Source organism: Kingella potus (genome assembly GCF_900451175.1).
GTDB classification, from domain to species: domain Bacteria; phylum Pseudomonadota; class Gammaproteobacteria; order Burkholderiales; family Neisseriaceae; genus Neisseria; species Neisseria potus.
This window is the reverse complement of record NZ_UGJJ01000001.1, coordinates 1,259,577-1,317,023: the sequence shown is the minus strand read 5'-3', so window position 1 is coordinate 1,317,023 and position 57,447 is coordinate 1,259,577. Positions and strand designations below refer to the sequence as shown.

Genomic DNA, 57,447 nt, shown 5'->3' with positions numbered 1-57,447 from the left:
TGCTAACTTTTTCTTGCCTTTGCCCTGCGGCGCAGGTATGGTTTTACCTTTCGTAAAATAACTTAACAACATCATGGACACCCGCCATTCCCACTACCTGACCGCCATCCTGACCTCCTCCGTTTACGGCGCGGCCTCCGAAACCCCGCTCGAACCCGCCCGCAGCCTTTCAGGCCGTCTGAAAAACAACATCCTGCTCAAACGCGAAGACCTGCAACCGGTTTTCTCTTTCAAAATACGCGGCGCATACAACAAAATGGCCGCCCTCGGTGAAAACGAACTCAAACGCGGCGTCATCACCGCCAGCGCGGGCAACCACGCGCAGGGCGTGGCCCTGTCGGCACAGAAACTCGGCTGCGAAGCCACCATCGTCATGCCCGAAACCACGCCGCAAATCAAAGTGGACGCAGTCAGGGCGCGCGGCGGCAAAGTCGTCCTCAAAGGCACTTCCTACAACGATGCCTACGACCACGCCATGCAGCTCGTCGCCCAAAGCGGCCTCACCTACATCCCCCCCTTCGACGATCCCGCCGTGATTGCCGGACAAGGCACCATCGGCATGGAAATCATCCGCCAGCATCCCAAAGCGGTGGATGCCGTATTCGTCCCCATCGGCGGCGGCGGGCTGGCGGCGGGCGTGGCCGCATTTATCAAAAACGTCCGCCCCGAAATCAAAGTCATCGGCGTGGAAACCCGCGATGCCTGCGCCATGAAGCAGTCGCTGGATGCGGGAAAACGCATAGAACTCAAAGATGTCGGCCTGTTTGCCGACGGCACCGCCGTCAAAATCGTCGGCGAGCACACCTTCGCCCTCTGCCGCGACCTGCTCGACGAAATCATCCTCGTCGACACCGACGACATCTGCGGCGCGGTCAAAGACATCTACGACGACACCCGCAGCATTGCCGAACCCTCGGGCGCACTCGCCCTGGCCGGCCTCAAAGCCTACATCGCCCGCGAACGCTGCGAAGGCCGCACCCTCATTGCGGTCAACAGCGGCGCAAACATGAACTTCCACCGCCTGCGCCACGTTTCCGAACGCAGCGAACTGGGCGAAGGCAACGAAAGCATTTTTGCCGTGTCCATCCCCGAACAGCCCGGCAGCTTCCTCAAATTCATCAACACCCTGGGCAACCGCAGCATCACCGAGTTCAACTACCGCTACGGCGACGACGCCACCGCCCACATCTTCGCCGGCATCCAAACCACCGGCGCGGACGACCGCCGCACCATCGCAGCGGAACTCACCGCCGCCGGCCTGCCCAACACCGACCTGACCGAAGACGAAATCGCCAAAATCCACATCCGCTACATGGTGGGCGGCCGCAGCCACAAAGTACGCCACGAACACCTCCTCAGCTTCGAGTTTCCCGAACGCCCCGGCGCGCTGCGCCACTTTCTCAACCATATGCAGAGCGGCTGGAACATCACCCTCTTCCACTACCGCAACCACGGCGCGGACTACGGCCGCATCCTTGTCGGCATCGACGTTCCCCCCGCCGACGAAGCCGCCTTCGCCGCCTTTCTGCAAAACGTCGGCTACGTCTGCGAAGACCAAACCGCCAACGCCGCCTACCGCCTGTTCCTGAAATAAATCCGCTGCTTTTTCAGACGGCCTTTCACTCATCGGGAACGCGTGCGTCGCTGTAGCGACACACCCTGCGGCTGTTTGCAAAGATACGTGCATTCGGGACGGCACTCTGCGGATAGCCGCTGCCGTCAAAGTAGGGTGTGTTGCCTAAGCAACGCACGCGGTTTTCATATCACAGAGGTTGTCTTGGCTGACAGAAAACAGAAAGGCCGTCTGAATGAACTGCACCCCAAAAGTTGGACACCATCCCCCAACTTATGAGGTGCAGTTTCAGCGGGCTGTTTTTTATATCTGGCACCCTCTAATCCCGTTTGATTAAATCAACTATTTGGGTCGGCATCATTCAAATTAAATTACCAAAAAATGATTAAATATGGTGCAAACCGTCCAGACAAATCAGAAACGCCGAACCGTCTGTTTTCAGACGGCCTTAAAGCGTTTGCGCACGGGATATGCCGTCTGAAAACCAAAGACACGGCAAATGAAAGCTGTCATAATTGCCGCGCAGTTTTTAACTCCCACAAAGGAAAAAACATGAAAACCATCCAATCGCTCTCCATTGCCGTTCTGACCGCCGCCATTCTGGCTGCCTGCGGCGGCGGCGAAAAATCCGCACCTGCTGCTTCGCAGCCGCAAGCGCAGCAGGCACAAAGCGGCGAGAGTGCCGGTATGTCCGCCGAATTGTCCGCCGTGATCGAAAACTATCCCGCCATCGATCCCGTGCTGACCCAGCCGATTGAAATCTCCGACAAAAAATCCCCCACCGGCCTGAAAGAGCTGAAAAAATTTGCCGATCTCTCCTCCGGCCCGCTGATGCGGGAAGCCTTGTCCATGCAGAAGAAAATCCAGTCGCAGGTTCGTGCCCAAAAATCCGACAAGCCTTCCGACGAGCTGTTGGCTTCGGTTAAAGAAATGGGCAGCCTGATGGAAAAAATGAAACAGGAAGTGTCCGCGCTGAACCTGCAAGACCCTGAAATCAAAACCGTATCCGACCGCTCCCTGCTGGCCAGTGAAACCGCCTATAAAATCATTTCATATACGGTTGACAATGCAGACAAAATGAATGCAGGCGAGAAATCCCAGGCCTTTATGAACGCGTTCAACGGCAAAACCCGCGAAATGCAAAAAGCCCTGTCGGAAAACCAGCGTATCGTGGGCGATGCCGCGCGCAAGCTGTCGGAGAAATATTCCAAATAAAAAGCCATAAAGCCCCCAGAGGCCGTCTGAAAGCCGCAATGCGGTTTTCAGACGGCCTTTCGCTGCGGCCGGAAACGTGTGCACTACTGTGCTGCATACCCTGCCCGTGATGCAGCCGGCAGGACGGGTGTTTTTATTGCTTTGTGCCAAACACTGAGGCTGTCTGAAAACCTTGTAAAACGGTTTTCAGACGGCCTCTTTCTCCGCTTTTTTGCCGGAAAGGCACGTTGTGTGCAGCCTTGCGCGGCAGCGTGCGCACAGCATCCGCTCTTCTGCGCCTGCGCAAACTTTGCGGGCGAAACGTTTGACAGGGCGGCGCGAAATGTCTATAAACCCGCCCTGTTTTTCCCTTTGCACCCAGTATCCCACCATGCAAAAACTGCTTTTTTTCTTCGTTTCCCTACTCTGCCTCGGCCGTGCTTTCGCCGTCGATCCCGCGCAGCTTCTGCCGCCGGAAGAGGCGTTTGTGCCGAAAGTTCATGCCGAAGAAAGCGGCGTGCGTTTGGAATTTAAAATTGCCGACGGCTACTATCTCTACCGCGACAAAATCTCCGTTGCCGCCGAGCCGCAGGCCGCATTCGGCCCGGCGGCGTATCCCGAACCCGGCAAAGTGAAGGAGGACGAATTTTTCGGCCGCCAAACCGTGTACTACCACAAGGCGGAAGCCGGCTATCCCTTCAAAAACGGTGCGCCGCAGGGCGGCTACAAGCTGACTGTGATGTACCAGGGCTGCGCCGATGCGGGCGTGTGCTATCCGCCCAGCGAAACCGTTTTCGATATTTCCGGCCCGGGCGAATACCGGGTTCAAGCCGCCACCGAGAAACCTTCCGCCCGCTTTACCGCACCGCAGCCGGCGGAGGCAGCAGGAGGCGGCCTGTCTGCCCCGCCGGAAAACTCCGCAAGCAGCCGCTTCAAACTTTCGCGGGACACTCTGAACGCCAACCTGTTGGCGTTTTTTGTCGCGGGCATCGGCCTGAGCTTTACCGCCTGTATGTACCCGCTGATTCCCATTGTGTCCGGCATCGTCATCGGCGACAAAAACGCCTCCAAAGGCCGCGCCTTTATGCTGACCCTCGTTTACACCCAGGGTCTCGCCCTTACTTACACCCTCGTCGGCGTGATTGCCGGTACGACGGGCGCGCTGCTTACCGTCTGGCTGCAGCAGCCCGCCGTCGTTCTCGCCGCCGCCGGCCTGATGGCCGTCCTCGCCCTCTCTATGTTCGGCCTGTTCAACATCCAGCTTCCCTCATCCGTGCAGAGCTATTTCCAAAACCAGAGCAACAAATTCTCCGGCGGCAAAATCGCCGGCGTATTCGGCATGGGGATGCTGTCCGCCCTCATTGTCGGCCCTTGTGTTGCGCCGCCGCTCGCCTTTGCGCTGGGCTATATCGGCCAAACCGGCGACGCGCTGCTCGGCGGCCTCGCGCTCTACGCCCTCGCTTTGGGCACCGGCGTGCCGCTCATCCTTATCGGCACTTTCGGCGGCCACATCCTGCCGCGTGCGGGCGACTGGATGAACGGTGTGAAATACGCTTTCGGCTTTATCCTGCTGGCTGTTGCCGTCTATCTCGCCACCCCCTATCTGCCCTATGCCGCCGCAGCCGGCGGCTACACCCTGCTGCTGCTCGCGCCCGCCGTTCTCCTGTTATACGGGCTGAACAAGCGCAAAGGCCGTCTGAAAACCGTATCCGCCGTCCTTGCCGCTGTTCTGATCGCCGCAGGATCGTGGTTCGGCCTCCAAAGCCTGCGCGGGCAAACCACGCCGCTGCACGCTTTCCTGACCCTGCATCCCGCACACGGGGTTTCAGACGGCCTCAAGCACAAGTTTACCGATGTGGCCGAACTCAAAGCCGCCATGGATGCCGCCCTGCGTGCCGACCCGTCGGTGCCCGTCATCTTGGATTTTTATGCCGACTGGTGTATCTCGTGCAAAGAGATGGAAGCCTACACCCTGCACACGCCCGAAGTGGCCGCCGCCGTGCCGATGGACAGGTTTTTCCAGGCCGACGTAACCGCCAACAGCCCCGAACACCGCGCCCTGCTGAAAGAATACGGCCTCTTCGGCCCGCCGGGCGTATTCGTTGTCAAAGCCGGCGGCAGCCGTGGCGAAGCCCTGCTCGGCTTTGCCAAGCCGGAAGAATTTATCGCGTGGTATCGGAAAAACGCGCATTAACAGCCGACAGGCCAAGCAAAGGCCGTCTGAAAACCCGTTTGCAGGTTTTCAGACGGCCTCTTCAATACTATTTTTCATAGCAAACAAATAAAAAGCCGGCACTTGCGCCGGCAAGGAGGATGCCGAAGTAGGGTGTGTCGCCCGAGCTTTGCAGATATTCTGAAACCGCGTGCGTCGCTTGTGGCGACACACGCTGCCTGCCGTGCAAACGGCATGACGGATATTTGCGTGCTGTTTCACCATACCGGCCGCAGGCATGATGGCGGAGTGCGGCAAGGCCGCAGGTTTTGATTTTGCCCCGCCAAGCCGCCCACGCCTTTGCGGGCGGCCTTATTTCCTACTCAACGTCAGTCCGGTCCAGCCGAAGGCCAGGGTCAGCAGCAGGCTCAGATAGCAGAAAAAAGCATAGGGCAGGTAATCCAGCACCTGCACGCCCAGCGTCTGCGCGATGAACACGCCGCACACGCTCCACGGCACCAGCGGGTTGATAACCGTGCCCGCGTCTTCCAGCGTGCGCGAAAGGTTGCGCGGGTGCAGGCCGAGTTTGTCGTACACCGGCTTGAAGGTTTCGCCCGCCAGCAGAATGCTCAAATACTGCTCGCCGATTAACACGTTCACGCCCACCGAAGTGGCGGCCACGCTGGCGGTGGCGCGTCCCGCGCTGGTGAGAAAGCGGCGGATGCATTCGAGCAGGCCGGGGATGATGCCCAGCGTAAACAGCAGCCCGCCCAGGCTCAGGCCGAGGATGACGATGCCCTGGGTAAAAAACATACTTTCCAAGCCTCCGCGCGACACCAGCCTGCCGATGCGGTCGAAATCCCCTTCGATTTTAAAACCGCCGTAAAACCAGCTTCCCAGCGTGGCCAGATTCGGGCTGCTGTGCAGATAGGTAACGGCCACGGCGGACACGATGGTGGCCAGCATGGCAACCACGGCATTGACGCGGCGCACCGCCAGCACCACCAGCACGGCAAACGGTATCAGCGAATAGGCGTGCACCAGGCCGGAGGCTTCGAGCTGACTGCGGAACACGGCGGTGCTGTTCAAATCGTGTGCGGCGGCGGCGGGCAGCAGCCAGCCGGTGGCCAGCGCGGTCAGAATCCAGGCCGGCACGGTGGTGTAGGCCATATTGCGGATATGCTCGAACAGATCGATGCCGACGATGGAGGCGGCGATGCCCGTGGTGTCCGAAAGCGGCGACATTTTGTCGCCGAAAAACGCGCCGGACACCACCGCCCCCGCCGTCATAGCCAGATTGGCGTGAAACGCTTCGCCCATGCCGATAAAGGCCACGCCCACCGTGGCGCAGGTAGTCAGGCTGCTGCCGATGCTTATCCCGATCAGCGAAGAGAGCACGAAGGCGGAAAGATAGAAATATTCGGGCGAAATCAGGCCGAAGCCGTAATACATCAGCGTGGGAATCGAGCCGGACATCATCAGCGCGCTCACCATCAGCCCGATAAAGAAAAACAGATACACCGCGCCCATGCTCTGGCTGAGGGCGGCAATCATGCCGCGCTGCATATCGTCGTATTTCAGACCCCGCGCCAGGCCGTAGGCCAAAAGCGCGGTGATGGCGGCGATGATGGTCATATGCGGCAGCCATTCCAGCGCGATAATGGTGTAGCCCATTGCCGCCACCAGAGCGGCAGCCACCAACACGGCTTCTTTGCGCGGCATATCGATTAATGATTTGAAAGCGAACACGGTCTGCTCCGTTTGTTTGGCTGGAAACGGCGTATATTGTAGCCTATCGGCACAATAATTTACATAACTTAAAAAACACCCGCAAACGCGGCTCCGCGCCGCCGCCCCCGCTTCGTGCTTTTTCAGACGGCCTGCCGCCGCGAAAAGGCTATAATCCGCTTTTTTCCACCCCGTCCCGCCCGTGCGGCGGCCTTGCCGGAAAACCGTTTCCACGCCATGACCATCCTGATTGCCGCCCCGTTCTGCTCGCTGCCCGGCGAGCCTTATTTCAACCGTTTCCGCTATCTGGCCGAGATGCTGGCCGAGCGTCATGACGTGCTGCTGCTCACCAGCCGCTTCCGCCATTACGACAAATCGTTCAGACGGCCGGAAGATGCGGCCGCCGCCTCCTCAGGCCGTCTGAAAGTGGAGCTGATCGACGAAGCGGGTTATACCGAAAACGTTTCGACAGGCCGTCTGAAAAGCCATCACGGCTTCGTGCGCCGCCTCGACCATTGGCTGCACGGCCGCCGCACGGGGGAATTCGGCCTGGTGTATTCCGCCTACCCGCTGATTGCGTCCAACCTCGTGCTCGGGCGGCACAAAGCGCGGCTGGGCTACAAGCTGCTGATCGATGTGCAGGACGTGTGGCCGGAATCGTTTTCTGCCGTGCTGCCCGCACTCAAACACCTGCCGCCGCGCCTGTTTCCCTTTGCCCGCAAGGCAGACCGCGCCTATGCCTGCGCCGACGCGCTGGCCGCCGTGTCCGAAAGCTATCTTGCCCGCGCCCGCGCCGCCAATCCCGCCGTGCCGCACGAAGCGGTGTACATCGGCGCAGACTGTGCCGCCGTGGCCGCCGCGCCCGCGCTGCGCTTTGAAGCCGGCAGGACGCGGCTGTTTTATCTGGGCACGCTCAGCCACAGCTACGACGTGGAAACCGTCTGCCGTGGCGTGCGCCTGCTGCGCCAGCGCGGCGAAGACGTGGAGCTGCACATCTGCGGCGGCGGCGGCGACGCGGCGCGCCTGCAAACGGCCTATGCCGCCTCCGGCACGGTGTTCCACGGCTACCTGCCCTATGCCGACATGCTGTCGCTGGCCAAAGGCTGCGATATGGCGGTCAATCCCATCCACAGCTACGCGCCGCAGTCGGTAACCAACAAACTTTCCGACTACATGGTGCTGCAAAAGCCGGTTTTGAACAGCCAGACCCATCCCGAAGTGCGCCGCCTGCTGCACCTGCTGCCGCACGAAAACTACGCTTCGGGCAACGCGCAGGACTTTGCCGCCGCGTTCGGCCGTCTGAAAAACAACGCCGCCCCCGTGCAGACGCAGGAAATCGCCCGCCTGTTCGACCGCCGCCTGTCCTACCGCCGCCTCGCCGCCCTGATTGAAAGCCTGCTGCCATGAACGCCTTTTGCAAACGCGCCTTCGACATTGCCGCCGCCGCCGCCGCGCTGCTCCTGCTCTGCCCGCTGCTGCTGCTTTTGGCGTGGGCGGTGCGGCGCAAACTCGGCTCGCCCGTCTTGTTCCGCCAGATGCGTCCGGGCAGAAACGGCGAACTCTTTGCCATGTACAAATTCCGCACCATGCGCGACGCGGCCGACAGCACGGGCAGGCCGCTGCCCGATGCCGAACGCCTCACGCCTTTCGGCCGCAAACTGCGTGCCGCCAGCCTCGACGAGCTGCCCGAATTGTGGAACGTATTGAAAGGCGACATGAGCCTGGTCGGCCCGCGTCCGCTGCTGCCCGAATACCTGCCGCTCTACAACGCCGAACAACGCCGCCGCCACGAAGTGCGCCCCGGCATCACCGGCTGGGCGCAGGTAAACGGGCGCAACGCCCTATCCTGGCAGGAAAAATTCCGCCTCGACGTGTGGTATGTGGATCACCGCTCGTTTTGGCTCGATATAAAAATCCTGCTGCTCACCGTGAAAAAAGTCTTTATCCGCGAAGGCATCAGCAGCGAAGGCGAAGCCACGGCGGCGAAGTTCGAAGGCAACGGCAAAGAAGGCTGAACCGTTTTTCAGACGGCCTGCCGCCTTGTACAGGCCGTCTGAAAAACATTGTCGGACAAGGCCTTGCCGCCGCCATCCGTTTTCCGTTTAACAAGGCCGTTTTATGAACACAGACACCAACGCAGACAAACTCGTCATCATCGGCGCGGGCGGCCACGGCAAAGTGTTGGCCGCCACCGCGCTGGCCGCCGGCCGGTGGGCGCAGATTGTCTTTCTCGACGACGGCCGCGCCGCCGGCGACACCGTACTCGGCCTGCCCGTTTTGGGCGGCACACCGCTTTTGGGCACGCGCCTGACTCCCGACGCATACCAGGCCGCCGTGGCCGTGGGCGACAACGCCGCGCGGCAAAAGCTGTTCGGCCGTCTGAAAACGCTCGGTTTCACCCTGCCCGACATCGTCCATCCGAGTGCCGTCGTCGCCCCCTATGCCGCGCTCGGCGGCGGCTGCGCCGTGTTTGCCCAAGCCGTTATCCAGCCCGGCAGCCGCATAGGCGAAGGCTGCATCGTCAACACCGCCGCCACCGTCGACCACGACTGCACGCTGGGCGCGTTTGTCCACATCAGCCCGGGAGCGCATCTGGCGGGCGGCACGCAGGTCGGCGCGGGAAGCTGGATAGGCATAGGCGCGTGCACCCGCCAGCAGGTGCGCATCGGCAGCGGTGCAACCGTCGGCGCGGGCGCGGCGGTAGTCGGCGACATTGCCGACGGCCTGACCGTCGCGGGCGTGCCGGCGCGGGCGTTGCAATGACGAAAGGCCGTCTGAAAAACAGCCGTGCGTTTTCAGACGGCCTCTTGCAGGCAGCAGCAACGGCAAAACCGCACGACCCGCCCTTTGCTCCCGCATGGCTGCCGAAAGAATGCGGCGGCGGACAACAGGCCGTCTGAAAAACAGCCGGCCGCAGAAAGCCCGACAGCCCGCTTCCCCCAACCGCTTTTACACCCCGCCATGCCGCCATGCCGCCTCGGCCGCAGCGGCGGCCTGCCTGTTCCGACAGGCCGTCTGAAAAAGAAAGAAACCTCATGCTGAACACCTCCCTCTCCCCCTGGCCGAGCTTCACCCAAGAAGAAGCCGATGCCGTATCGCGCGTGCTGCTGTCGAACAAAGTCAATTACTGGACGGGCAGCGAATGCCGCGAGTTTGAAAAAGAGTTTGCCGCCTTTGCCGGCACGCGCTACGCCGTTGCCCTGGCCAACGGCACACTGGCTTTGGATCTGGCCTTAAAAGCCGTAGGCATCGGCGCGGGCGACGATGTCATCGTTACCTCGCGCACCTTCCTCGCCTCGGCTTCCTGCATCGTTACCGCAGGCGCAAACCCCGTATTCGCCGATGTCGATTTAAACAGCCAAAACATCACCGCCGACACCATTCGGACGGCCTTAACCCCCAATACCAAAGCCGTCATTGTCGTCCATCTGGCCGGAATGCCCGCCGAAATGGACGCGATTATGGAATTGGCCGAAAAACACAATCTGTGGGTCATCGAAGACTGCGCACAAGCCCACGGCGCACGTTACAAAGGCAAATCGGTCGGCTCGATAGGCCACATCGGCGCATGGTCGTTCTGCCAGGACAAAATCATGACCACCGGCGGCGAAGGCGGCATGGTTACCACCAACGACAAAGATTTGTGGGAAAAAATGTGGTCGTACAAAGACCACGGCAAAAGCTACGACGCGGTGTACCACCGCCAACACCCGCCCGGCTTCCGCTGGCTGCACGAAAGTTTCGGCACCAACTGGCGCATGACGGAAATGCAGGCCGCCATCGGCCGCATCCAGCTCAAACGTATGCCCGAATGGACGGCCAAACGCCGCGCCAACGCCGCGAAGCTGGCCGAAACGCTGGGCGGCTCCGGCTGCATCCGCCTTCCGGAAGTGCCCGGACATATCGGACACGCGCAATACAAGTTTTACGCATTCGTGCGCCCCGAAAAGCTCAAACCCGATTGGAGCCGCGACCGCATCGTCAGCGAGCTGAACGCCCTCGGCGTGCCCTGCTATCAGGGAAGCTGCTCCGAAGTGTATCTGGAAAAAGCCTTCTACGGCACGCCGTGGCGGCCGGAAAGCCGTCTGAAAAACGCGGTCGAATTGGGCGAAACCGCGCTGATGTTCCTAGTCCATCCCACGCTTACCGACAGCGAAACCGCGTTCTGCCAACAACACATCGCCGCCGTGCTGCAACAGGCCGCCCTGCCGGCCTGCGGATAACACCATGTCCTGCGACTACGAAGCACGGATAAAAGCCAACACCACCGATCTCGCCGCCCTGAACGGCCAGCCGCTCAAAACGCTGCTGGCGGAAAACACCGGCGGCGAAATCAACTAGGTTTACCTGCACATCGGCGCACACTGGTACAACATCTGCGGCCTGATCGGCTCGGAAATACTGGCCTTTACCCGCTGCCCCGCGCAAGCCGACTACCGCGCGGGCAAACCCGACCCGCAAACGGCATACCTCCAAACCCTGCCGCTGCCGAACACCTTTCTCGGCTGCCACATCGCCGACATCCACCGCATCGGCAGCGCATGGCACGGACACGGCTACGAAATCTGCTTTCACGAGCGGCAGGACAGCAGCCTGATTATCCAAAGCATATACAGCGGCACACCGCCCGCAGGCTATGAAGACTGCCTGCGCATCGGCATCGTGCAATACCAATACTGCCTCTAACGGCAGGCCTCCGCCGCCCTCCCGCCACAACACGCAAACTGTCCGAAAAGCACAAAACAGCATTTCCGACACGCCGCATCCCTGCTTTCAGACGGCCTGTTTTCCGTTTTACAGCCGCAGCAATAAAGCCGGCGCACGGCCGGCCTTGCTCTGCCATATAGGGAAACACAAAGTAGAAAAGAAACAAGGCGGCCGCCTGTTTGCTCTGTTCCACCATCCGTCCTTGCCCGCCGCGCAGACTCCGCATCCGAGCCCGCTTCCGTCCACGGCCGCAAGGCCTCGTCCCGCCTACCGCCCGAACAATTCCGCCACCGCCGCAGCCTCCTCTTCCGTATAGCCTGCGCCGTTCAGCTTGGACGACAGCACAAATTCGCCGCCCAATCCCCGTTCGGCACACACCTCCCGCCACGCTTGCAGCTTTTCTTCCCTGCCGCCCTTGTTTTTCAGACGGCCTGCCGCACGCGCAGCCTGCCGCACTTTGTCTTTTCCATTCTGCATTTTTCACACTCCATATAACGATACGCCGCCATCATAGCGCGTTCCGCCCATGCGCTCCAATCCGCCAAAAAAGTCTTTTCCAATAAAAATAAGCAAATTATAAAATTTACACCAGCTATTATTGCGGCTCTGTGCCGATGCCGCTAGAATACTAAATATAGTATTCAAACAAGCCTGTTTATACTATATATAGTATTTTATGAGGTAATCATGCAGAAGCTGCGTTTCACAGAAGAACAAATCGTCTGGCAGGAAGTGCCGGGCGAGGTGTCGCTGGCGTTTTTGTTTTCGGGCTGTCCGTTGCGCTGCAAGGGCTGCCACAGTGCCGATGCTTGGAAGGCGGGTTTGGGGCAGGAATTGACTGTCGGGTATCTCGAAGGCCGTCTGAAACGCTATGCGGGCTTGATCAGCTGTGTACTGTTTATGGGTGGCGAGTGGCTGCCCGACGAGCTGGAAACAATGCTGCAAACCGTAGCGGCCGCAGGTTTGAAGGCGTGTTTGTACACCGGCTTGGAGCGTGAAGAGCTGGAGGCGGTTTCAGACGGCCTGATTCCGCTTTTGACCTATCTGAAAACAGGCCGCTGGCAGATGGAGTCGGGCGGCTTGGACAGCCCGTTTACCAACCAGAAATTTACCGATTTGCGTACGGGCGAAGTGTTGAACCATTTGTTTGTCAAAGAAAAACCCGCGCCCAAAGTGATTCCGATTGCCGCAGGCGCAGCGGCAGTGTCCGGCTTGGCGCAAAACCGCGAGGCCGCGCTTCAGACGGCCTAACCGGCAAAGGCCGTCTGAAAATATCTTAACCCTTTGTTTTCAAACCAACCGTGAGGAGGATTTAACATGATTCGGCTGTATCCCGAACAGTTAAACGGCAAACTGCAATTCATGCACGACTATATTTCCGCGCACAACGCGGCCGACGGCTCGAAAATGGATGCCAACGCCAACGTTACCCAGAAAAACATCGCCACGATGGAAGCGGAAATCATGAAAGACTTTTTCGTGCAGGTGAACCGCGCCCAAGTGTCGCGCAAAATCGCCGAGATTTTCGACGAAGCCACCGCGCGCGAATACATCCACCAAATCGAGGCGCACGAGATTTATGTGCACGACGAAACCAGCCTGAAACCCTATTGCGTATCGGTAACGCTGTATCCGTTTCTGCTCGACGGCCTGACCCGGCTCGGGGGCGAATCCAAAGCGCCCAAGCATCTGGCTTCGTTCTGCGGCTCGTTTGTCAATCTGGTGTTTGCCATCAGCGCGCAATTTGCCGGCGCGGTGGCCACCGTGGAATTTTTGACTTATTTCGACTACTTCGCCCGCAAAGACTACGGCGCAAACTATCTCGAAACCCACGCCGCCGAAGTCGCCAACCATCTGCAGCAAGTGGTGTACAGCATCAACCAGCCCGCCGCCGCACGCGGCTATCAGAGCGTGTTTTGGAATATTTCGGTATACGACCGATACTATTTTGAAGCCATGTTCGGCGACTTCGTGTTCCCCGATTTTGAAAAACCGGTGTGGACTAGCGTGGACAAGCTGCAAAACTTCTTCCTGAAATGGTTTAACCAAGAGCGCACCAAAGCCGTACTGACCTTTCCCGTCGTAACCGCCGCCATGCTTACCGACGGCGGAAAGTGCAAAGACCGCGCGTTTGCCGACCAAATGGCCAAGGAATTATCGGAAGGCAACTCGTTTTTCGTTTACCTTTCCGACAACCCCGACTCGCTCGCCTCATGCTGCCGCCTGCGCAACGCCATCGAAGACCGCACCTTCAGCTACACCCTAGGCGCGGGCGGCGTGGCCACAGGCTCGATTAACGTCATCACCCTCAACATGAACCGCCTCGAACAAGACGGCCGCGACTTGGCCGCCGAGGTCGCCAAAATCCACAAATACCAATACGCCTACCGCAAACTGATGGAAGAATACCGGGCCGCCGGCATGCTGCCCGTGTACGACGCAGGCTTCATCACGCTCGACAAACAGTTTCTCACCATCGGCATCAACGGCATGGCCGAAGCCGCCGAATCATGCGGCATCACCGTGGGCTACAACGACGACTACATCCAGTTTGTACAAGGCCGTCTGAAAACCATCTTTGAAGCCAACCAGGCCGCCGCCAAACACTACGGCGTGAAATTCAACACCGAGTTCGTGCCCGCCGAAAACCTCGGCGTGAAAAACGCCAAATGGGACAAAGCCGACGGCTACAGAGTCAGCCGCGACTGCTACAACTCCTATTTTTACGTTGTCGAAGACGAACAGACCAACGCCCTCGACAAATTCCTGCTGCACGGCAAAGAGCTGGTCGACTGGCTCGACGGCGGCTCCGCGCTGCACCTGAATCTCGACGAAGCCCTGCCCGAAGCCGGCTACCGCTCGCTGCTCGACATCGCCGCACACACCGGCTGCAACTACTTCTGCGTGAATGTGCGCATCACCATCTGCAACGGCTGCGGCCACATCGACAAACGCACCCTGCACGCATGCAGCCGCTGCGGTTCGCACGACATCGACTACGGCACGCGCGTCATCGGCTATCTCAAACGCGTTTCCGCCTTCAGCAGCGGCCGCCGCAAAGAGCATTCGCTGCGGCACTACCACCGCGAAGCGGCCTGAACGGTTTGTGCGGAGACAGTTTGTACGGAGTAGCAACAGGCCGTCTGAAAACCCGTTTTGCAGGTTTTCAGACGGCCTGTTTTCCGTTTTTCCAACCGCCGCACACATCTGAATCCGCGTGCGCGGCCTGCGCCACACACCCTACGCGAATTTGCCTTGTGTAGGGTGTGTCGCCCTAAGGCGACGCACGCGCTCCCGCCACAGCATACAAACTGTCCGAAAAGCACAAAACAGAATTTCCGACACGCCGCATCCCTGCTTTCAGACCGCCCCGTCTGCCGTTTTACAACCGCCGCCAACACATTTGAAGCCGCGTGCGCGGCTTGCGCCACACACCCTACGCGAATTTGCCCCGTGTAGGATGTGTCGCCCTAAGGCGACGCACGCGGCTCCCCTCCCCAACGGAACACCTCCCGCCTTGAAAACAAAAAACGCGTGCTCGGCTTGCGCCACACACCCTACCTTAACAGCAAAGCCCCGCCAAACCCCGTGTAAGCAATGCACGCGCTCCCGCCACAGCGCAAAGGCCGTTGCCGTTTTACAACCACCGCACACATCTGAAGCCGCGTGCGCGGCCTGCGCCACACACCCTACGCGAATTTGCCTGGCGTAGGGTGTGTCGCCCTAAGGCGACGCACGCGGCTCCCCTCCCCAACGGAACACCTCCCGCCTTGAAAACAAAAAACGCGTGCGCGGCTTGCGCCACACACCCTACCTTAACAGCAAAGCCCCGCCAAACCCCGCGTAAGCAATGCACGCGCTCTCGCCACAGCGCAAAGGCCGTCTGAAAACCTGCAAAACAGATTTTCAGACGGCCTCTTTGCCCACACGGGCGGCAACGGCAGGTTTAGTCGCCGATTACGTCCATATTTTTGTCTTTAAACTGCGTATTGGGCACTTTGACGATTTTCGGATCGATTTTGCCGATGGCTTTTTCGTCTTTGCCCGGATAGTCGAGCTGGTGCAGGAAGTAGCGGATGCAGTTGAGGCGGGCGCGTTTTTTGTCGTCGGAGCGGATAATCGTCCACGGCGCATCGCCTGTGTGGGTGTGGAAAAACATGGCGTTTTTCGCTTCGGTGTAGTCGTCCCAGCGGTCGAGCGACTGGATGTCCACCGGCGAGAGTTTCCAATGTTTCAGCGGATCGTCGCGGCGGGAGATGAAGCGGCGCAGCTGCTCTTCGCGGGATACGGAAAACCAGAATTTAAACAGGTGCAGGCCGCTGTTTACCAGCATTCTCTCCAATTCGGGTGCCTGGCGCATAAAAAGCAGATACTGCTGCGGCGTGCAGAAGCCCATCACGCGCTCCACGCCGGCGCGGTTGTACCAGGAACGGTCGAAAAACACCATTTCGCCTGCGGTGGGCAGGTTTTGCACGTAGCGTTGGAAATACCACTGCCCCTGCTCGGTTTCGCTGGGTTTTTCCAATGCCACCACGCGTGCGCCGCGCGGATTCAGATGCTCCATAAAACGCTTGATGGTGCCGCCCTTGCCCGCCGCGTCGCGGCCTTCAAACAGGCTGACGATACGCTGGCCGGATTCCTTCACCCAGCTTTGCACTTTCAAAAGCTCGATTTGCAGCGCGGCCTTTTCTTTTTCGTATACGCGGCGGCTCATGCGCAGGCGGTAGGGATAGTCCTGCGGCAGCGGCGCGGTGCCGGAATCCTCGCCCGACACTTTGCCCTGGTGTTGCAGCACTTCTTCTTCAAACACTTGCAGACGGTCTTTGTTTTCACCCACATCCACCTGCTCGAAGGGTTTTAACTGACGGTTTGCCATACTGGATCCTTTCGTGGTTTGTCTATGGTTTGTCCACGGCAGATTTTACGCGCTTTGACACAAACAAACAAATTACCGCAGCCGCACGGCAGCCTATAATCCGCGTTTTTTCCCGTTTTGGATGCCATGCCCCACTTCGTCCTGGCCGATGACGCGCAACAAGGCCGCGCCGTGCTTTTCGAAAAGCTGCAATACAGCGATTTTCTGTTTTCAGACGGCCTCGACAGCCTAGACGGCCTGCTGCGGCTCGGCTGGGCGCGCGGCCTGCACGTTTTCCTCGCCGCCGACTACGCCTTCGGCCTGCCGCTGCAACACCTGCCGCCGGAAGAGCCGCCCGGCCGGCTCGCGCTGCACTGGTTTGCCGGCAAACGTGCCGTTGATGCCGAAAGCTGGCTGGCGGAACACGGCGGCTCCGCCCCCGCCGGCATTTCCGCGCCGCAATCCTCCGTGTCCGAAGCCGAATATCTCGAACACATCCGCGCCATACAGGAAGCCGTTGCACGCGGCGACTGCTACCAAATCAACTACACCCTGCGCCTGCACCTCCAAGCCTACGGCAGCCCCGCCGCACTCTACCGCCGCCTGCGCCAGCCCGTACCCTACGCCGCGCTCTGCCGCCTGCCCGCTGCGGACGGCCGCGTAACGTGGACGCTTTGCTTCTCGCCCGAACTTTTTTTAAAAATCGGCGCGGACGGCCTCATCAGCACCGAGCCGATGAAAGGAACCGCCCCGATACTGGGCGACGGACAAGACGAAGCCCGCGCCCTGGCCCTGCGCTCCGACCCGAAAAACCGCGCCGAAAACGTGATGATCGTCGACCTGCTGCGCAACGATTTGGGCAAAACCGCCGCCACCGGCAGCGTGCGCGTACCCGAGCCGTTTAAAGTGTCGCGTTTCGGCAGCGTGTGGCAGATGACCAGCCGCATCGAAGCGCAGGCCGCCGCCGGCACCACCGCCGCCGGCATATTCCGCGCCGCCTTCCCCTGCGGCAGCATTACCGGCGCACCCAAGCGCAAAAGCATGGAAACCATCGCCGCCCTCGAAACCGAACCGCGCGGGCTTTACACCGGCAGCATCGGCTTTCTCAACCCCTGCGCGGGCGGCCTCGGTTTCGAAGGCGTACTGAACGTGGTCATCCGCACGCTGGAACTGACACCCGCGCGTTCAGACGGCCTCTGGCACGGCGTATATGGAGTCGGCTCCGGCATTGTTGCCGACAGCAGCCCGCAGGACGAATGGCTCGAATGCGGCTGGAAAGCCCGCTTCCTCACAGAGCTGCACCCCGGATTTGCCGTGTTTGAAACCCTGCGCGTCGAAAACAGGCAATGCGCTTTGGCAGACAGGCACGCCGCCCGCCTGCAAGCCGTCGCGCAGGCATTGAACCTGCCGTTTCCGGCCGGCGGCGAAGCGCAAATCCGCGCATACCTGTCCGCGCTGCCCGACACCCTCCTGCGTCTGAAAATCACGCTGGATGCAGACGGCCTTTCCTTTTCCCACGTCCCGTTTGCCGGCCCGGCCGCGCCGCAAAGCGTCATCGTGTCGCCCGAAATACTGCCGCGCCGCGATTATCTGCGCCGTTTCAAAACCACCCTCCGCTCCGCGTTTGACGCAGGCATCGGGGCGGCAGAGCGGCAGGGCGCGTTCGACAGCCTGTTTTTCAACACCGACGGCCTGCTGCTCGAAGGCGGGCGCAGCAATGTGTTTGTCAAATACTGCGGGCAATGGCTCACGCCCGCCGTGGATTTGGATATTTTAAACGGCGTGATGCGGCAGGAAATCCTGGCCAGGCCGCAGCATTATCTCGGCACGGATACGGTATCCGAAGCCCGCATCACGCGCGCAATGCTGTTTGCAGCCGAAGAAATCCGCCTGTCCAACGCCCTGCGTGGCGTATTCCCCGTGCGCCTGCAAACGGCATAGAGGCCGTCTGAACAGGCTTTTTCAGACGGCCTCTATGCCAAATCCCGTAGGGTGTGTCGCACAGCGACGCACACGGGTTTACGGATTGGTTGGAAACGCAGCCTGCAAACACAGAACGCGTGCGCCGCCTTGGAGCGGCACACCCTACCCAAACGGCAGAGGCCGTCTGAAACAATAGAAATAGAATCCGCATTTTCAGACGGCCTCACTTTCCGTTTGCCCCACCAAATCCCGCGTAGGGTGTGTCGCCGCAGCGACGCACACGGTTTTGCGGGTTTACGGATTGGTTGGAAACGCAGCCTGCAAACACAGAACGCGTGCGCCGCTTAGGGCGGCACACCCTACCTAAACAGCAAAGGCCGTCTGAAACAATAGAAGCCGTATTTTCAGACAGCCTCACTTTCCGTTTGCCCCGCCAAATCCCGCGTAGGGTGTGTTGCCGCAGCGACGCACACGGTTTTGCGGGTTTACGGATTGGTTGGAAACGCAGCCTGCAAACACAGAACGCGTGCGCCGCTTAGGGCGGCACACCCTACCTAAACAGCAAAGGCCGTCTGAAACAATAGAAGCCGTATTTTCAGACGGCCTCACTTTCCGTTTGCCCCGCCGAATCCCGTAGGGTGTGTCGCCGCAGCGACGCACGCGTTCCCCGCCGCAGCGAAAAGGCCGTCTGAAAACGGCAAAACAGCATTCCGGATACACCGAATCCGTTTTTCAGACGGCCTTCGCCGCATTTGCGCCCCGCTGCCGTTTGCAGAATAATCCGCCCTTCCCCAGGCCGTCTGAAAATCCGAAAGCCCGCCATGAACTGCATTTCCGTTTCCCGCCTTTCCCACCGCTTCGGCAACACCCTTGCGCTTGACGATGTGTCGCTGGATATTCCGCGCGGCATCACGGTCGGCCTGATCGGGCCGGACGGCGTGGGCAAATCGACGCTGCTTTCGCTGATTGCGGGAACGCGCGTGATACAGGGCGGGCGGGTGGAAGTGCTCGGCGGCGACATGGCCGACAGGCGGGTAAGGCTGGAAATGTCGCACCGTGTCGCCTTTATGCCGCAGGGTTTGGGGCGCAACCTCTATCCCACGCTCACCGTGGCCGAAAACATTGATTTTCACGCCCGCATGTTCGGTCTGAACGCGCGGCAGCGACAGGCGCGTATCCGCCAGCTTACCGAAGCCACCGGCCTGCTGCCCTTTACCGCCCGCGCGGCGGGCAAGCTCTCGGGCGGGATGAAGCAGAAGGCCAGCCTGTGCTGCGCCCTCGTCCACAGTCCCGACCTGCTGATTCTCGACGAACCGACCACGGGCGTGGATCCCTTGTCGCGCCGCCAGTTTTGGGCTTTGGTAAACGACCTGCGGCAGGAACACGCGGGCATGACGGTAATCGTCGCCACCGCCTATATCGAGGAAGCGCAGCAGTTTGAACGGCTGCTGGCGATGGACGCGGGGCGGCTGCTGGAAAACAAGCCCACCGCCGACGTGTTGCGCGAATACGGCACGGATGTGCTGGAAGAAGCCTATATCAAAATGCTGCCGCCGGAAAAGCAGCAGGGTTCGGGCGGGCTGGAACTTACGCCGTTTGTGCCGCTGCCCGACGCGCCGCCCGCCATGGAGGCGCACGGCCTGACCAAGCGTTTCGGCGATTTTACCGCCGTCGACCATGTGAGCTTCACCATCCAAAAAGGCGAGATTTTCGGCTTTTTGGGCAGCAACGGCTGCGGCAAGTCCACCACCATGAAAATGCTCACCGGCCTGTTGGAAGCCAGCGAAGGCACGGCGGAGCTGCTGGGGCGGCCTGTCGACGCGGGCGGCATCGAAACCAAAATGCGTGTGGGCTATATGTCGCAGGCGTTTTCGCTGTATGAGGAACTGAGCGTGCGGCAAAACCTGCATCTGCACGCCGAACTCTATGCCATGGGCGGCAGGGGTGCGGCGGCGGTGGCCGGCGCGCTCGAACAGTTCGACCTTTCCGACGTGGCCGACACCGCCCCCTCCTCGCTGCCGCTGGGCATCCGCCAACGCCTGCAACTGGCCGCCGCCTGCCTGCACCATCCCGAAATCCTGATTTTGGACGAGCCGACATCCGGCGTTGATCCCGCTGCCCGCGATATGTTCTGGCGGCATCTGCTCAAGCTCTCGCGGCAGGACAAAATCACGATATTCGTTTCCACCCACTTTATGAACGAAGCCGCCCGCTGCGACCGCATTTCCTTTATGCACAAAGGCCGCGTGCTCGCCGTCGGCACGCCCGACGAGCTGGTGCAACGCCGCCGCGCCCCCGATCTGGAAGAAGCGTTTGTGCAGTATCTGATTGATGCGGAAGCGGAAGACGGCGGGCAGGCGGTTTCAGACGGCCGCGCAACCGGAAAACAGCCGCCGATGACGGATTGGGCCGCCCGCACCGCAGCGGACGGCACGGATTGCAAATCCGGCAAAACGGCAGCCAAACCCGACAGGCCGTCTGAAAACCAGCCCTCCGGCCACCTTTCCCCCTCCCCCGCGCAGGCGGGCAAGGCGGGGCAGGATGCGGCAGGCCTTTCAGACGGCCTCCGCGCCGCAAGGCAGCCTGAACACACCCGTTTCGACACCACCTCTTTCAAATACTGGTTTTCCATGGTGCGCACCTTTGCCGTGCGCGAAGCCAAAGAGCTGCTGCGCGACCGCATCCGCCTGTTTTTCGCCGTGTTCGGCCCGCTGATTATGATGGCTGCGGTGTCTTGGGGCGTGTCTTTCGACGTGCAGAACCTCAAATTCGCGGTGTACGACCGCGACCAGTCGGCGCAGAGCCGCCAGCTCGCCGAATATTTTTCCGGCTCGCGCTACTTTATCGAACAGCCGCCGATAGGCTCGGAAGCGGAAATCGACACCGCGCTCAAAAGCTCAAAAGCGGTGCTGGTGATCGATATTCCGAGCGGTTTCGGCCGCGATTTGGAGCGCGGGCAGAAGCCCGAAGTGGGCTTTTACATCGACGGCGCGATGCCGTTCAACGCCACCAATATACGCGGCTACGTCGGCAGCCTGATTACGGCCTACACCAAAGACCGCATCGCCGCCACAGGTCTGCCGCTATCGCTCGACCCGCCAGCCGCCATCGAGCCGCGCTTTATGTACAACCAGGATTTCGACAGCATCAACGCGATTTCGCCCGGCGTGATGATGATGGTGCTGATGATGATCCCCGCGATGATGGCGGCCGTGGGCGTGGTACGCGAGCGCGAGATCGGCTCGATTGCCAATTTCTACGCCTCGCCCGCCTCCACCGCGCAATACCTGATCGGCAAACAGCTCCCCTATATCGCCGTGGGCATGGTGAACTTTGCCGCCGCGTTTCTGATGATGGTGTTGTGGTTCGGCGTGCCGCTCAAAGGCAGTTTCGCCGCGCTGGCGGCGGGCACGCTGCTGATGGTGGCCGCCTCCACCGCGCTGGGGCTGCTGGTGTCGTGTTTCGTCAAATCGCAGCTTGCCGCGATTTTCGCCACTGCCATCATCGCCATGCTGCCCGCCATGAACTATTCCGGCTTCCTCTACCCGATGTCCACCCTCTCCGGCGGCGGCTATGCCATCGGCAAAATCTTCCCCGCCTCGTGGTATCTGACGGTGAGCCTCGGCACCTTCGCCAAAAGCCTCACCGTGCGCGATTTGCTGCCGCAATACGCCGCCATCGCGGCCTTTGCCCTCGCCTGCATCCTGCTGGCGTGTATTTTGTTGAAAAAACAGGAAAAATAAAGAATACAGGCCGTCTGAAAACACAGCTTCAACGAAGTTAAAACCCGTTTTGCGTTTTCAGACGGCCTCCCGCCCCTTTTGCAAACCTTTCAGACGGCCTCCCCCCAATATGCAGCTCAACCCCAGCCAAACCGAAGCCGTACGCTATCTCGGCGGCCCCCTGTTCGTCCTCGCGGGCGCAGGCAGCGGCAAGACCCGCGTCATCACCGAAAAAATCGCCTACATGATTACCCGGGCCGGCTACCACCCGCGCAACATCGCCGCCATCACCTTCACCAACAAAGCCGCCCGCGAAATGCAGGAACGCATCGGCAAAATGCTCGCACGCGGCCAAACCCGGGGGCTCACCGTCTGCACCTTCCACTCGCTGGGCATGAGGATGCTGCGCGAAGAAGCCGCCCATGCCGGTTTGAAAAAAAACTTCTCGGTATTGGACAGCACCGACAGCGGCAAAATCATCGGCGAGCTGCTGGGCAGCAGCGGCCGCGAACAAATCTTTGCCGCGCAACACCAAATCTCCCTGTGGAAAAACGACCTGCTCACCCCCGAGCAGCTTGTTCAGACGGCCGCCAACACCTGGGAAAAACAAACCGCACAGCTATACGCCTCCTATCAGGACACCCTGCACCACTACCAGGCCGTCGATTTCGACGACCTCATCCGCCTGCCGGTCCTCATCATGCGCGGCGACAGCGAAGTGCGCATCCGCTGGCAGCAACGCCTGCGCTACCTGCTGGTAGACGAATGCCAGGACACCAACACCTGCCAATACGCCCTCATGCGCCTCATCGCCGGTGCGGAAGGCATGTTTACCGCCGTGGGCGACGACGACCAGTCCATCTACGCCTGGCGCGGCGCGGACATCGAAAACCTGCGCCGCCTGCAAACCGACTACCCCGCCCTCAAAATCGTCAAACTCGAACAAAACTACCGCTCCACCGCCCGCATCCTCAAAGCCGCCAACCAAGTCATCCGCAACAATCCCAAGATCTTCCCCAAAACCCTCTGGTCGCACTACGGACAGGGCGACATCATCACCGTGGCCGCCTGCCAGAACGAGCAGCACGAAGCCGAATGGGTAGCCGGCGAAATCGCCAAACGCAAAGCCGTTGCCGAAGGCCGTCTGAACTACGCCGACTTCGCCATCCTCTACCGGGGCAACCACCAGTCGCGCCCCTTTGAAGAAGCCCTGCGCGCCGCCCGCATCCCCTACCGCCTCTCCGGCGGCCAGAGCTTTTTTGAAAAAACCGAAATCAAAGACATCCTTGCCTACCTGCGCCTTATCGCCAACCCCGACGATGACCCCGCCTTCCTGCGTGCCGCCACCACCCCCAAACGCGGCATCGGCGGCACCACCCTCGGCCGCCTGAACGAATATGCCAAAGCACACCACGCCTCACTCTCCGCCGCCGCCGCCCTGCCCGAAGCCCTGGCCGCCCTGCCCGAACGCAGCCGCCAAAGCCTCGCCGCCTTCGCCGCCCTGATCGAAAACTGCCGCCGCCGCGCCGCACACGAAGACGCAGGCGCGCTCATCCGCAGCCTCCTGGACGACATCGGCTACGAAGCCCACCTGCTCGCCACCGAAGAAGGCCGAAGCGGCGAAAGCAAATGGCGCAACGTCCAAGACCTCTGCGCCTGGATAGAGCGCAAAAGCCGCGAAGACGGACAAAACCTCATCGAAACCGCGCAAACCCTCGCCCTCATGACCATGCTCGACCAGCGCGAAGACGAAGAAGCCGATGCCGTCAAAATGTCCACCCTCCACGCCGCCAAAGGCCTCGAATACCCCATCGTCTACCTCGTCGGCTGCGAAGAAGGCCTCTTCCCCCACGCCGACAGCCTCGGCGAAGGCAAACTCGAAGAAGAACGCCGCCTGATGTACGTCGGCATCACCCGCGCCAAACAAAGCCTCACCCTCACCCACTGCACCAAACGCAAACGCCAGGGCGAATGGCAGTTTCCCGAACCCAGCCGCTTCATCGCCGAAATGCCGCAGGAAGACCTGAAAATCATCGGCCGCAAAGGCGGCCCGCCCCTGATAGACAAAACCGAAGGCCGCGCCCGCCTCGCCGGCCTCAGCGCGATGATTGCCGCCAAACGCAGCGGCAAAAAAGACATTTAGCCCGCATTTGAAGGCCGTCTGAAAACGCAGCTCCAACGCAGTGGAAACCCTGCCACACACACCTACCGTTTGTCCGCCAAATCCACGTAGGGTGGCCGCCCAAAGGCGACGCACGCGTTCCCCGCCGGCCGGTAAAAGCGGTTTTCGAGATTGGTCGGCAAAGACCGCCTGAAAAACAGAAAACGCGTGCGTGGCTTCGCCACACACCTACCGTTTGCCCGCCAAATCCGCGTAAGGTGTGCCGACCCGTCGGCGCACGCGTTCCCCGCCGGCCGGTAAAAGCGGTTTTCGGGATTGGTCGGCAAAGACCGCCTGAAAAACAAAAAAACGCGTGCGTGGCTTTGCCATACACCTACCGTTTGCCCGCCAAATCCGCGTAGGGTGTGCCGCCCAGAGGCGACGCACGCGTCCCCCGCCGGCCGGTAAACGGTCAAACCGGAAAAAGGTTTTAACTTCGTTGGAGCCGCGCTTTCAGACGGCCTTTGGGCTACAATCCGCCCCCGTTTCCCCCACCAAGACCAACACCATGAAAAACATCGTCATCCTTATCTCCGGACGCGGCAGCAATATGCAGGCCGTCGTCGAAGCCGCCATCCCGAACGTCAGCATCCGCGCCGTCATCAGCAACAAGCCCGATGCTGCCGGACTCGCCTGGGCGGCGGAGCGCGGCATCGCCACCGCCGCCGTCAGCCACAAACACCACCCCGACCGCGCCGCCTTCGACACCGCCCTGTCCGCCGAAATCGACCGCCACGCCCCCGACCTCGTCGTCCTTGCCGGCTTTATGCGCATCCTGACCCCCGCCTTCTGCCGCCGCTACGAAGGCCGCCTCATCAACATCCACCCCTCACTGCTGCCCGCCTTCCCCGGCCTCGACACCCACCGCCGCGCCCTCGAAGCCGGCTGCCGCGCCGCAGGCTGCACCATCCACTTCGTTACCCCCGAACTCGACAGCGGCCCGATTATTTCGCAGGGCATCGTCCCCGTCCTCGACAGCGACACCGCCGACACTCTGGCCGAGCGCGTCCTGCACGCCGAACACCGCCTCCTGCCCCGCGCCGTGGCCGACTTTGCCGCAGGCCGTCTGAAAACCGACGGCAACCGCGTCCTCAACAGCAGCCGCAGCCCCGATCCCGCCGCACAGCTCCTGCTGTAAAACCCGTCCGCGCAACACGGCACACGCAGGCACACAGGCCGTCTGAAAACACCGCCCGCAGGCGCAGAAACCGTTTTCAGACGGCCTCCACGTTTCCCCGCAGGAAACGCCGCATTTCCCATACGCATTTTTCCCTGCCGCCCGTTTCCGTTATACTGCGCGGCCTTTCAACCGGCCCGCAGAGGCCGTTTTCACAAAAAACACAAAAGGAACAACACCATGACTCCCGACTCCTCCCTGCGCTACGGCACCGTTACCCGCCTGCTGCACTGGCTGATGGCCGCCTGCTTCGCCGTGATGCTCGCCACCGCCGTCATCTGGAACATCAGCGAAGCCGAATGGACGCGCAGCCTCTACGGCCTGCACAAATCCTTCGGCTTCATCCTGACCGTACTGATCGCCGTGCGCGTCGTCTGGGCACTGGCCAACGCCGCCCGCCGCCCGAAAGCCGACAGCACCGCCGCCAAACTCGGCCACCTCGCGCTCTACCTGCTGATGATCGCCGTGCCGCTCGTCGGCATGATCCGCCAATACGGCGGCGGACGCGGCCCGCTGAAAGTCTTCGGCATCCAAGTCATGCAGGGCGCGCCGGAAAAAATCGAATGGATGGCCGAACTGGGCAACCGCTTCCACGGCAACGCCGCCTGGCTGCTGTACGCGCTGGTGGCCGGACACATCGTCATGGTGGCCGTGCACAAAATAAAGGGACACGACGTGCTGCCGCGCATGTTCGGCACACCGAAATAAACCGCCCGCCCAAGGCCGTCCGAACCCGTTTTCAGACGGCCTTTCCTATGCGCCGCAGCGGCAAACCGCTATAATCCGCGCCTTTGAAAACACAAGGAAACCCGCCGTGAACACCATCACCGCCGAAAAGAAAATGAACGTCGAAAGCTTCAACCTCGACCACACCAAAGTCAAAGCCCCCTACGTCCGCCTGGCCTGCATCACCGACGGCGACCACGGCGACATCATCTACAAATACGACCTGCGCGTGTGCCAGCCCAACCAAGACCACATGGACATGCCCTCGCTGCACTCGCTCGAACACCTGATGGCCGAACTCTCGCGCAACCACTCCGACAAAATCGTCGACATCAGCCCGATGGGCTGCCAAACCGGCTTTTACATCACCCTGCTCAACCTGCCCGAATACCGCGACGCACTCGATCTCATCGAAAAAACCCTGCACGACGTAACCGCCGCCACCGAAGTGCCCGCCTGCAACGTCGTCCAATGCGGCTGGGCCGCCAGCCACAGCCTCGAAGGCGCGCAGAAAATCGCCCGCTACCTGCTCGACAAACGCGGCGAATGGGAAGAGGTTTTCGCATGAGCGGCGTGCGCACCATCGCCGTCATCGGCGCGATGCAGCCCGAAATCGAGCTGCTCAAAGGCCGTCTGAACGGCCCCGAAACCCACCGCTTCGGCGCGTTTGAAATCCACACCGGCGAAATCGCCGGCAAGCGCATCATCCTGACATTGAGCGGCATCGGCAAAGCCAACGCCGCCGCCGCCACAGCCGCCGCCATCCTCAAATTCGCCCCCTGCTGCGTCATCAACACCGGCAGCGCGGGCGGCCTCGCCTCCGGCCTGAAAGTCGGCGACGTCGTCATCGGCAGCGAAACCGTCCACCACGACGTAGATGCAACCGTCTTCGGCTACGCCCCCGGCCAAGTGCCGCAGCTTCCCCCCGCCTTCGCCGCCGACGAAGCCCTGATGTCCGCCGCCGAAGCCGCCGCCCGCGCCTTCCCGCTTGCCGCCGTAACGCGCGGCCTGATTGCCAGCGGCGACCAATTCGTCCACAGCAGCGAAGCCGCCGCCGCCATCCGCGCCAGATTTCCCGCCGTGCAGGCCGTAGAAATGGAAGCCGCCGCCATCGCCCAAACCTGCCACCAATTCGGTGTCCCCTTCGTCGTCGTCCGCGCCCTGTCCGACTCCGCCGACGAAAAAGCCGACACCAGCTTCGAGCAGTTCCTGCAAACCGCCTCCGCCCACTCGGCGGAAATGGTCGGCCGCATGATCGCCGCCCTGTAAAGCCCGCCGCCCGCACAGGCCGTCTGAAAACACACCCCGCATCCGAACCGTTTTCAGACGGCCTGCAACCCCTGCCAAGCCGCCGAATGCAGATGCAGACACCTCAGGCGGCCGAACCAACGGGCAGCGTGCAACACAACAATGCGCCGCAGACAAAGTTTGACAAACCCCCGTCCCGAATCCGAACAGGCCGTCTGAAACACCCGTTCCCCGCAAACCCTTCCCGCCCATGCGCGGCAGAAGCCCCGCCCAAAGGAAAGCCATGCAGCCCGCCGTACACCACGTCCAAGCCGCCGCCTTCGATCTCGACGGCACCCTCTGCGACTCCGTTCCCGACCTTGCCGCCGCAGCCAACGCCATGCGCCAAGCCCTCGGCCTGCCCGCGCTGCCGCAGCCGGCCATCGAAAGCTACGTCGGCGACGGCATCGCCTCACTCGTCCACCGCACCCTTACCGCCGACTTCCACGGACAGGCAGACGAAAAACAATGGGAACAGGGCTACACCCTCTTCGTGCGCCGCTACGCCGCCCACATCGCCGATGCCACCCGCCCCTACCCCGGCACCGAAGCCGGCCTCGAACTGCTCAAATCCCTCGGCATCCCGCTGGCCGTCGTTACCAACAAAAGCGAAACCCTGGCCGTCAGGCTCCTGCGCGCCATCGGCCTGGCCGACTGCTTCAGCATCATCGTCGGCGGCGACACCCTGCCCGAAAAAAAACCCTCCCCCGCGCCGCTGCTGCACGCCGCCGAAACCCTCGGCGTACCTCCGCAAAACATGATCATGGTCGGCGACTCGCGCAACGACATCCTGGCCGCCCGCGCCGCCGGCTGCCCCGCCGTCGGCGTATCCTACGGCTACGGCGACATGGCCTCCCTCGCGCAAGATCCCGCCACCCGCCCCGACTGGATCATCTCCTCCCTGCCCGAAATCTACGAACACCTGCGCCCGCAGCGCGGGCAGGACGCAGAGGCCGTCTGAAACACCCGTCCCGCACACCTCCGCACATGAGCAAGCAAAAAACCCTCCGCGCCCGCGCCCTCGACATCCTGGCCCGCAGCGAAACCGGCCGTGCCGCCCTCAAACGCAAACTCGCCCCCCACGCCGAAAGCGAAGACGAACTCGAAGCCGTACTCGACGAAATGGCCGCCCGCGGCTGGCAGTCCGACGCACGCTACGCCGAAGCATACATCCGCAGCAAAAGCCCCAAACACGGCACCCTGCGCCTGCGCCGCGACCTCGCACAGCAAGGCGTGGACAGCGACACCGTCCGCGCCCTCCTCCCCGATGACGCAGACGAAACCGCCAACGCCGCCGCCGTCCTGCGCAAAAAATTCAAAGTCCCGCCCGCCAACTACGCCGAAAAACAAAAGCAAATGCGCTTTCTCGCCTACCGCGGCTTCGACGGCGGCACCATCGCCCGCGCCCTCAAACAAACCTGGGCGGAACAAAGCGGCGGATGGGACGAAGAATGGAACGACGGCGAATACGGCGACTGAAACAGGCCGTCTGAAAACCGAAAAACGGCTTGCCAAACCCGCCGCACCCATACTTTCAAACGACCCCCGCTTCCCGCCCCGCCAACGGCACAACAGCCCGCAACCGCGTGCGGCGCGGCACACCCGCCGGAACGGCAGAGGCCGTCTGAAAAACGAAATTTCATTTTCAGACGGCCTCATACCGTTTTCCCATACCGAATCCCCCCGCAGGGTGTGCGGCTCCAAAGCCGCGTACAGGCCGTCTGAAAACACCGCCACCCCCGGCAACCCGCACAAAGGCACCCCAATGGCACACTACGCAATCGGCGACATCCAAGGCTGCTTCGACGAATTTCAAGCCCTGCTGCACAAAACCGGCTTCTGCCACGGCCGCGACACCCTCTGGCTGACCGGCGACATCGTCAACCGCGGCCCCAAGTCCCTCGAAACCCTCAAATACTGCATGAAGCACGAAAGCAGCGTGCACACCGTCCTCGGCAACCACGACCTCCACCTGCTCGCCATCCTCTACGGACAAGGCCGCACCAAACGCAGCGACACCCTCGATCCCGTCATCCGCCACAAACACGCCGCCAAAATGCGCGACTGGCTGCGCAGCCGCCCCCTCCTGCTGCAAACCGACAGCCACCTCATGACCCACGCCGGCCTGCCGCCGCAATGGAACACGCAACAGGCCGCCGCCCTTGCCGCCGAAGTCGAACACCACCTGCGCGGCAGCAGGCCCGCCGCCTTCTTCGCCGCCATGTACGGCAACAAACCCGCCGCCTGGCACGAAGGCCTTGCAGGAGCAGACCGCCTGCGCTTCATCACCAACGCCTTCACCCGTATGCGCGCCCTCCATGCCGACGGCAGCCTCGACTTCGCCTTCAAAAGCACCCTGTCCGACCTTCCCCCCGGCCTCTGCGCATGGTTTGACCATCCCGCCCGCCGCCGTCCCGAAAAAACCGTCGTCTTCGGCCACTGGTCGGCACTCGGTCTAATCGACAGCCCCGAAAAAAACATCCTCTCCCTCGACACCGGCGCACTCTGGGGCGGCTGCCTCACCGCCGCCGACCTCGCCTCCCACACCGTCTTCCAAGAACCGGCGCACAGCAGGGAAAAATAGCGGCAGACAACGGCAAGAGGCCGTCTGAAAAACGCAATTTCGATTTTTCAGACGGCCTCCTGCTTCTTGCCAACCGCGAAAACCCCGCAGCCGCGTGCGTCGCTGCGCGACACACCCTACCGTTTTCCCGCCGAATCTGCGTAGGCTGTGTCGCCCGAAGGCGGCGCACGCGTTCCCCGCCGCAGTACAAAGGCCGTCTGAAAACGCAAACGGTATTTCGGACACCGAACCCATGCTTTCAGACGGCCTCCTGCTTCTTGCCAACCACCGAACAAACACCCGCAGCCGCGTGCGTCGCTGCGCGACACACCCTACCGTTTTCCCGCTAAATCTGCGTAGGCTGTGTCGCCCGAAGGCGACGCACGCGTTCCCCGCCGCAATATAAAGGCCGTCTGAAAACGCAAACGGTATTGCGGATACGCCGAACCCATGCTTTCAGACGGCCTCTTTTCCCTCTTGCCAACCACCGAACAAACACCCGCAGCCGCGTGCGTCGCTGCGCGACACACCCTACCGTTTTCCCGCCGAATCTGCGTAGGCTGTGTCGCCCGAAGGCGGCGCACGCGTTCCCCGCCGCAATGCAGAGGCCGTCTGAAAACGCCGCTCCAACGAAGTTAATCCCGTTGCGGAGGTTTTCAGACGGCCTTTTTCTTTGTTCAGGCGGTTTTGTGCGCTTTGAGCTTCGCGGCAAAAAACACTGCCGCCGCAGCGACGGCGAGGGCGCAGCCCATTGCCAGATGGATGCCGTCCAGCATTCTCTCCTGCGGCGAAACGGCAGACGACAGTTTCTCGCCGATATTGGTCGCACCCACGAAAAACGCCGCGCCGATTGCGCCCGCTATCGGGTTGAGGGTGGTGAGTATGGCCGCACCGTGCGGGTTGAGGCTTTTCGGCAGCGCGTTCAGGCCGTGGGTTTCGCCGGTAACGCAGGCCGACACGGACACCGCCATCAGCGTAAACATGGCCGATAAAACAAGCACCTGCGTGTCAATCCGCAGAAACAGCCACAGTACGGCCAGCGATACCGCCAGCATGATTGCGGCGGGCAGCACCACAAACCGCCCGCCTTTTTTGTCCAAGAGCCTGCCGAATACGGGCGCAGCGGCGGCCTGGGCGATGCTGGCGGGCATCAGAATCAGGCCGGTGGCGGTGCCGGTGAGCATCAGCACCTGCTGGGCATACATCGGCATCATCAGCTCCAAGCCCAAAAACAGAAACACCGCGCCCGCCAGTATCACGACGCAATGGCGGAACTGGGTATAGCCGAACGCCCGCAGGTTCAGCAGCGGCACGGCCAGGCGGAACTGGCGGTGTGCAAACCAGCCCACCAGCAGCACCGATCCGGCCGACAGCAGCACAAATTCCGCCCACGGCAGCGAGGCAAAGCTGCTGCTGGCATACACCAGCCCGCCGAAACCCGCGATGGACAGCAGTGCCGAGAGCACGTCGATTTTCGGGCGGGTAACGGGGCTGAGGTTGACGGTAAGGAATCTGCCCACCAGCACCATGGCCGCCAGCATAAACGGCGCGGTAAAGCCGAACAGTACGCGCCAGTGGCTGTGGTCGATGATGAGGCCCGAAACGGTCGGCCCCATGGCCGGTGCGGCGGTGAACATCATGGTAATCACGCCCATCGCCGTGCCGCGCTTGTGCGGCGGATAAATCGACAGGATGCCGTTAAACAAAAGCGGTACGAAAAACGCGGCGGACACGGCCTGCACCATCCGTCCCGCCACCAGCACGCCGAAGGTCGGGGCAAAGGCGCACACCAGCGAGCCGGCGAGAAAAGTCGCCTGGGTAAACAGCACCATTTTGCGCGTTTCAAACCATTGGATTACACCCGCCGTAACCGGTGTGAACGCGCCCATCACCAGCAGGAAACCCGTCGTCAGCCACTGCACGGTGGTTTTGTCCACGCCGAAGTCTTTCATAATCGGCGTGAGCGCGACATTGAGCAGCGTGTCGTTGAGATAGCCGAAAAACGCGCCGATAAAGAGCGTGGCGACGATGGTTTTGGCGGGAAATTCGGGATTGTCGGCGTGGTATTCGTGGCCGTCTGAAAGCTGTTCGGGTTCGCCGGTGTGCATATTCTTCTTTGCGGATTGTGCGGATAAGGATGTTTTGAAACAGGTTGGCCGAGGCGCGGCGGCGGCGGGGAAAAGCCGTTTTCAGCCCAATTCCTGCTGTTTGGCGCACAGCAGGCCGCGGATCAGGCGGGCGGTGTCCTGCCTGTCGGCTGCGGCGGCCACGGGCGGCAGGAAATGCAGCTCCACCCGGCTTTGTTTCTGGCCGATTACCATGCAGATCGACTGCCAGAGGCTGATGTCGCCGTAATAGGCGGCATGGGGATTGGGGCTGCTGCCGTCGGGATTGGGATAGCGGCAGAGCACGGGAACCAGCGGCACCTGCGCATCGGCGGCGGCCTGGAAGAAGCCGGTTTTGAAAGGCAGGATGGTGCTGCCTTCGCTGCTGGTGCCTTCGGGAAACAGGGTTACGGTGTCGCCGTCTTTGAGGGCTTGGGTAACGTTGCGGATTTTGCTGCTGTTGCCGCCGCTGCCTTTGTTGCGGGCAACGTAAACGGTGCGCGCCTGCGTGGCGAGGTAGCCGATGAGCGGCCATTTTGCCACGTCGTCTTTGGCTACGAAGCGGCAGGGAAAGGCGGCGTTTACCGCCATGATGTCCAGCCAGGAGATATGGTTGCAAACCAGCATCTGCCCGTGGTGTCCGGCGGGCAGGCTGCCGAAGGTTTGCAGCTTCATGCCGCAGGAGGCGAGCACGCGGTGCGACCAGAGCTGGATGGCGCGCAGCTTGCGGCGCGGGGTGTAAAACGGGAAGAGCAGGAGCATTTCGAGTGCGCCGTAAATCAGGCAGACGGCTATGAGAAAAAGGCGGAGCGGGAAGCGTATCAGGTTCATTTTGTATATTTTTTTATATGAAGAGGCCGTCTGAAAAAGGGATTTCCGCTTTCAGACGGCTTGGGGCTGCGTTTCGGGCTTAGGGCTTGGGGGCGAATTTTTGCAGGTAGCGGTCGCTGAGCTGCGTGATGTCCATCATGATGAGTATGTCGGCGCAGTTGAAGGCTTCGTCGACGCAGGGTTCGCCGCAAAACCAGGCTCCGGCTTTGAGATAGCCTTTGACCAGGGCGGGGGTTTCGGGGTGTTCGGACGGCGTGATTGCGTCCCATTGCAAAGGATTGAGCGGGCGTACGCGCCATTGTTCGGGTGCGAGGTATTTTTCTTTGAGGCTGTGGTACAAAGCCGCCGCGTTGCTGCCGCCGTCGCGCATTTCGATGCTGCCGCAACCGATCATAAAGCGCAGGTTTTCGTCTTTCATGAATTTGACCAAACCCGTCCACAAAAGCATCACAAGGCCGCCGTGGCGGTAGTCGGGATGGGTGCAGGCGCGGCCGAGTTCCACGGTTTGCGGCAGGATGTCTTTCAGGGGCGACAGATCAAACTCGTGTTCGCTGTACCAGCCGCCGACTTTGCGGGCCGTGTCTTCGGTAATCAGGCGGTAACAGCCGATGACTTCGCCGGCAGCCTCGTCAAACGCCAGCAGATGGTGGCAGTGTTCGTCGTAGGGATCGGTATCGCGCCCGTCCACGCTTTGGATGTCCGCACCCAGCTCTTGTGCGAATACGCGGTAGCGCAGGCGTTGCGCGGCTTCGATTTCTTCCTGCGTTTCGGCAAGACGCACGCTCAGGCCGATTTTGGGGCCGGTTTGGTTGAAACGGCTGTTCTGCATAAAGTTTCCGAACGAGATAAAAAGGCGGCATTATAAGGCAAAACCCTTTGCCCCGCGCCGCTTTGTGCTTTAACACGGGCGGCGGTTGCCTGCGCCGCATACGCCGTGATACAAACCGCCCTTTGCCCGCGAGACCGAAGATGTTGAAAAACCTGAACGAAGCCGTCGGCCTCCACGCTGCGGACGGCCTTTTCCTGCACGCCGGCTGGCCCGCCCCCGCCAACGTCAAAACGCTGGTTTCCACGCGCAGGGGCGGCATCAGCCAAGCCCCCTACGCTTCGCTCAACGTCGGCGCACACGTCGGCGACCTGCCCGCACACGTCGCGCACAACCGCGCCCTCGTGCAGGCCGCCGTGCCCGTGCCGCTGGCCTGGCTCGACCAAAGCCACAGCACCGCCGCCGTACCCGCCGCCGCTGCGCTGTCCTCCCCGCTCCAAGCCGACGCATCCTTCGATTGCAGCGGCACGGCGGCCTGCGCGGTGATGACCGCCGACTGCCTGCCCGTCCTGTTCTGCACCGCCGACGGCCGCTGTGTTGCCGCCGCCCACGCGGGCTGGCGCGGCCTCGCACACGGCGTGCTGCAAAACACCATAGCCGCCATGAACGCCGACCCCGCCGGCATCCTCGCCTACCTCGGCCCCGCCATCGGCCCCGACGCGTTTGAAGTCGGGCAGGACGTATCCGACGCATTCTGCCGCACCGATCCCGCCGCCGGGTCCGCGTTTTCCGACATCGGCGGCGGCAAATACCTCGCCGACATCTACGCCCTCGCCACCCGCATCCTGCGCCGCGAAGGCATCACGCAAATCTACGGCGACGGCCGCTGCACCGTACTCGAACGCGACACTTTCTTCTCCCACCGCCGCGACGGGCAAACCGGCCGCATGGTCAGCGCGGTGTGGCTGGAGCCGCCGCCCGCATCCGCCAAAGGGTAAGCCCGCCGCAAATCCGGCAGGCCGTCTGAAAAAGCGGTTTCAGACGGCCTGCCCGCAAGCAAAGGCACAGCCCGCGCCATCCGCTATAATGCCGCCTTTTTCCCTGTCTGCCGCCATGAACAAACGCCGCGCCTACCTGCTGCTCACGCTTTCCTTTACGCTTTTTTTCACCGCCCTGATCGGCGCGGGTGCCTGGCTGCTGGCGGCCGGCAGCCGCCAGTTTGCCCTGGCCTGCTTCCTTTTCGCCCTCGCCGCCGCCTTCGCCCAAATCGCCTCGCTCGCCCTCGCCATCCGCGAACACGCCCGCGCCAAGGCATCGAGGCCGTCTGAAAACCCGAACCCGAACACCCCCTGAGGAGCACGCTGTGTTTGAAAAAATCGTCCTCGCCAGCGGCAACGCCGGCAAACTCGAAGAATTTTCCCGCCTCTTTGCCGCGCACCACATCCGCATCCTGCCGCAATCCCAGTTTGACACGCCCGAATGCCCCGAGCCGTATCACACATTCGTCGAAAACGCGCTTGCCAAAGCCCGCCACGCCTCGCGCCACAGCGGCCTGCCCGCCCTTGCCGACGACAGCGGCATCTGCGCCGACGCGCTGGGCGGCGCACCCGGCGTGCAGTCGGCACGTTTTGCGGGCGGCAATCCCAAATCCGATGCCGCCAACAACGCCAAACTCGCCGCCTGTTTGGCCGGAAAAGCCGACAAAAGCTGCTGCTACGTCTGCGTACTCGTACTCGTGCGCCATCCCGACGACCCCCTGCCCGTCATCGCCGAAGGCATCTGGTGCGGACAATGGCAGGACAAGCCCGCAGGAAGCAACGGTTTCGGCTACGACCCGCACTTTTACCTGCCCGCACACGGCCGCACCGCCGCAGAACTCGACCCAAACACCAAAAACACCGAAAGCCACCGCGCACAAGCCCTGCGCGAACTAATCGGCAAAATCTCCGCCCTGCAAGCCGCAAAGGCCGTCTGAAAGGCTTTTCAGACGGCCTCCTTCCGGACACCCGCTTTTTACACATGACCCAAATCGCCTTCCGCCAACCCGGCAGCCTCGCCGCCCTGCCGCCGCTGTCGCTCTACATCCACATCCCCTGGTGCATCAAAAAATGCCCGTATTGCGACTTCAATTCCCACAGCCTGAAAAACGGCCTGCCCGAAGCAGCCTATATCGACGCACTGCTGGCCGATTTGCAAACCGAATTGCCCAATATCTGGGGGCGGCCGGTGGAAACGATATTTTTCGGCGGCGGCACGCCCAGCCTGTTTCAAGCAGCATCCATCGACCGCCTGCTGGGCGGCCTGCGCTCGCTGCTGCGCCTGCAGCCCGAAGCAGAAATCACCCTCGAGGCCAACCCGGGTACGTTTGAAATCGAAAAATTCAAAGGCTTCAAAGACGCAGGTATCACACGCCTTTCCATCGGCGTACAAAGTTTCGACGACACCATGCTCAAGCGTCTCGGCCGCGTACACAACGGCAGCGAAGCCCTGCGCGCCATCGATACCGCCTTAAAACTGTTTGAAAAAGTAAACATCGACTTAATGTACGCCCTGCCCGGCCAAACCGTTCAGACGGCCTTAAACGACACAAACACCGCCATCGCCACAGGAGCAGGCCACATCAGCGCGTACCACCTGACTATGGAACCCAACACCCCCTTCGGCCACACCCCGCCCCAAGGCCTGCCGCAAGACGAAGCCGCACTCGACATCGAAGACGCAGTACACGGCGCACTCGGCAGCGCAGGTTTCATCCACTACGAAACCTCCGCCTTCGCCCGTCCGCAAATGCAGTGCCGCCACAACCTGAACTACTGGCAGTTTGGCGACTACATCGGCATCGGCGCAGGCGCACACGGCAAAATCTCATTTCCCGACCGTATCGAGCGCACCGTACGCCGCCGCCACCCCAACGACTACCTCGCCGCCATGCAGCGCAACCCGCCTGACGGCATCGAACGCAAAACCGTTTCCGCCGACGAATTACCCTTTGAATTCATGATGAACGCCCTGCGCCTGACCGACGGCGTACCCGCCCACCTGCTGCAAGAACGCACCGGCATTCCCACCGCCCGCATCATGGCGCAAATCGAAACCGCCCGCCGCAAAGGCCTGCTGGAAAATGATCCCGCCGCATTCAGGCCGACCGCGCAAGGCAGGCTGTTTTTAAACGATTTGCTGCAATGCTTTCTGTAAACGGAGAAAGGCCGTCTGAAAGCCTGCCGCAAACCTTTCAGACGGCCTTTTGCCTTACTTGACGGAACATTTTTATCTTAAATAAATGCAAAGAACTCAATGAAGGGGAAATCGAGCTATGATTAAATTTATCGGAATTAAAAATTTAATTGATTCAAAAGAAAATCTTTCAGACTACGGTTTCATTTATACATTAAGAAACGATGATGTAGAAACCCGCGAAGGATTGCTCAAGTGTACTTTTTTACTACCGGAAAATGAAAATGACGAGCTCCTTATAGAAAGCAATAAAGATTATAAAAATTGGTTGGAATCTCCGACATTTACCGATGTAGTTAATAACTACATGGAAAACCATTCTGATGCCGCAACACATTCTTTAATTAATGCAGTTTTACATTATTGGAATCATGATGATTTTTTAGATTAACTATTTGATTGTATATTAAAATTTTAATATTTGTCGAAGCCGCCTATTGCAACCGGAACAAGCGTAACCAGCATGATGCAAGGCGTGTGCAGCAGGCACGCACACGGTTTAAAACCGCAGACCCGTTTGGCAGAATATATAGGCCGTCTGAAAAAGCGGCATCAGGCACCGAATAACAAAAGGAACGACCATGTCCCCCACCACCGAACAGGCGCAGCAGCGCATCGATGAAATCCAAGCACTTTACCGCCGCTGGCTGCAACTTCTGCCCCAACTCGAAGCCGCACGGCAGCAATGGCGGCAGGCAGCGCAAATCATGGCCGAACTCGATAAATTTTACGCGGAAGAATATATGGAATACGCCGATGCCGTTTCAGACGGCCTACCCGTTTCGCTGCGTACCGAAGGCGAATACAGCGTATTGGGCGAAGACACGCTGTTTGACGCGTTCGGCGACTACAACCGCCTCGCATGGCAGCAACTGCGCGACGCAACCGCCGCACTCGACCCCGCAAACCGCGCTCCTACCTGCCCTGAGGCCGTCTGAAATTGCGGCCCAGCGGGCAGATGGTTTGCAGTTTGCAAAAAATATGTTTATGAAACATAAAACTAAAATAAACCCTAAAAAATATCTTGACGCAATAAAAACACCTTTCTAAAATGCGCGGCTTCTTTCCCCGATAGCTCAGTCGGTAGAGCGACGGACTGTTAATCCGCAGGTCCCTGGTTCGAGCCCAGGTCGGGGAGCCAGATACAAAAAAGCCAAATCTTCGCGATTTGGCTTTTTTCTTTGGCTTTATCCGCCAACCCCACGATTACCCGATGCGCAAGGCCGTCTGAAAACGCGGATTTGCTGCTCCATAATGCGATTTCAGACGGCCTTGCGCCGCAGCAGCACGCCGCTTTCGATATGCGGGGTAAACGGAAACTGGTCGAACAGGGCGGCGGCTTTTATGTCATGTGTCGCCAGCAGCAGATCGAGATTGGCGCGCAGGGTTTCCGGATTGCAGGAAATATAGATGATGTTGTCGAAATTTTGCAGCAGACGCAGAGTAGCCTCGTCCACGCCCGCACGCGGCGGATCGACGAATACGGTGGAAAACGCGTAATCGGCCAAGCTGATGCCCTGCTCCCGCAGGCGGCGGAACTCGCGGCTGCCCGAAGCCGCTTGGGCAAACTCCTCCGCCGACAGCCGCGCGATGCGGATATTGTCCGCCCCGTTCGCCTCGATATTCCATTGCGCGGCCTGTACGGAGGTTTTCGAGACCTCCGTAGCCAGCACGCGGCGGAAATGCCGCGCCAGAGGCAGGGTAAAATTGCCGTTGCCGCAATAAAGCTCGAGCAGGTCGCCGCCCAAGCCTTGCGCACAGCCGCACGCCCATTCGAGCATTTTGACGCACACCGCCGCATTGGGCTGGCTGAAGCCGCCTTCGGGCTGGCGGTAGCGGAACAACTGTCCGTTTACAAGGAAGGCTTCGCTTACGAAATCGCGCGACAATACAATTTTCTGCCCTTTGCTGCGGCCGATAAGGGCGATACCACACCGCTGCTGCAAGGCTTCCGCCGCCGTCCGCCACGCATCGTCAAGTTTGCGGTGGTAAATCAGGCTGACCAGCATATCGCTCGACAATGTGGAAAGAAATTCGCATTGGAACAGTCGCTTGTGCAGCACCTCTTCGGCAGACAGAGCGGCAAGCAGCTCGGGCATCAGGGCGTTGATGGCGGCAGATGCGGCAGAAAACTGCGTCAGACGCACCACCGATGCTCCGCCGGCTTTCCTGCCGCGTTCGAACATCGCGTAACGGATTGTGCCGCCCTCGTGCCAGATACGGAATTCGGCACGCATCCTGTAATGCTGCTCCGGCGAAGGGAATATCTCCCAGCCGGGCATGTCGATGTCCGCAAACAGACGGCGGAGAAAAGCGGCTTTATCGTCGAGCTGGCGGATGTAGTCGGAGCCGTGCATAGCGGTGTCCATAGGCAGAAAAGCGGCGGATTATAGCCGTTTTTGCCGGAAACACGGCAGAGGCCGTCTGAAAAGGACGGAATATGTTAAGACGGCCGCATTATTGCAAAAAAGCGCAAACGGCGGGGCGGCTGCGCTATCTAAAACCGCAAAGCGCGTGTTAAGATAGAATTGTAAAGATTTTTCCCAACCGGATTTTAACAACATAGGATTGAGAACATGAGTCGCGTATTATTAGTAGATGACGATGCCGTACTGACCGAGCTTTTGACTGAATACCTGACCGCCGAAGGCTTGGAAGTGCGCAGCGTTCCCGACGGCGAGGCAGGGGTAAACGAAATCCTGGCCGGCCAGTACGACGTAGTGGTTTTGGATTCCATGATGCCGAAAATGAACGGTTTGGACGTATTGAAAACCGTGCGCGCCCAAAGCAGCATCCCCATCATCATGCTCACCGCCAAAGGCGACGACATCGACCGCATTATCGGCTTGGAAATGGGCGCGGACGACTATGTACCCAAGCCCAGCACCCCGCGCGAGCTGCTGGCCCGCATCAACGCCATCCTGCGCCGCGCCCAGCACACGCACGACCAAAGCAATGTTTCCAACAGCATTTCCGTCAGCAACGTTACCCTGCATCCCTCCAAACGCCAGGCCGCCGTCGGCGATGCGCCGCTGGAACTGACCAGCACCGAATTCAACCTTTTGGAAGTGCTGATGCGCCACGCCGGCCAGGTTGTCAGCAAAGAAACCCTGTCCATAGAAGCCCTCGACCGCAAACTGGCCAAGTTCGACCGCAGCATCGATGTGCACATTTCCAGCATCCGCCACAAACTCGGCGATCCTTCGCTGATCCAAACCGTGCGCGGCTTGGGTTATCTGTTCGTGAAAAACTGATTTGCCAAACCATTTGAAAGCCAACGCTTAGAATGAAGCTCTTCCAACGGATTTTCGCCACGTTTTGCGCAGTCATCATCTGCGCCATATTCGTGGCGAGTTTTTCTTTTTGGCTGGTGCAGCAGACGCAGGCCGAAACCCATTTCAACCAACAGCGGGCAATCGACGAAATCCTGCTGGCCAACGCCGTGGGCGCATTCCGCGTCAGAGGGGAGGCGGGTGCGCGGGAAATGCTCGAAGGCTGGCACGAAGCGCAGGGGCCGGAAAAAATCTTCATCATCAGCGGCGACGAACAAGCCGACCTGCTCGGACGCAAAGTCGATCCCAAAAGAATTGCCAAAGCCCGCGCCTATGCCGCCGCCAATCCCGAAAGCAAAGATGTCCATCTCGAATACGGCCGCTGGGGCGAAGAATACCTGTTTTTCATCCGCAACTGGGACAACACCGAAATCCAACGCCGCCCGAGCCCGCTGTATATCCCCGGCCTGCCTTTGGAACAAACCTGGCACGAAATCATCATTTTGGGCTTCATTTTCCTTGTCGGCCTCACCCTGGCCTACATCCTCGCCCACAACATTACCCGCCCCATCCGCATTCTCGGACGCGGCATGAGCCGTTTGGCCGACGGCAATTTCGAAACCCGCATCGCGCAACAAATGGACAACCGCGACGACGAGCTTTCCCAGCTTGCCGCCCAATTCGACAAAATGGCGTGCAAGCTGCAACAGCTCGTTGCCAAAGAACGCCACCTGCTGCACCATGTCTCACACGAAATGCGCTCCCCGCTGGCACGGATGCAGGCCATCGTCGGCCTGATCCAGTCGCAGCCGCAAAAACAGGAACAATACCTGCAACGGCTGGAAAACGAACTGATGCGCATGGACACGCTGGTCGGAGAACTGCTCACCCTCTCCCGCCTCGAAACCGCCAACGTCAAAATCGAAAAAGAGCCGCTCAAACTGATACCGTTCATGCACAACCTGGTGGACGACAGCCAGGCCGTTGCCGAGAAAAACAGCCAAACCGTCGAGCTGGTTTTGGAAAAAATGCCGGAAACAGCCGAAATGCCCGCCAACGAAAGCTATCTCTACCGCGCCTTCGACAACGTCATCCGCAACGCCATGAATTACAGCCCCCGGGGCAGCAGCATCCGGGTAGAAATGAGGCAGGATGCGAAAAACTGGCTGATCGACATTACCGACAACGGCCCGGGCGTGGCGGAAAGCCAGCTTCCCCACATCTTCACCGCCTTCTACCGCGCCGACAGCAGCGGCAGCAAACCCGGAACAGGCCTCGGCCTGGCCTTGGCCAAACACATCGTCGAACAGCACGGCGGGCGCATTTTTGCCGAAAACACCGCGCCCAACGGCCTGCGTATGCGTTTTGTTTTCCCGAAACAAAACGGCAAAACCGGCGAAACAAAAGAAAAACAGCAGGATTAGTCCCCTTCTGCCGCAACGCATTGCAGAGGCCGTCTGAAAAAGTGTTTTCAGACGGCCTCTTTGTCCCGCATACACCGCTGCCGCAAAACTGCCTTTTTATGGCATAATCCGCCGCTTTCAGACGGCCTCCGCACACAGCACAGGCCGTCTGAAAAACAAAACCGGAGTGCTGCCGATGACGGGCCAACCGCAGAATCCGCAGCCTTTTTTCCAACCACCCCGCGCAGCCTGAAACCCTAACGGTGCCTGTTGCCCGCAGCACGCACCGTTAGCGTTTTAGACTGGCGCAATCCGAACAAAGGAATCCCAAATGTTTGACAAACACGTCAAAACCTTCCAATACGGCGAACACACCGTAACCCTCGAAACCGGCGAAATCGCCCGCCAGGCCGCAGGTGCGGTAAAAGTATCCATGGGCGACACCGTGGTATTGGTGGCCGTTACCGCCAACAAAGAAGTCAAAGCCGGCCAGGACTTCTTCCCGCTCACCGTCGATTATCTCGAGCGCACATACGCCGCAGGCAAAATCCCCGGCGGCTTCTTCAAGCGCGAAGGCAAACAGAGCGAGAAAGAAATCCTCACCAGCCGCCTGATCGACCGCCCCATCCGCCCGCTGTTCCCCGAAGGTTTCTACCACGATATCCAAGTCGTAGCGACTGTGGTGTCCGTCGATCCCGAAATCGATTCCGACATTCCCGCGATGATCGGTGCGTCTGCCGCGCTGGTATTGAGCGGCGTACCCTTTGCCGGCCCCATCGGTGCGGCACGCGTCGGCTACCTGAACGGCGGCTATGTCCTGAATCCGACCAAAACCCAGCTTGCACAATCCCAGCTCGATCTGGTGGTGGCCGGTACCGCACAAGCCGTCTTAATGGTGGAATCCGAAGCGCAAATCCTGCCCGAAGACGTGATGCTCGGCGCGGTGGTGTACGGCCACGAGCAGATGCAGGCCGTTATCAAAGCCATCAACGAGCTGGCCGACGAAGCCAACCCCGAAGTGTGGGAATGGAACGCGCCCGAGCCAAACGCCGAACTGGTTGCCAAAGTGAAGGAAATCGCAGGCAGCACCATCGCCGAAGCCTTCAAAATCCGTTCCAAACAGGCGCGCGGAGCGAAAATCGCCGAAGCGTGGACGGCTGTCCGCGATGCCCTGATCAGCGAAGACACCGACACCCTTGCAGCCAACGAAATCAAAGGCATCTTCAAACATTTGGAAGCCGAAGTCGTGCGCAGCCAGATTCTCGACGGCCAGCCGCGCATCGACGGCCGCGACACCCGCACCGTCCGTCCCATCGACATCCAAACCAACGTCCTGCCGCGTACCCACGGCTCCGCCCTGTTCACACGCGGCGAAACCCAGGCACTCGCCACCGCCACCCTCGGCACCCAGCGCGACGAGCAAATCATCGACGCGCTCTCGGGCGAATACACCGACCGCTTCATGCTGCACTACAACTTCCCGCCCTACTCCACCGGCGAATGCGGCCGCATGGGTGCGCCCAAACGCCGTGAAATCGGCCACGGCCGCCTCGCCAAACGCGCACTCTTGGCCGTGCTGCCCGAGCCGGAAGATTTCAGCTACACCATGCGCGTCGTATCCGAAATTACCGAATCCAACGGCTCGTCTTCCATGGCTTCCGTGTGCGGCGGCTGCCTGAGCCTGCTCTCCGCCGGCGTGCCCTTGAAAGCCCATGTGGCCGGTATCGCCATGGGCTTGATTTTGGAAGGCAACAAGTTTGCCGTACTCACCGACATCCTCGGCGACGAAGACCACCTCGGCGATATGGACTTCAAAGTGGCCGGCACCACCGACGGCGTTACCGCCCTGCAAATGGACATCAAAATCCAGGGCATCACCAAAGAAATCATGCAGATTGCGCTGGCACAAGCCAAAGAAGCCCGCCTGCACATCCTCGGCCGGATGCAGGAAGCCGTACAAGGTCCGCAGGAATTGTCGCAACACGCCCCGCGCCTCTTCACCATGAAAATCAACCCCGACAAAATCCGCGACGTAATCGGCAAAGGCGGCGACACCATCCGCAGCCTTACCGCCGAAACCGGCACCGAAATCAATATCGAAGACGACGGCACCATCACCATCGCCGCCGTCAGCGCGGATGCCGTGGAAGCCGCGAAGAAACGCATCGAAGAAATCACCGCCGAAGTGGAAGTCGGCAAAGTGTACGAAGGTACCGTAGTCAAAATCCTCGACAACAACGTCGGTGCGATTGTTGATGTCCTGCCCGGCAAAGGCGGCCTGGTACACATCAGCCAAATTGCCCACGAGCGCGTGAGAGACGTAAACGACTACCTCAAAGTCGGCCAAAGCATCAAAGTGAAGGCACTCGAAGTGGACGACCGCGGCCGCGTGCGCCTGTCGATCAAAGCCCTGATTGACGCACCCGCCGAAGAATAAAACCCCGTCCGAAACGCAAAGAGGCCGTCTGAACACTTTTCAGACGGCCTCTTCCGTTGAATTTGCCGCCGCCGCCCCAACAATAGCCCGCATTGGACAACTCTTTATCGGTAAAAAACATGGCAGAAAAAAACTATTACGAAATACTCGGCGTGGAAAAATCCGCCGATGCCGACACCATTAAAAAAGCCTACCGCAAACTGGTACGCAAATACCATCCCGACGTAAGCAAGGAACCCGATGCCGCCGAGCGCACCGCCGAAATCAACCGTGCTTACGAAACCTTGTCGGACAAAGAAAAACGTGCCGAATACGATGAAATTCTGGCCAATCCCTATGGCCGCAGTCCGGGCGGCAACCCGTTCGGCCGGGGTTTTGACGGCGCACAGGACGGCAGCGGCGGCTTCCGCTACGAATACAGGGGCGGCGAAGAGCCTTTCGGCGCGGGCGATTTCCATTTTGAAGACCTGTTTTCACATTTCGGCGGCAGCCCATATCAGGAGCAAACCCGCCACAGCGGCCCGATAAAAGGCGAAGACCAGCACGCCGAGCTGGCCGTCGATATTTACGCCGCCTATGTCGGTGCGGAACGCACGCTGACGCTGAACGTCCCCGCCATCGACGAATACGGCCGTGCCTCGTACCAGGCCAAAACCCTGAATGTCAAAATCCCGCAGGGCATTACCGAAGGCCAGCAAATCCGCCTCGGCGGACAGGGCCTGCCCGGCTACAACGGCGGCGCAAACGGCGATTTGTATTTGAAAATCAAGTTTCACGACAAACCCGATTTATACGTCAAAAACAAAAAAGACGTGTATCAGACCATTGATGTCCAACCGTGGGATGCCGTACTCGGCGGAAAAATCACCGTAGCCACCGCATCCGGCCGCCTGCACGTCAGCCTGCCTGCCAACAGCCAAAACGGCAAAAGCATCCGCCTGAAAGGCAAAGGCATTCCTGCCAAAGAAGCAGGCGATTTGTACCTCAACATCCGCATCAGCGTTCCCAGTGCCCAAAACGAAGCCGACCGCGCCGCATGGGCCGCGCTTGCCGCCCACTTCGCAGGCAGAACCGAATAACCGCCTGACGGCCAAACCGCCGTTTGCGTTTTTACGAAAGGACACCCCATGACGCAGCATACCGACATTACCCTTACCTTTGAAGAAATCATCACCGCCAGCCGCTGCCGCCGCGAATGGCTGCTGGCCTTGATTGAAGAAGACATCATCAGCATCGACGGCGCACCCGAACGCACGCTGTTCAGCGGCTTCCAACTTGCCCGCATCCGCCGCGCCCAACGCCTCAGCCGCGATTTTGAAGCGGGTATTCCCGCGCTGGGTCTGATTATGCGTCTGCTGGACGAAGTGGAAGAGCTGCGCAAAACGCAGCCGGTATGGGCATTGCCCGACGAAGAACACTAAACCCGATATATTTGCCGGCTGTGGGACAACTTGCCAACGTCGGCCCTACCGCCGCGCCCCGACGCACAATATTTTGGAAAATCCGTTCCGCATTGCCTGTATTTTCCACAACCCGACGCACCGTAGGCGTTTGACGTTTGGCCGTTTCACTGTCAAAGGCCGTCTGAAAAACAGGATTCTGTCTTTCAGACGGCCTTTTGTTCCGGCATATACCGCTGCCGGCAGTTTGCAGTATTGCCAACCCTCTTATTTCCCAAACTGCAATGCAAACAAAGCAAGCGTTTTATACAGCTTAGGCATCTTGTCCGGATTCGGTATGGCCGCTGCGGAAGCAGTCGTGCAGGGTTTTACCCTCGGCGGTTTTCCATTCCAGCCAGCCGTCGGCATTTTTTCCGATAACCATAACGGCAGCATAGTTGGGGCTGCTGAAAGTGTAGTCTTGTTGCAGGCGGTATTGCTTTGGGTTGTGTTCTGCCAGCAGGCCGTCTGAAAGCCATTGCTCCCGAAGTTTGAGCAGGCTTTTGGGGGCATAGTCCGCATATTCTTTATTGATAAGCGAGCCGGCCAGCAGAGTGTCGATTTCGTCAAAGATGTTTTCACAGTCGGAGCGGATGGAATCAATCAGGTGGCGGGGGCTGTTACCCGCCGTACCGTTGTCGAGTGCAAGCCGTGCGGCGGTGTTGGCCTACGCTGGGAACAGCACAAATTAACGCTCATATAGTGGAACAAAATAACAAACCTGCGTCCTTGCGGCCTGTCTATTCTGTCCCGCTATATTTTTCATCCGCCATCAAACAATCAGGCCGTCTGAAAACGGGGTTTGGGCAGCACCCTGTTTTCAGACGGCCTGTCGGCTTTCAGACGGCCTTACAGCAGCCAGCCGCCGTCGTAATGTTCCAAAAACCCGCCAAATTCCTTCTGCGCACGGCGGATGGCGGCAGGATCCTGGCTTTCGAGTACGCGCTCAAACTGGGCAAGTGCATGGCCGATGGTTTGGCGTTGGTCGCCGAGATATTCCTCGTAAAGCCGTTTGGCTTTTTCCAAGAGATAAACGTTTTCCTGCTGCTCGCGCGGGTGGACTTTGAGTGCGGCGAGTTTGGCCAGCGAGGCTTGGATTTCGGCTTCGCTCAGATTCGCGCTGTTGTGGCGGAAGGTCTGGTTGGCACGGATGTCAAATTCGTCGTTGCTGATGTCCACATCGAGCAGGCCGTTGATGTCATAGCTGAAACGCACGTCGGCGTACACTTCGCCGGCGGGACGGGACGGGATTTTGATTTCCACGCTGCCCAACAGCAGGTTTTCTTTGGCAACAGCGGATTCTCCCTGAAAAACATCAAAACGGATGGCACTTTGGTTGTCGTAGGCGGTAACGTAACGTTCGGTGCGCGACACCGGAACAGGCATATTGCGTTCGATAATCGGCGAAAAGCGGCCTTCGATTTTTTCGCCGTTTTCCAAAAAGATGCCGGTTTCCACGCCCAGGGAAAAAGGCATCACATCGGTCAGCACCACTTCTTCCACGCTGGCATCGCGGGCGATTAAGGCGGCCTGTACCGCCGCACCGCGTGCGATGGCCTCGTCGGGATTGACGGATACGGTGGCGATGCGGCGGAACAGCTGGGCAATGCTTTGACGGATCAGCGGCATACGGGTGGCACCGCCGACAAGGATAATGCTGTCAATCTGTTCGGGACGCAGCTTGGCATCGCGCAGGGCGCGTTCCAACGGGCGGCGCAGGCGTGCCACCAGCGGCTTGGCAGCTTCGTAAAATTCGTCGCGGCTTATTGTGGCGCAAACCGTGCGGCCGTCGAGGCGGGCGGAGATTTCGGCCTGCATTTCCTCGCCCAGCCTGCGCTTGGCGGTTTCCAGCGTCTGCCACAATTCGCTGCTGACGCTGAGTTTGATGCGCTCTTCGTCGCTCAGCTCGTTCTTGCAACGCTGCAAAAAACAGTGGCGCAGCACCTGCACAAAGTCTTCGCCGCCGAGATGGTTGTCGCCCGCGCTGGCGGAAACCTGCACCACGCCGTCGAAATAGTCCAAAACGGACACGTCGAAAGTGCCGCCGCCGAGGTCGTAAATCAGAAAACGGGTGTCGTCGGGACGCTCCTGCAAGCCGTAGGCAAGGCCGGCAGCGGTGGGTTCGTTCAGCAGGCGCAGCACATTCAGTCCGGCCATTTGCGCGGCATTGCGCGTGGCCTGCCGCTGGATGGCGTTGAAATAGGCGGGCACGGTCAGCACGATGTCGCGCACGGCTTCGCCCAAAAAGGCCTCCGCATCCTCTTTAATCTGTTTGAGTACCAGCGCGGACAATTCTTCGGCACGGAAATTTTTGCCGCCGATGCGGAAGGTTTTTTCTGTACCCATAAAGCGTTTGAACGCCGAAGCGGTGGACTGCGGCGCGGTACGCAAACGCTCGCGGGCGGCGAGGCCGACCAGAATATTGCCGGCATCGTCGGCACTGACGACGGAAGGTGTCAGAAAATGGCCGAGGCGGTTGGGAATCAGGCGGGTTTTGCCGTCGAGAAACTGGGCAGCGAGACTGTTGGTGGTACCCAGGTCGATACCGATTTGCGGGGTCATGATTTCAGGTTGCGCCGTTGTGGACAAAGGGGCTTATTGTAAAGGCAGCGCAAAGGAATGGAAAGGACGGCGGCAAACGGCACAAGCCTGCCCGAGCAGCCAAAATGCCGTCAAACGTCCGGCATGACATATCGCGGAACAAAATAAAAAACCTACTGCGCTTTGCTGCTGCCTGTTCAACTGCGGCCTGGTATTTATTTTGTTCCGCCACCCGTCCGCACCTGAACAGACGGGATGCGGAATCGCGGCAAAACACCGTGTCCGCGCAGACGGAAATCTTTTTTCAGACGGCCTGTATCTTTCAGACGGCCTGCCTTACGCCGCACGTTTGCCGCCTGTCGGACTGCGCGGCGGCGGTTTTTTGCACGGACGATTTGCACAAAACCCTGCATCTTTGCCGAAGCAGGCCGGTTTTCAGACGGCCTGCCTTGTGCCGCCGCAGCGTTTGGGCGGCCTAGCTGTATATTTCCGCGCCTTTTTTCATAAATTCGATGGCTTTTTCTTCCATGCCTTTTTGTGCGGCGGCATAGTCGCGCACTTCCTGCGTGATTTTCATCGAGCAGAATTTGGGGCCGCACATCGAGCAGAAATGCGCCACTTTCGCGCCTTCGGCCGGCAGGGTCTGGTCGTGGTAACTTTCGGCGCGTTCGGGGTCGAGGCCGAGGCGGAACTGGTCGCGCCAGCGGAATTCGAAGCGGGCTTTGGACAAGGCGTTGTCGCGGAGCTGCGCGCCCGGCCAGCCTTTGGCCAAATCGGCGGCGTGGGCGGCGAGCTTGTAGGTGATGATGCCGGTGCGCACGTCTTCTTTGTCGGGCAGTCCCAAGTGTTCTTTGGGGGTAACGTAGCAGAGCATGGCCGTGCCGTACCAGCCGATATTGGCCGCGCCTATGCCCGAGGTGATGTGGTCGTAGCCGGGGGCGATGTCGGTAACCAGCGGGCCGAGCGTGTAAAACGGTGCTTCAAAACAGTGTTGCAGCTCTTCGGTCATGTTCTGCTTCACCCGTTGCAGCGGCACATGGCCGGGGCCTTCAATCATCACCTGCACGTCGTGCTTCCATGCTTTGGCGGTCAGCCCGCCCAGCGTGTGCAGTTCGCCGAACTGGGCGGCATCGTTGGCATCGGCAATGCAGCCCGGGCGCAGGCCGTCGCCGAGGCTGAACGACACGTCGTAGGCTTTCATGATTTCGCAGATTTCGTCGAAATGGGTGTAGAGGAAGTTTTCCTGATGGTGCGCCAGACACCATTTGGCCATAATCGAGCCGCCGCGCGACACGATGCCGGTGATGCGTCCGGCGGTCAGCGGCACATAGCGCAGCAGCACGCCCGCGTGGATGGTGAAATAGTCCACGCCCTGTTCGGCCTGCTCGATGAGCGTGTCGCGGAACAGTTCCCAAGTGAGGTCTTCGGCTATACCGCCGGTTTTTTCCAGCGCCTGATAAATGGGCACGGTGCCGATGGGCACGGGCGCGTTGCGGATAATCCATTCGCGCGTTTCGTGGATGTGTGCGCCGGTGGACAAATCCATAATCGTGTCCGCGCCCCAGCGCAGCGACCACACCATTTTTTCCACTTCTTCGGTCAGGCTGGACGTTACCGCCGAGTTGCCCAGATTGCCGTTGATTTTGACGCGGAAATTGCGGCCGATAATCATCGGTTCGAGTTCGGGGTGGTTGATGTTGGCGGGAATGATGGCGCGGCCGGCGGCGATTTCGCGGCGCACAAATTCGGGCGTGATCTGGTCGGGGTGCAGGGGCAGGTTTGCGCCGAAATGTTCGCCCGCGTGCTGTTTGATGATTTTGGCGTATTCGGGCCGTCTGAAAACCTCGTCCATCTTCATGCGCTCGCGTATCGCCACAAATTCCATTTCCGGCGTGATGATGCCTTGGCGGGCATAGTGCATCTGGCTGACGTTTCTGCCCGCTTTGGCGCGGCGCGGGCGGGTAATCTGGTTGAAACGCAGATGGGCGGTGGCGGGGTCGTGGGCGCGTTCGCGGCCGTATTCGCTCGACAGGCCGGCCAGAATTTCGGTGTCGCCGCGCTCGTCCAGCCACGCGCTGCGGATGTGCGGCAGGCCTTGTTTCAAATCGACAGGCGCATCCGGGTCGCCGTACACGCCGCTGGTGTCGTACACGGGAATCGGCGGATTGGGCTCGCGGCCTTTGCCGGTAACGGTGTCGTCTTGGCGGATTTCGCGCAGCGGCACGCGTATGTCGGCGCGGCTGCCGGTCAGATAGATTTTGTCGGAATTGGGATATTGGAAGCGGATGCCGATGTCGCGGCTCAGTTCATCCAGTTGCGCGGCTTCGCGGCCGTCTGATTTGCGTACCATAAAAAAACTCCTGTTTCTCGTTGCAAACAAGGAAACAGGAGCGGTTTGGCTTTCAGACGGCCTCCGGCACATTCTGCGGCACGAGGCCGTCTGAAAAAGTATCCGTGCTGAAAACTCCCCACGCAGGTATTATCCTGATCGGGTATAAGGGTGATTCTCAGCCGCGCTCTGCATACCGTAGCGCAGCACCCCTGTTTCGTGCCGCCGATTAAAACACAATTCGACACGGCGGGGCAAGCGGGCTTTGGCGTGGCCGTCTGAAAGTATATGAGCCAAAAGAAAAAATCTGCGGCATTTCTGCTCCTTGCCGTACTGTCGGCAGCCTGCTGTCTTACATCTTTTCTATATTTGCTCCACTTATTTTCAGACGGCCTTTGCTGCCAAAAGCAGAAAAATCCGTTTTTTATCGTTGCATACGGTAAAAAACCTGCCGCAGAAACGGCAGGTTTTATCGGAACAATCGGGCTTATGATTTGCGGGCGGGCAGTTTTTCTTTGATACGCGCCGCTTTGCCGGTCAGGCCGCGCAGATAGTACAGTTTGGCACGGCGGACATCGCCACGGCGTTTTACTTCGATTTTTTCCACGGCCGGAGAATAAAGCTGGAAAGTACGTTCCACGCCTTCGCCGCTGGAAATTTTGCGGACGATGAAGTTGCTGTTCAGCCCACGGTTGCGGCGGGCGATAACCACACCTTCGTAAGCCTGCAAACGGCTGCGTGTGCCTTCGACCACGCGCACATGGACGACTACGGTGTCGCCCGGCGCGAATTCGGGGATTTGTTTGCCCAAGCGGGCGATTTCTTCTTGTTCCAGTTGCTGGATGAGGTTCATTGTTTATTTCCTGAGTCTAATGGGATGACCCGTTGCTCTTGCTCGATTTTCCGCAAGAGGCGGGCTTCCTGTGGGATCAAACTGCGCCGTGCCAGCAAATCCGGCCGGCGCGCCAAAGTGCGTCGCAGCGATTGTTCCAACCGCCACTCGGCAATCAGGCCGTGGTTGCCCGAGCGTAAAACCGCCGGAACAGCCATGCCCTGAAATTCTGTCGGGCGCGTATAGTGCGGACAATCCAAGAGGCCGTCTGAAAACGAGTCCTGCTCGGCGGACTGTATGTCGCCCAATACGCCTGGAACCAGCCGCAATACCGCGTCCATCAGCATCATTGCGGGCAGTTCCCCGCCGGAAACGACGAAATCGCCAATGCCGATTTCTTCGTCCACACCGCATTGCAGCAGGCGTTCGTCTATGCCTTCGTAACGTCCGCACAGCAAAATAAGATCGGGCAGAGCCGCGAGTTCCGCCGCCTTGCCGTGGCTCATCGGTATTCCCTGCGGGCTGAGGTAAACCACCCTGCCCTTGCCGCTTTCTGTTTGCGCCTGCGCTGCTTGGATGGCGGCATAAAGCGGCGGGGCCATCATAATCATGCCCGGCCCGCCGCCGAAAGGCCGGTCGTCGATATAGCCCAGCCGGTTGTCGGCAAAGCGGCGCGGATTCACTGCCTCAAACCGCCATATACCCTGTTTGAATGCCCGTCCGGTTACACCGTAGCCGGTAATGCTGTCGAACATTTCGGGAAACAGGGTAACTGCTTGGATTTTCATTCAGTAGTCCGCAGCCCAGTCGGCGGTAATGGTGCGGGTATCCCGATTGATTTCGCCGACAAACTGCTCGACAAACGGGATCAGGGTTTGTCCGTCTTTGTGCTTCACGACCAAAATATCATGCGCACCGGTTTCCATCAGGCCGCTGACCGTACCGAGAATTTCCCCGTCAGGCGTGGCGACGGCCATGCCGACCAAATCCGCCCAGTAGTATTCGCCTTCTTCCGTTTCCCCAAAATCGCTACGGTTGATTTCAACAGTATAGCCGCGCAGCAGGTGCGCGGCATTGCGGTCGTCGGTGTTTTGGAATTTTACTTGGAGATCTCCGCCGCTTACTTTGCCGGCTTCCAAAACGGCGGAAACGGTTTTACCGTCTTTGATCAAACGCCATTCGGGGTAATCCAGCAGGCTGTCGGCGTATTCGGTATCGGCGGCGACTTTTACCCAGCCTTTGATGCCGAACGCGCCTTTGATGTAGCCCATGGGCACCCACTGCGTTTCCTGCGCCATGGATTAAGCGGCGGCCTGCTGTTCTTTGATCAGTTTGGTAACGGCATCGCTGACCTGCGCGCCTTGTCCGACCCAGTGGTTCAGACGTTCGCCGTTCAGGCGGACGCGTTCCTGTTTGTCGTTGGCAACGGGGTTGTAGAAGCCAACACGCTCGATGAAGCGGCCGTCGCGGCGGTTGCGGCTGTCGGTTACGACTACGCTGTAAAAGGGACGTTTTTTCGAGCCGCCTCGGGCCAAACGGATAACTACCATATTTATTTTCCTTAATTGTAGAGACACAAAGTCTGCCGGATATGCAAAGGCGCGGATTTTAGACTGTTTTGCCGGCGGCACGCAAGCGTTTGTTGCCCGGCAGGCGGTTTTTCCGGTGTTTTTCGCGTTGCAGGACAAGGCGGGCGGCGAGCAGCCGCGCATCGTCGGGCGAAGGGGATATTTTGAAGCCGAGCTTGGCCGCCAAGGCGGTCATGGCGGTATTTTCGGAGAGGATTTCGGCGCAGACGGTGCCGTAACCCTGTCTGCCCGCCCGACGTATCAGCTGCCGCATCAGGCAGGCAGCCAGCCCCTGCCCTTTCATGTCGGCTGCCACGGCAATACCGAATTCGCAGGCATCGGGAAACCGCAGGCTGGCGTATTGCGCCCAAGCTGCGATTTCGCCGCTGCCGCGCCATGCCGCAAGGGCGTAGTCACGGGCGTAATCGATCAGGGTAAAACGGGCAAGGCGGGCGGGCGGCAGTTCTTTCACCGCACTCATAAAACGGGTTTTGCGGTCGGCTTCGTCCATGCTGCGGACAAAACGCTGCAAGGCTTCGGCATCTTCGGGCAGCAGCGGGCGGATGTGGAGGATTTCGCCGTTGGCGGCGGCGAAGAAGCGGCAGTCCGAAAGAGGCGCGGCGGCAAACAGCGGTTCGGACGGCGGCGCATCGGCGGCGGCAGACAGATTTTCGCTGTACAGCAGCGCGTTTTGCGTGTCGGCACGGATGCGCAGCGATTGCAATTGCGGGAAACCGTAGGCGGCGGCATGGAGCGACAGCAGAAGCTGTTCGAATGCGGGGCGCAGGCCGCCGTTGCCGAAAAAACGGCTCAGGCGCAGGGCGTGGCGGGTGTCGAAGGGCGGAAGCAGCAGCAGCGTCTGCCCGCAGTATTGCGCTTCGAGTACCGCACCCTCGTGCGGCAGGACGGTGTAGGACAGCAGGCCGTCTGAAAAACCGTCTACCCCATACGGCGGCAGATGCAGCACGGCGGCCAGCTCTTCGGGATGCTCCGCCAGCAATGCGGCCTGGCGCAGGTCGGGCGGCAGGCAGGACGGGCGGCGCGGTTTGGCGGGGGTTTGCCTGCTTTTGTGCAGACGCTGCCAGGCCGCCTGCGCCGCGAGTGTCTGCACGGCCTGTTCTTCGCTGCGAAATGCCGACAGGCCGTCTGAAAACGCGCCGTCCGCTCCCGTATCCTGCGGCAGTACGGCATACAGCGGCGTTTCGCTGCCTTGCTGCAACTGCGCCAACTGCGCCGCCGTATCCGCATCGTGCGCCCGCACCAGCAGGGCGCGGCAGTTGCCGTCGGCCAGCGCGGCGGCGGCGGCATCGCGGATTTCCAACGGGTTGGCGCGGCGGGACAGCGCGGGCAGGACGTGCGCCCGCACGCCCGCAGCCTCTGCCATATCGGCCAGCCAGCCCGTTTCGCCGTCGGCAAGAATGTGTATGCCGCCCTGCCCCTGCCGGCGCAGCAGGAAGGCGGCGCGGACAGCCGCCTGCAACTCGCCCGGCGTGCGCACCGCCAACGCGCCGCACTGTTCCGCCAAACCGCGCAACAATGCGTCTTCATGCGCGTTCAGGCTTTGCGGCGCATACAGCACCACGTTTTTTTCCTGCGCCGCCTGCCGCAGGCTGCTGAAAAAAGCGGCGGGCTGCTGCTGCAGATACTGGCAGACCAGCAGACGGCTGTGTCCGTCCTCGCGGAAACGGTCGAGCCACGGCGCAACAGGCGACTGCGGCAGCAGATTGGCGGTAAAGGAAAAACCGACGGGTATGCCGTGCAGGCCGCGCAGCACGCCGCCGCAGAAACCCGGCTGCCGCCCGAGCAGCGCCACGCGCCCCGCTGCCGGAAAACTGCCGAAACAGCCGGCATAAAGCCCCGCCTGCGGCAGGTTGAAACCGTCGCCGCCGCACAGCACCAACTGCGTTTTGCCCGCGCCGCCCGCAGCCGCTTTGAAAAGTTTGGCGCATTGCGCGTCATCCGGCTCGCTGCCTTCGTCTGCCGCCAGCAGCACATACGGCACGCCCGAAGCGGCACAGGCCGCCACCACGCCCGCACGCGCCTCCGGCGGCACGGCAAGCACCGCCAGATCGGGCGTGTCGCTGATTTGCGCGACATGGGCAACGGCGGCCAGCCCGGCCACGGTTTTGCGGCGCGGGTTTACCGGCGTGAGGCGGCCGGCAAACGGGCGGTGCAGCAGCGCGGCGAAGATGCGCCCGCCCGCCGTTTCCATACGCGGACTCGCGCCGGCGACGGCAATGTGGCGGGCTTCAAACAGTTCGTGCAGCGGCAGGGGGGTCATGGCGGGTTTCCTGTTTGGCGGACGGGTTTCAGACGGCCTCCAAACTGTGGTAGGCCGTCTGAAAACAACGGCGGCAATCGTTCGGAGGCAGTACGGCAGCGGGCAAATGTGCGGCGGCAACGGTATGCCTGCCTGATGCGGCGGCATCCGTTTTCATGTTTTCAGACGGCCTTTATGCGTTTCGAGGCCGTCTGAAAAACAGTTCGGGCGGTATGGCTCGCTGCCGTTCTACGCCGGAAAAGCAGCGGCAGCAAACCGTGCGGCTGCGGATGTGCGCATATTTGGAAAAAAACAATGCTTGCGGCAGAAGCGGCTTTCGGGTCGGTTTGGTGTGTCCGGTTGGCGTTTTCAGACGGCCTCAAAGCATAAGGCCGTCTGAAAACAGGTTTACGGACTTCTGCAAAAAAGGTTTCAGGCTGCCCCGCACCATGCGGAAACCGACTGCGTGCGCGGCGGCCGCATATCCTGCGCTTGCCGCAGCGCACGCGGTTTTTTGTGCAGAGGCCGTCTGAAAACGGTTCAGGCCTCATCGCCGCTGCATTGCGCTTCCTCTTCGGCGAGGCAGCCGGCCAGACATGCGGCGAAGCCGGGTCGGGTGTCGCAACCGTCAAGCTCTTGCGGGGCACGGACGAAAGTGCCGTATCCGGCGGCAGCAAACCATGAAACTCCGCCTGTACGGGTGTCGAGAAAAACCACGCTTTCGGCAAATTCGGCCAGAAAAAACATAATGGTGCGGCAGGCCTGCATCGCGGCGCAGGCGCAGGGTTTCTTCGGTGATGTTCGGACGGTATGCGGCGTTGAAGGCGAAAAAGCCGATGCCGCCCACGCCGGTGCCGCCGCTGCAAAACGCTGCGGCGGCGGCGCAATCGGGCGCGCAGGTCGGCAGTTATGGCTTTCGGGTATGTGTGGCGTTTTGTGCAACCTTATCCCCGCGCAGGCGGGGCGGCACGGTGAAAAATATGCTGCGTAATGCGGCAGAGGCCGTCTGAAAACGGATTTACAGGTAGGGGGCAAGGGTGCGGCGCAGGATTCCGGTGTCTTCGACGGTGGTGATATTGGCCTGTCCGATGCGTTCGAGGCCGACGAAGCGCATGGTGCCGCCGCTGACTTTTTTGTCGTGGCGCATATGTGCGAGCCATTTTTCAAACGGGAAACGGGGCGGCGCGTCGGGCAGGCCGGCACGGCGGATCAGGGCGGCGGCGCGTCCGGTGTCGGCGGGGGTAAGGTGTCCGGTCTGTTCGGACAGGCGGCAGGCCAGCACCATGCCTGCGGCCACGGCTTCGCCGTGCAGCCAGTTGCCGTAGCCCATTTCGGCTTCGATGGCGTGGCCGAAGGTGTGGCCGAGATTGAGGTGGGCGCGGATGCCGCGTTCGGTTTCGTCGGCGGCAACGATGGCGGCTTTCATTTGGCAGCAGCGGTAAACGGTTTGCGTGAGGGCTTCGCTCTCCTGCGCCATCACGGCGGCAATGTTGTTTTCCAGCCAGTCGAGAAAATCCGCGTCGCCCAACAGGGCGTATTTGATGACTTCGGCCATGCCGGCGGAAAATTCGCGCGGCGGGAGCGTGGACAGGGCGGCAAGGTCGGCAATGACGGCCTGGGGCTGGTAAAACGCTCCGATCATGTTTTTGCCCAGGGGATGATTGACGGCGGTTTTGCCGCCGACGGAGGAATCGACCTGGCTCAGCAGGGTGGTGGGGATTTGGACGAAGGGTGCGCCGCGCTGGTAGGTGGCGGCGGCAAAGCCTGCGGTGTCGCCGATTACGCCGCCGCCCAGCGCGATAACGGTGGTGCCGCGCTCGGCATGGCGGCGCAGGAGTTCGTCGTAGATATGGTTGAGCGATTCGATGTTTTTATAGGCTTCGCCGTCGGGCAGGATCACGGAGAAGTGTTCGACGTTTAATGCATCCAAGGCCGTCTGAACGGATTGGAGATAGAGGGGGGCGACGGTGTCGTTGGTAATGACGGCGGCTTTTTTGCCGACATAGGGGGCGAGGTGTTGCGCGAGGCCGGCAAGAAGGCCGGAACCGATGAAGATGGGATAGCTGTGGGAGGGGGCGGCAACGGTGAGTGTGAGCATGGTTCAGTCCTGTAAGCATTGCAGAATGCGGGCAAGGGTTTTGCGGCAGTCGCTTTTTCCGGCTTCGACGACGAAATCGGCGGCGGCGCGGTAGATTGGGTCGCGGGTTTGGTAGAGGCTGCGCAGCTTGTCCAGCGGGTCGGCCACTTGCAGCAGCGGGCGGTTTCTGTCGCTGCGGGTGCGCTCGAGCAGGATTTCGGGCGCGGCGTGCAGGTAGACGACGGTGCCGCGCGCGCGCAGGCGCAGGCGGTTTTCTTCGCGCAGCACCGCGCCGCCGCCGGTAGCCAGCACGATGCCGGAGCGGGCGGTAATTTCGTCGATAACGGCGGCTTCGCGGACGCGGAAGCCTTCTTCGCCTTCCATTTCAAAGATGGTGGGCACGGACACGCCGGTGCGTTCGCAGATGGTTTGGTCGCTGTCGTAAAACGTGCGCCCGAGCTGCGCGGCAAGGCGGCGGCCGAGGGTGGTTTTGCCCGCGCCCATCAGGCCGATGAGGAAGATGTTGTTTTTCGCTGTGTTCATGGCAACTTATTTTAACCGAAAAATACGCGGCGGCACCTTTGC

At 60.4% G+C, this 57,447-nt stretch carries 50 protein-coding genes, 1 tRNA gene and 1 riboswitch; of the genes, 33 read left to right on the top strand and 18 right to left on the bottom strand.

What is annotated here, in order from left to right; genetic code table 11:
* Positions 1–73 precede the first annotated feature (73 nt).
* The 3 genes from ilvA (at position 74) to dsbD (ending at position 4,961) form a co-directional block, all read left to right on the top strand.
* Positions 74–1,594 (top strand): threonine ammonia-lyase, biosynthetic, encoded by a 1,521-nt coding sequence (gene ilvA / locus DYE40_RS06085; RefSeq protein WP_115308177.1) that lies wholly within the window; start codon positions 74–76, stop codon positions 1,592–1,594.
* A gap of 531 nt (positions 1,595–2,125) precedes the next feature.
* On the top strand, positions 2,126–2,788 hold the full coding sequence (locus DYE40_RS06080; protein ID WP_115308176.1) for a hypothetical protein: 663 nt from the start codon (positions 2,126–2,128) through the stop codon (positions 2,786–2,788).
* A 370-nt stretch (positions 2,789–3,158) separates the two neighbouring features.
* A complete protein-coding gene (gene dsbD, locus DYE40_RS06070) occupies positions 3,159–4,961 on the top strand; it encodes a protein-disulfide reductase DsbD (protein ID WP_115308174.1) in 1,803 nt (600 codons plus the stop codon).
* 330 nt (positions 4,962–5,291) lie between these two features.
* Here the strand turns inward: dsbD and nhaC are convergent, their stop codons facing one another.
* On the bottom strand, positions 5,292–6,668 hold the full coding sequence (nhaC, locus tag DYE40_RS06065; protein ID WP_115308173.1) for a Na+/H+ antiporter NhaC: 1,377 nt from the start codon (positions 6,666–6,668) through the stop codon (positions 5,292–5,294).
* Positions 6,669–6,884: 216 nt separating this feature from the next.
* Here nhaC and DYE40_RS06060 point away from each other — a divergent pair, with 216 nt between their 5' ends.
* The 5 genes from DYE40_RS06060 (at position 6,885) to DYE40_RS06045 (ending at position 10,870) form a co-directional block, all read left to right on the top strand.
* Positions 6,885–8,054, top strand: coding sequence for a glycosyltransferase (locus tag DYE40_RS06060; RefSeq protein WP_115308326.1), 1,170 nt, complete (start codon positions 6,885–6,887; stop codon positions 8,052–8,054).
* Entirely contained in the window at positions 8,051–8,662 is a 612-nt protein-coding gene (locus DYE40_RS06055; protein ID WP_115308172.1) for a sugar transferase, read from the top strand. Before DYE40_RS06060 ends, DYE40_RS06055 begins: the two co-directional genes overlap by 4 nt.
* 103 nt (positions 8,663–8,765) lie before the next feature.
* Positions 8,766–9,410, top strand: a complete 645-nt coding sequence (locus DYE40_RS06050; protein WP_115308171.1) for an acetyltransferase — start codon at positions 8,766–8,768, stop codon at positions 9,408–9,410.
* Positions 9,407–9,547 carry a hypothetical protein gene (locus DYE40_RS12575; protein ID WP_172461225.1) on the top strand — a complete coding sequence of 47 codons (141 nt, stop codon included), beginning with the start codon at positions 9,407–9,409 and terminating at the stop codon, positions 9,545–9,547. The genes DYE40_RS06050 and DYE40_RS12575 overlap by 4 nt, the downstream gene beginning before the upstream one ends.
* A gap of 135 nt (positions 9,548–9,682) precedes the next feature.
* Positions 9,683–10,870: a DegT/DnrJ/EryC1/StrS family aminotransferase gene (locus tag DYE40_RS06045; protein WP_115308170.1), complete on the top strand. Its 1,188-nt coding sequence runs from the start codon at positions 9,683–9,685 to the stop codon at positions 10,868–10,870.
* Between the two features lie 751 nt (positions 10,871–11,621).
* Here the strand turns inward: DYE40_RS06045 and DYE40_RS06040 are convergent.
* The gene (locus DYE40_RS06040) at positions 11,622–11,831 is read right to left on the bottom strand and encodes a hypothetical protein (RefSeq protein WP_115308169.1); all 210 of its coding nucleotides are present in this window, start codon (positions 11,829–11,831) and stop codon (positions 11,622–11,624) included.
* A 210-nt stretch (positions 11,832–12,041) separates the two neighbouring features.
* Here DYE40_RS06040 and nrdG point away from each other — a divergent pair, with 210 nt between their 5' ends.
* Together nrdG and nrdD are read left to right on the top strand one after the other, a co-directional pair.
* Positions 12,042–12,605 (top strand): anaerobic ribonucleoside-triphosphate reductase activating protein, encoded by a 564-nt coding sequence (nrdG, locus tag DYE40_RS06035; RefSeq protein WP_115308168.1) that lies wholly within the window; start codon positions 12,042–12,044, stop codon positions 12,603–12,605.
* A gap of 66 nt (positions 12,606–12,671) precedes the next feature.
* Positions 12,672–14,453, top strand: a complete 1,782-nt coding sequence (nrdD, locus tag DYE40_RS06030) for an anaerobic ribonucleoside-triphosphate reductase (RefSeq protein ID WP_115308167.1) — start codon at positions 12,672–12,674, stop codon at positions 14,451–14,453.
* A gap of 847 nt (positions 14,454–15,300) precedes the next feature.
* Here nrdD and ppk2 read toward each other — a convergent pair.
* Positions 15,301–16,230, bottom strand: coding sequence for a polyphosphate kinase 2 (gene ppk2, locus DYE40_RS06025; RefSeq protein ID WP_115308166.1), 930 nt, complete (start codon positions 16,228–16,230; stop codon positions 15,301–15,303).
* Positions 16,231–16,356: 126 nt separating this feature from the next.
* On the opposite strand from ppk2, the gene DYE40_RS06020 reads away from it, so the two are divergent.
* The 10 genes from DYE40_RS06020 (at position 16,357) to DYE40_RS05975 (ending at position 29,789) form a co-directional block, all read left to right on the top strand.
* Positions 16,357–18,150: a bifunctional chorismate-binding protein/class IV aminotransferase gene (locus DYE40_RS06020; protein WP_115308165.1), complete on the top strand. Its 1,794-nt coding sequence runs from the start codon at positions 16,357–16,359 to the stop codon at positions 18,148–18,150.
* Between the two features lie 803 nt (positions 18,151–18,953).
* Entirely contained in the window at positions 18,954–21,875 is a 2,922-nt protein-coding gene (rbbA, locus tag DYE40_RS06015; RefSeq protein ID WP_115308164.1) for a ribosome-associated ATPase/putative transporter RbbA, read from the top strand.
* 109 nt (positions 21,876–21,984) lie between these two features.
* Complete coding sequence (locus tag DYE40_RS06010; protein ID WP_115308163.1) at positions 21,985–23,997, top strand: UvrD-helicase domain-containing protein; 2,013 nt, start codon at positions 21,985–21,987, stop codon at positions 23,995–23,997.
* 526 nt (positions 23,998–24,523) lie between these two features.
* Positions 24,524–25,153 (top strand): phosphoribosylglycinamide formyltransferase, encoded by a 630-nt coding sequence (purN, locus tag DYE40_RS06005; RefSeq protein WP_115308162.1) that lies wholly within the window; start codon positions 24,524–24,526, stop codon positions 25,151–25,153.
* A gap of 219 nt (positions 25,154–25,372) precedes the next feature.
* On the top strand, positions 25,373–25,900 hold the full coding sequence (locus DYE40_RS06000) for a cytochrome b (RefSeq protein ID WP_115308161.1): 528 nt from the start codon (positions 25,373–25,375) through the stop codon (positions 25,898–25,900).
* A gap of 133 nt (positions 25,901–26,033) precedes the next feature.
* Positions 26,034–26,486: an S-ribosylhomocysteine lyase gene (locus DYE40_RS05995; RefSeq protein WP_009426487.1), complete on the top strand. Its 453-nt coding sequence runs from the start codon at positions 26,034–26,036 to the stop codon at positions 26,484–26,486.
* A complete protein-coding gene (locus DYE40_RS05990) occupies positions 26,483–27,187 on the top strand; it encodes a 5'-methylthioadenosine/adenosylhomocysteine nucleosidase (protein WP_115308160.1) in 705 nt (234 codons plus the stop codon). Before DYE40_RS05995 ends, DYE40_RS05990 begins: the two co-directional genes overlap by 4 nt.
* Positions 27,188–27,449: 262 nt before the next feature.
* Complete coding sequence (locus DYE40_RS05985; RefSeq protein ID WP_115308325.1) at positions 27,450–28,166, top strand: phosphoglycolate phosphatase; 717 nt, start codon at positions 27,450–27,452, stop codon at positions 28,164–28,166.
* Positions 28,167–28,192: 26 nt separating this feature from the next.
* Positions 28,193–28,684, top strand: a complete 492-nt coding sequence (gene recX, locus DYE40_RS05980) for a recombination regulator RecX (RefSeq protein ID WP_115308159.1) — start codon at positions 28,193–28,195, stop codon at positions 28,682–28,684.
* A 286-nt stretch (positions 28,685–28,970) separates the two neighbouring features.
* Positions 28,971–29,789, top strand: a complete 819-nt coding sequence (locus tag DYE40_RS05975) for a symmetrical bis(5'-nucleosyl)-tetraphosphatase (RefSeq protein WP_115308324.1) — start codon at positions 28,971–28,973, stop codon at positions 29,787–29,789.
* 656 nt (positions 29,790–30,445) lie between these two features.
* On the opposite strand, the gene DYE40_RS05970 is transcribed toward DYE40_RS05975, so the two are convergent.
* From DYE40_RS05970 to DYE40_RS05960, 3 genes are all read right to left on the bottom strand, one after another.
* Positions 30,446–31,876, bottom strand: a complete 1,431-nt coding sequence (locus DYE40_RS05970; RefSeq protein ID WP_115308158.1) for an MFS transporter — start codon at positions 31,874–31,876, stop codon at positions 30,446–30,448.
* 81 nt (positions 31,877–31,957) lie between these two features.
* A complete protein-coding gene (locus tag DYE40_RS05965) occupies positions 31,958–32,704 on the bottom strand; it encodes a lysophospholipid acyltransferase family protein (protein ID WP_115308157.1) in 747 nt (248 codons plus the stop codon).
* Positions 32,705–32,783: 79 nt separating this feature from the next.
* Positions 32,784–33,533, bottom strand: coding sequence for a GNAT family N-acetyltransferase (locus DYE40_RS05960; RefSeq protein WP_115308156.1), 750 nt, complete (start codon positions 33,531–33,533; stop codon positions 32,784–32,786).
* 140 nt (positions 33,534–33,673) lie between these two features.
* Between DYE40_RS05960 and pgeF the strand changes: the two genes are divergently transcribed.
* The 7 genes from pgeF to DYE40_RS05930 all read left to right on the top strand — a co-directional run bounded on the left by pgeF (position 33,674) and on the right by DYE40_RS05930 (position 37,845).
* Entirely contained in the window at positions 33,674–34,468 is a 795-nt protein-coding gene (gene pgeF, locus DYE40_RS05955; RefSeq protein ID WP_115308155.1) for a peptidoglycan editing factor PgeF, read from the top strand.
* Positions 34,469–34,556: 88 nt separating this feature from the next.
* Positions 34,557–34,823 carry an NGO_0222 family membrane protein gene (locus DYE40_RS05950; protein ID WP_425311279.1) on the top strand — a complete coding sequence of 89 codons (267 nt, stop codon included), beginning with the start codon at positions 34,557–34,559 and terminating at the stop codon, positions 34,821–34,823.
* Between the two features lie 10 nt (positions 34,824–34,833).
* Positions 34,834–35,445: a non-canonical purine NTP pyrophosphatase gene (locus tag DYE40_RS05945; RefSeq protein WP_115308153.1), complete on the top strand. Its 612-nt coding sequence runs from the start codon at positions 34,834–34,836 to the stop codon at positions 35,443–35,445.
* Positions 35,446–35,489: 44 nt separating this feature from the next.
* Positions 35,490–36,665 (top strand): radical SAM family heme chaperone HemW, encoded by a 1,176-nt coding sequence (hemW, locus tag DYE40_RS05940; protein ID WP_115308152.1) that lies wholly within the window; start codon positions 35,490–35,492, stop codon positions 36,663–36,665.
* A 118-nt stretch (positions 36,666–36,783) separates the two neighbouring features.
* The gene (locus tag DYE40_RS12265) at positions 36,784–37,095 is read left to right on the top strand and encodes a DUF7716 domain-containing protein (protein ID WP_147286598.1); all 312 of its coding nucleotides are present in this window, start codon (positions 36,784–36,786) and stop codon (positions 37,093–37,095) included.
* A gap of 190 nt (positions 37,096–37,285) precedes the next feature.
* Complete coding sequence (locus DYE40_RS05935; protein ID WP_115308151.1) at positions 37,286–37,642, top strand: DUF4298 domain-containing protein; 357 nt, start codon at positions 37,286–37,288, stop codon at positions 37,640–37,642.
* 127 nt (positions 37,643–37,769) lie between these two features.
* Positions 37,770–37,845, top strand: a tRNA-Asn gene (locus DYE40_RS05930).
* Positions 37,846–37,966: 121 nt separating this feature from the next.
* On the opposite strand, the gene trmA is transcribed toward DYE40_RS05930, so the two are convergent.
* The gene (gene trmA, locus DYE40_RS05925) at positions 37,967–39,061 is read right to left on the bottom strand and encodes a tRNA (uridine(54)-C5)-methyltransferase TrmA (RefSeq protein ID WP_115308150.1); all 1,095 of its coding nucleotides are present in this window, start codon (positions 39,059–39,061) and stop codon (positions 37,967–37,969) included.
* 219 nt (positions 39,062–39,280) lie between these two features.
* Here trmA and DYE40_RS05920 point away from each other — a divergent pair, with 219 nt between their 5' ends.
* The 5 genes from DYE40_RS05920 to DYE40_RS05900 all read left to right on the top strand — a co-directional run bounded on the left by DYE40_RS05920 (position 39,281) and on the right by DYE40_RS05900 (position 45,237).
* A complete protein-coding gene (locus DYE40_RS05920) occupies positions 39,281–39,958 on the top strand; it encodes a response regulator transcription factor (protein ID WP_115308149.1) in 678 nt (225 codons plus the stop codon).
* A gap of 32 nt (positions 39,959–39,990) precedes the next feature.
* A complete protein-coding gene (locus DYE40_RS05915; RefSeq protein WP_115308148.1) occupies positions 39,991–41,400 on the top strand; it encodes a HAMP domain-containing sensor histidine kinase in 1,410 nt (469 codons plus the stop codon).
* A 310-nt stretch (positions 41,401–41,710) separates the two neighbouring features.
* A complete protein-coding gene (gene pnp, locus DYE40_RS05910; RefSeq protein WP_115308147.1) occupies positions 41,711–43,816 on the top strand; it encodes a polyribonucleotide nucleotidyltransferase in 2,106 nt (701 codons plus the stop codon).
* Between the two features lie 119 nt (positions 43,817–43,935).
* Positions 43,936–44,895 (top strand): DnaJ C-terminal domain-containing protein, encoded by a 960-nt coding sequence (locus tag DYE40_RS05905; protein WP_115308146.1) that lies wholly within the window; start codon positions 43,936–43,938, stop codon positions 44,893–44,895.
* A 48-nt stretch (positions 44,896–44,943) separates the two neighbouring features.
* A complete protein-coding gene (locus tag DYE40_RS05900) occupies positions 44,944–45,237 on the top strand; it encodes a chaperone modulator CbpM (RefSeq protein WP_115308145.1) in 294 nt (97 codons plus the stop codon).
* Positions 45,238–45,529: 292 nt separating this feature from the next.
* Here DYE40_RS05900 and DYE40_RS12920 read toward each other — a convergent pair whose 3' ends face one another.
* The 8 genes from DYE40_RS12920 to DYE40_RS05860 all read right to left on the bottom strand — a co-directional run bounded on the left by DYE40_RS12920 (position 45,530) and on the right by DYE40_RS05860 (position 54,806).
* Complete coding sequence (locus DYE40_RS12920) at positions 45,530–45,754, bottom strand: DUF4357 domain-containing protein (protein WP_281270656.1); 225 nt, start codon at positions 45,752–45,754, stop codon at positions 45,530–45,532.
* 350 nt (positions 45,755–46,104) lie between these two features.
* Positions 46,105–47,817, bottom strand: coding sequence for a molecular chaperone HscC (locus tag DYE40_RS05890; RefSeq protein WP_115308143.1), 1,713 nt, complete (start codon positions 47,815–47,817; stop codon positions 46,105–46,107).
* A gap of 454 nt (positions 47,818–48,271) precedes the next feature.
* A complete protein-coding gene (gene thiC, locus DYE40_RS05885; protein ID WP_115308142.1) occupies positions 48,272–50,146 on the bottom strand; it encodes a phosphomethylpyrimidine synthase ThiC in 1,875 nt (624 codons plus the stop codon).
* Positions 50,147–50,244: 98 nt separating this feature from the next.
* Positions 50,245–50,349, bottom strand: a riboswitch (TPP riboswitch).
* Between the two features lie 263 nt (positions 50,350–50,612).
* Positions 50,613–50,978, bottom strand: coding sequence for a 50S ribosomal protein L19 (gene rplS, locus DYE40_RS05880; RefSeq protein ID WP_115308141.1), 366 nt, complete (start codon positions 50,976–50,978; stop codon positions 50,613–50,615).
* Positions 50,975–51,745 (bottom strand): tRNA (guanosine(37)-N1)-methyltransferase TrmD, encoded by a 771-nt coding sequence (gene trmD / locus DYE40_RS05875; RefSeq protein ID WP_115308140.1) that lies wholly within the window; start codon positions 51,743–51,745, stop codon positions 50,975–50,977. Before trmD ends, rplS begins: the two co-directional genes overlap by 4 nt.
* Positions 51,746–52,255 (bottom strand): ribosome maturation factor RimM, encoded by a 510-nt coding sequence (rimM, locus tag DYE40_RS05870; protein WP_115308139.1) that lies wholly within the window; start codon positions 52,253–52,255, stop codon positions 51,746–51,748. It lies immediately after the preceding gene.
* A gap of 3 nt (positions 52,256–52,258) precedes the next feature.
* Positions 52,259–52,507, bottom strand: coding sequence for a 30S ribosomal protein S16 (gene rpsP, locus DYE40_RS05865; protein ID WP_115308138.1), 249 nt, complete (start codon positions 52,505–52,507; stop codon positions 52,259–52,261).
* A gap of 58 nt (positions 52,508–52,565) precedes the next feature.
* A complete protein-coding gene (locus tag DYE40_RS05860; protein WP_115308137.1) occupies positions 52,566–54,806 on the bottom strand; it encodes a bifunctional acetate--CoA ligase family protein/GNAT family N-acetyltransferase in 2,241 nt (746 codons plus the stop codon).
* Between DYE40_RS05860 and DYE40_RS12570 the strand changes: the two genes are divergently transcribed.
* Positions 54,805–54,942, top strand: a complete 138-nt coding sequence (locus DYE40_RS12570; RefSeq protein ID WP_172461224.1) for a hypothetical protein — start codon at positions 54,805–54,807, stop codon at positions 54,940–54,942. The two genes, DYE40_RS05860 and DYE40_RS12570, sit on opposite strands and share 2 nt — an antisense overlap.
* A 383-nt stretch (positions 54,943–55,325) precedes the next feature.
* Here the strand turns inward: DYE40_RS12570 and DYE40_RS05855 are convergent, their stop codons facing one another.
* The 3 genes from DYE40_RS05855 to DYE40_RS05840 form a co-directional block, all read right to left on the bottom strand.
* On the bottom strand, positions 55,326–55,532 hold the full coding sequence (locus tag DYE40_RS05855) for a hypothetical protein (protein WP_115308136.1): 207 nt from the start codon (positions 55,530–55,532) through the stop codon (positions 55,326–55,328).
* 271 nt (positions 55,533–55,803) lie between these two features.
* A complete protein-coding gene (gene aroB / locus DYE40_RS05845; protein ID WP_115308134.1) occupies positions 55,804–56,883 on the bottom strand; it encodes a 3-dehydroquinate synthase in 1,080 nt (359 codons plus the stop codon).
* Between the two features lie 3 nt (positions 56,884–56,886).
* Positions 56,887–57,405, bottom strand: coding sequence for a shikimate kinase (locus DYE40_RS05840; RefSeq protein WP_115308133.1), 519 nt, complete (start codon positions 57,403–57,405; stop codon positions 56,887–56,889).
* Positions 57,406–57,447 lie beyond the last annotated feature (42 nt).

Bases quoted from the DNA above. Each gene is read 5' to 3' on its own strand.
- ilvA (WP_115308177.1), top strand. From the start codon at position 74: ATGGACACCCGCCATTCCCACTACCTGACCGCCATCCTGACCTCCTCC.
- DYE40_RS06080 (WP_115308176.1), top strand. From the start codon at position 2,126: ATGAAAACCATCCAATCGCTCTCCATTGCCGTTCTGACCGCCGCCATT.
- dsbD (WP_115308174.1), top strand. From the start codon at position 3,159: ATGCAAAAACTGCTTTTTTTCTTCGTTTCCCTACTCTGCCTCGGCCGT.
- DYE40_RS06060 (WP_115308326.1), top strand. From the start codon at position 6,885: ATGACCATCCTGATTGCCGCCCCGTTCTGCTCGCTGCCCGGCGAGCCT.
- DYE40_RS06055 (WP_115308172.1), top strand. From the start codon at position 8,051: ATGAACGCCTTTTGCAAACGCGCCTTCGACATTGCCGCCGCCGCCGCC.
- DYE40_RS06050 (WP_115308171.1), top strand. From the start codon at position 8,766: ATGAACACAGACACCAACGCAGACAAACTCGTCATCATCGGCGCGGGC.
- DYE40_RS12575 (WP_172461225.1), top strand. From the start codon at position 9,407: ATGACGAAAGGCCGTCTGAAAAACAGCCGTGCGTTTTCAGACGGCCTC.
- DYE40_RS06045 (WP_115308170.1), top strand. From the start codon at position 9,683: ATGCTGAACACCTCCCTCTCCCCCTGGCCGAGCTTCACCCAAGAAGAA.
- DYE40_RS06040 (WP_115308169.1), bottom strand. From the start codon at position 11,831: ATGCAGAATGGAAAAGACAAAGTGCGGCAGGCTGCGCGTGCGGCAGGC.
- nrdG (WP_115308168.1), top strand. From the start codon at position 12,042: ATGCAGAAGCTGCGTTTCACAGAAGAACAAATCGTCTGGCAGGAAGTG.
- nrdD (WP_115308167.1), top strand. From the start codon at position 12,672: ATGATTCGGCTGTATCCCGAACAGTTAAACGGCAAACTGCAATTCATG.
- ppk2 (WP_115308166.1), bottom strand. From the start codon at position 16,230: ATGGCAAACCGTCAGTTAAAACCCTTCGAGCAGGTGGATGTGGGTGAA.
- DYE40_RS06020 (WP_115308165.1), top strand. From the start codon at position 16,357: ATGCCCCACTTCGTCCTGGCCGATGACGCGCAACAAGGCCGCGCCGTG.
- rbbA (WP_115308164.1), top strand. From the start codon at position 18,954: ATGAACTGCATTTCCGTTTCCCGCCTTTCCCACCGCTTCGGCAACACC.
- DYE40_RS06010 (WP_115308163.1), top strand. From the start codon at position 21,985: ATGCAGCTCAACCCCAGCCAAACCGAAGCCGTACGCTATCTCGGCGGC.
- purN (WP_115308162.1), top strand. From the start codon at position 24,524: ATGAAAAACATCGTCATCCTTATCTCCGGACGCGGCAGCAATATGCAG.
- DYE40_RS06000 (WP_115308161.1), top strand. From the start codon at position 25,373: ATGACTCCCGACTCCTCCCTGCGCTACGGCACCGTTACCCGCCTGCTG.
- DYE40_RS05995 (WP_009426487.1), top strand. From the start codon at position 26,034: ATGAACGTCGAAAGCTTCAACCTCGACCACACCAAAGTCAAAGCCCCC.
- DYE40_RS05990 (WP_115308160.1), top strand. From the start codon at position 26,483: ATGAGCGGCGTGCGCACCATCGCCGTCATCGGCGCGATGCAGCCCGAA.
- DYE40_RS05985 (WP_115308325.1), top strand. From the start codon at position 27,450: ATGCAGCCCGCCGTACACCACGTCCAAGCCGCCGCCTTCGATCTCGAC.
- recX (WP_115308159.1), top strand. From the start codon at position 28,193: ATGAGCAAGCAAAAAACCCTCCGCGCCCGCGCCCTCGACATCCTGGCC.
- DYE40_RS05975 (WP_115308324.1), top strand. From the start codon at position 28,971: ATGGCACACTACGCAATCGGCGACATCCAAGGCTGCTTCGACGAATTT.
- DYE40_RS05970 (WP_115308158.1), bottom strand. From the start codon at position 31,876: ATGCACACCGGCGAACCCGAACAGCTTTCAGACGGCCACGAATACCAC.
- DYE40_RS05965 (WP_115308157.1), bottom strand. From the start codon at position 32,704: ATGAACCTGATACGCTTCCCGCTCCGCCTTTTTCTCATAGCCGTCTGC.
- DYE40_RS05960 (WP_115308156.1), bottom strand. From the start codon at position 33,533: ATGCAGAACAGCCGTTTCAACCAAACCGGCCCCAAAATCGGCCTGAGC.
- pgeF (WP_115308155.1), top strand. From the start codon at position 33,674: ATGTTGAAAAACCTGAACGAAGCCGTCGGCCTCCACGCTGCGGACGGC.
- DYE40_RS05950 (WP_425311279.1), top strand. From the start codon at position 34,557: ATGCCGCCTTTTTCCCTGTCTGCCGCCATGAACAAACGCCGCGCCTAC.
- hemW (WP_115308152.1), top strand. From the start codon at position 35,490: ATGACCCAAATCGCCTTCCGCCAACCCGGCAGCCTCGCCGCCCTGCCG.
- DYE40_RS12265 (WP_147286598.1), top strand. From the start codon at position 36,784: ATGATTAAATTTATCGGAATTAAAAATTTAATTGATTCAAAAGAAAAT.
- DYE40_RS05935 (WP_115308151.1), top strand. From the start codon at position 37,286: ATGTCCCCCACCACCGAACAGGCGCAGCAGCGCATCGATGAAATCCAA.
- trmA (WP_115308150.1), bottom strand. From the start codon at position 39,061: ATGCACGGCTCCGACTACATCCGCCAGCTCGACGATAAAGCCGCTTTT.
- DYE40_RS05920 (WP_115308149.1), top strand. From the start codon at position 39,281: ATGAGTCGCGTATTATTAGTAGATGACGATGCCGTACTGACCGAGCTT.
- DYE40_RS05915 (WP_115308148.1), top strand. From the start codon at position 39,991: ATGAAGCTCTTCCAACGGATTTTCGCCACGTTTTGCGCAGTCATCATC.
- pnp (WP_115308147.1), top strand. From the start codon at position 41,711: ATGTTTGACAAACACGTCAAAACCTTCCAATACGGCGAACACACCGTA.
- DYE40_RS05905 (WP_115308146.1), top strand. From the start codon at position 43,936: ATGGCAGAAAAAAACTATTACGAAATACTCGGCGTGGAAAAATCCGCC.
- DYE40_RS05900 (WP_115308145.1), top strand. From the start codon at position 44,944: ATGACGCAGCATACCGACATTACCCTTACCTTTGAAGAAATCATCACC.
- DYE40_RS05890 (WP_115308143.1), bottom strand. From the start codon at position 47,817: ATGACCCCGCAAATCGGTATCGACCTGGGTACCACCAACAGTCTCGCT.
- thiC (WP_115308142.1), bottom strand. From the start codon at position 50,146: ATGGTACGCAAATCAGACGGCCGCGAAGCCGCGCAACTGGATGAACTG.
- rplS (WP_115308141.1), bottom strand. From the start codon at position 50,978: ATGAACCTCATCCAGCAACTGGAACAAGAAGAAATCGCCCGCTTGGGC.
- trmD (WP_115308140.1), bottom strand. From the start codon at position 51,745: ATGAAAATCCAAGCAGTTACCCTGTTTCCCGAAATGTTCGACAGCATT.
- rimM (WP_115308139.1), bottom strand. From the start codon at position 52,255: ATGGCGCAGGAAACGCAGTGGGTGCCCATGGGCTACATCAAAGGCGCG.
- rpsP (WP_115308138.1), bottom strand. From the start codon at position 52,507: ATGGTAGTTATCCGTTTGGCCCGAGGCGGCTCGAAAAAACGTCCCTTT.
- DYE40_RS12570 (WP_172461224.1), top strand. From the start codon at position 54,805: ATGGCGGGTTTCCTGTTTGGCGGACGGGTTTCAGACGGCCTCCAAACT.
- DYE40_RS05860 (WP_115308137.1), bottom strand. From the start codon at position 54,806: ATGACCCCCCTGCCGCTGCACGAACTGTTTGAAGCCCGCCACATTGCC.
- DYE40_RS05855 (WP_115308136.1), bottom strand. From the start codon at position 55,532: ATGTTTTTTCTGGCCGAATTTGCCGAAAGCGTGGTTTTTCTCGACACC.
- aroB (WP_115308134.1), bottom strand. From the start codon at position 56,883: ATGCTCACACTCACCGTTGCCGCCCCCTCCCACAGCTATCCCATCTTC.
- DYE40_RS05840 (WP_115308133.1), bottom strand. From the start codon at position 57,405: ATGAACACAGCGAAAAACAACATCTTCCTCATCGGCCTGATGGGCGCG.